General features: G+C 74.1%; 50 protein-coding genes and 1 pseudogene (1 of these 51 only partly in view). 20 read left to right on the forward strand and 31 right to left on the reverse strand.

From position 1 onward, the window contains the following. Window positions 1–8: 8 nt before the first annotated feature. Entirely contained in the window at window positions 9–1,325 is a 1,317-nt protein-coding gene (locus FJK98_RS29140; RefSeq protein WP_145921783.1) for a S8 family peptidase, read from the forward strand. A gap of 51 nt (window positions 1,326–1,376) precedes the next feature. Here the strand turns inward: FJK98_RS29140 and FJK98_RS29145 are convergent, their stop codons facing one another. Both FJK98_RS29145 and FJK98_RS29150 read right to left on the reverse strand, forming a co-directional pair. After that, window positions 1,377–2,342, reverse strand: coding sequence for a complex I subunit 1 family protein (locus tag FJK98_RS29145; protein WP_088644755.1), 966 nt, complete (start codon window positions 2,340–2,342; stop codon window positions 1,377–1,379). Beyond that, on the reverse strand, window positions 2,342–3,088 hold the full coding sequence (locus FJK98_RS29150) for an NADH-quinone oxidoreductase subunit C (RefSeq protein ID WP_145921784.1): 747 nt from the start codon (window positions 3,086–3,088) through the stop codon (window positions 2,342–2,344). The genes FJK98_RS29145 and FJK98_RS29150 overlap by 1 nt, the downstream gene beginning before the upstream one ends. A gap of 210 nt (window positions 3,089–3,298) precedes the next feature. On the opposite strand from FJK98_RS29150, the gene FJK98_RS29155 reads away from it, so the two are divergent. Next, window positions 3,299–4,345: a glucose 1-dehydrogenase gene (locus tag FJK98_RS29155; protein WP_145921785.1), complete on the forward strand. Its 1,047-nt coding sequence runs from the start codon at window positions 3,299–3,301 to the stop codon at window positions 4,343–4,345. A gap of 16 nt (window positions 4,346–4,361) precedes the next feature. Here the strand turns inward: FJK98_RS29155 and FJK98_RS29160 are convergent, their stop codons facing one another. The 5 genes and pseudogenes from FJK98_RS29160 to FJK98_RS29180 form a co-directional block, all read right to left on the reverse strand. Next, the gene (locus FJK98_RS29160) at window positions 4,362–5,678 is read right to left on the reverse strand and encodes a DUF2252 domain-containing protein (protein WP_145921786.1); all 1,317 of its coding nucleotides are present in this window, start codon (window positions 5,676–5,678) and stop codon (window positions 4,362–4,364) included. Between the two features lie 453 nt (window positions 5,679–6,131). Then, window positions 6,132–6,694: pseudogene (locus tag FJK98_RS29165) on the reverse strand (NADH-quinone oxidoreductase subunit B). 229 nt (window positions 6,695–6,923) lie between these two features. After that, a complete protein-coding gene (locus FJK98_RS29170; RefSeq protein WP_145921787.1) occupies window positions 6,924–8,372 on the reverse strand; it encodes an aminotransferase class V-fold PLP-dependent enzyme in 1,449 nt (482 codons plus the stop codon). Further along, on the reverse strand, window positions 8,369–9,928 hold the full coding sequence (locus tag FJK98_RS29175) for an MFS transporter (RefSeq protein WP_145921788.1): 1,560 nt from the start codon (window positions 9,926–9,928) through the stop codon (window positions 8,369–8,371). Before FJK98_RS29175 ends, FJK98_RS29170 begins: the two co-directional genes overlap by 4 nt. 31 nt (window positions 9,929–9,959) lie before the next feature. Continuing rightward, on the reverse strand, window positions 9,960–10,274 hold the full coding sequence (locus FJK98_RS29180) for an MGMT family protein (RefSeq protein WP_145921789.1): 315 nt from the start codon (window positions 10,272–10,274) through the stop codon (window positions 9,960–9,962). A gap of 13 nt (window positions 10,275–10,287) precedes the next feature. Between FJK98_RS29180 and proB the strand changes: the two genes are divergently transcribed. Continuing rightward, window positions 10,288–11,445: a glutamate 5-kinase gene (proB, locus tag FJK98_RS29185; protein WP_145921790.1), complete on the forward strand. Its 1,158-nt coding sequence runs from the start codon at window positions 10,288–10,290 to the stop codon at window positions 11,443–11,445. A 49-nt stretch (window positions 11,446–11,494) separates the two neighbouring features. Then, entirely contained in the window at window positions 11,495–12,736 is a 1,242-nt protein-coding gene (locus FJK98_RS29190; RefSeq protein ID WP_145921791.1) for a glutamate-5-semialdehyde dehydrogenase, read from the forward strand. 93 nt (window positions 12,737–12,829) lie between these two features. Here the strand turns inward: FJK98_RS29190 and FJK98_RS29195 are convergent, their stop codons facing one another. The 6 genes from FJK98_RS29195 to FJK98_RS29220 form a co-directional block, all read right to left on the reverse strand. Beyond that, the gene (locus tag FJK98_RS29195; RefSeq protein ID WP_145921793.1) at window positions 12,830–13,759 is read right to left on the reverse strand and encodes a prenyltransferase/squalene oxidase repeat-containing protein; all 930 of its coding nucleotides are present in this window, start codon (window positions 13,757–13,759) and stop codon (window positions 12,830–12,832) included. Window positions 13,760–13,852: 93 nt separating this feature from the next. Continuing rightward, entirely contained in the window at window positions 13,853–15,034 is a 1,182-nt protein-coding gene (gene moeZ, locus FJK98_RS29200; protein ID WP_088644745.1) for an adenylyltransferase/sulfurtransferase MoeZ, read from the reverse strand. Between the two features lie 111 nt (window positions 15,035–15,145). Then, complete coding sequence (locus FJK98_RS29205; protein ID WP_240762409.1) at window positions 15,146–16,066, reverse strand: DUF3152 domain-containing protein; 921 nt, start codon at window positions 16,064–16,066, stop codon at window positions 15,146–15,148. 131 nt (window positions 16,067–16,197) lie between these two features. Next, complete coding sequence (locus FJK98_RS29210) at window positions 16,198–17,187, reverse strand: DUF3152 domain-containing protein (protein ID WP_240762411.1); 990 nt, start codon at window positions 17,185–17,187, stop codon at window positions 16,198–16,200. A gap of 5 nt (window positions 17,188–17,192) precedes the next feature. Next, window positions 17,193–18,230 (reverse strand): alpha/beta fold hydrolase, encoded by a 1,038-nt coding sequence (locus tag FJK98_RS29215; RefSeq protein ID WP_145921794.1) that lies wholly within the window; start codon window positions 18,228–18,230, stop codon window positions 17,193–17,195. Between the two features lie 46 nt (window positions 18,231–18,276). Beyond that, window positions 18,277–21,474: a hypothetical protein gene (locus tag FJK98_RS29220; protein WP_370516935.1), complete on the reverse strand. Its 3,198-nt coding sequence runs from the start codon at window positions 21,472–21,474 to the stop codon at window positions 18,277–18,279. Window positions 21,475–21,623: 149 nt separating this feature from the next. On the opposite strand from FJK98_RS29220, the gene FJK98_RS29225 reads away from it, so the two are divergent. The 4 genes from FJK98_RS29225 (at window position 21,624) to FJK98_RS29240 (ending at window position 25,998) form a co-directional block, all read left to right on the forward strand. Continuing rightward, entirely contained in the window at window positions 21,624–22,262 is a 639-nt protein-coding gene (locus FJK98_RS29225) for a TetR/AcrR family transcriptional regulator (protein WP_091242199.1), read from the forward strand. Window positions 22,263–22,327: 65 nt separating this feature from the next. After that, window positions 22,328–22,555 carry a DUF3107 domain-containing protein gene (locus FJK98_RS29230; RefSeq protein ID WP_088644741.1) on the forward strand — a complete coding sequence of 76 codons (228 nt, stop codon included), beginning with the start codon at window positions 22,328–22,330 and terminating at the stop codon, window positions 22,553–22,555. Between the two features lie 294 nt (window positions 22,556–22,849). Next, the gene (locus FJK98_RS29235) at window positions 22,850–24,568 is read left to right on the forward strand and encodes a DEAD/DEAH box helicase (RefSeq protein ID WP_145921795.1); all 1,719 of its coding nucleotides are present in this window, start codon (window positions 22,850–22,852) and stop codon (window positions 24,566–24,568) included. 239 nt (window positions 24,569–24,807) lie between these two features. Next, on the forward strand, window positions 24,808–25,998 hold the full coding sequence (locus FJK98_RS29240) for an SAM-dependent methyltransferase (RefSeq protein WP_145921796.1): 1,191 nt from the start codon (window positions 24,808–24,810) through the stop codon (window positions 25,996–25,998). A 7-nt stretch (window positions 25,999–26,005) separates the two neighbouring features. On the opposite strand, the gene FJK98_RS29245 is transcribed toward FJK98_RS29240, so the two are convergent. Next, on the reverse strand, window positions 26,006–26,443 hold the full coding sequence (locus FJK98_RS29245) for a hypothetical protein (RefSeq protein ID WP_145921798.1): 438 nt from the start codon (window positions 26,441–26,443) through the stop codon (window positions 26,006–26,008). Window positions 26,444–26,685: 242 nt separating this feature from the next. On the opposite strand from FJK98_RS29245, the gene FJK98_RS29250 reads away from it, so the two are divergent. Next, a complete protein-coding gene (locus FJK98_RS29250; protein ID WP_091242216.1) occupies window positions 26,686–27,102 on the forward strand; it encodes a helix-turn-helix transcriptional regulator in 417 nt (138 codons plus the stop codon). 41 nt (window positions 27,103–27,143) lie between these two features. Here the strand turns inward: FJK98_RS29250 and FJK98_RS29255 are convergent, their stop codons facing one another. From FJK98_RS29255 to FJK98_RS29270, 4 genes are all read right to left on the reverse strand, one after another. Beyond that, window positions 27,144–28,271, reverse strand: coding sequence for a hypothetical protein (locus FJK98_RS29255; protein ID WP_240762413.1), 1,128 nt, complete (start codon window positions 28,269–28,271; stop codon window positions 27,144–27,146). A 343-nt stretch (window positions 28,272–28,614) separates the two neighbouring features. Next, complete coding sequence (locus FJK98_RS29260; RefSeq protein ID WP_145921799.1) at window positions 28,615–30,861, reverse strand: RecQ family ATP-dependent DNA helicase; 2,247 nt, start codon at window positions 30,859–30,861, stop codon at window positions 28,615–28,617. Between the two features lie 918 nt (window positions 30,862–31,779). Then, window positions 31,780–32,244, reverse strand: coding sequence for a pantetheine-phosphate adenylyltransferase (coaD, locus tag FJK98_RS29265; RefSeq protein ID WP_145921800.1), 465 nt, complete (start codon window positions 32,242–32,244; stop codon window positions 31,780–31,782). Window positions 32,245–32,359: 115 nt separating this feature from the next. Then, window positions 32,360–33,493: a glycerophosphodiester phosphodiesterase gene (locus tag FJK98_RS29270; RefSeq protein ID WP_145921802.1), complete on the reverse strand. Its 1,134-nt coding sequence runs from the start codon at window positions 33,491–33,493 to the stop codon at window positions 32,360–32,362. A 192-nt stretch (window positions 33,494–33,685) separates the two neighbouring features. Here FJK98_RS29270 and FJK98_RS29275 point away from each other — a divergent pair, with 192 nt between their 5' ends. Beyond that, window positions 33,686–35,020, forward strand: coding sequence for a TrkH family potassium uptake protein (locus tag FJK98_RS29275; protein ID WP_145921803.1), 1,335 nt, complete (start codon window positions 33,686–33,688; stop codon window positions 35,018–35,020). After that, the gene (locus FJK98_RS29280; protein WP_145921805.1) at window positions 35,010–35,678 is read left to right on the forward strand and encodes a TrkA family potassium uptake protein; all 669 of its coding nucleotides are present in this window, start codon (window positions 35,010–35,012) and stop codon (window positions 35,676–35,678) included. The genes FJK98_RS29275 and FJK98_RS29280 overlap by 11 nt, the downstream gene beginning before the upstream one ends. 138 nt (window positions 35,679–35,816) lie before the next feature. Here the strand turns inward: FJK98_RS29280 and FJK98_RS29285 are convergent, their stop codons facing one another. From FJK98_RS29285 to FJK98_RS29315, 7 genes are all read right to left on the reverse strand, one after another. After that, a complete protein-coding gene (locus FJK98_RS29285; protein ID WP_145921806.1) occupies window positions 35,817–37,475 on the reverse strand; it encodes a serine/threonine-protein kinase in 1,659 nt (552 codons plus the stop codon). Between the two features lie 71 nt (window positions 37,476–37,546). After that, window positions 37,547–39,100: a fused MFS/spermidine synthase gene (locus FJK98_RS29290; RefSeq protein WP_145921808.1), complete on the reverse strand. Its 1,554-nt coding sequence runs from the start codon at window positions 39,098–39,100 to the stop codon at window positions 37,547–37,549. A gap of 36 nt (window positions 39,101–39,136) precedes the next feature. Continuing rightward, a complete protein-coding gene (locus FJK98_RS29295) occupies window positions 39,137–40,150 on the reverse strand; it encodes a hypothetical protein (RefSeq protein ID WP_145921809.1) in 1,014 nt (337 codons plus the stop codon). Window positions 40,151–40,424: 274 nt separating this feature from the next. Next, window positions 40,425–41,231 (reverse strand): inositol monophosphatase family protein, encoded by an 807-nt coding sequence (locus FJK98_RS29300; protein WP_145921810.1) that lies wholly within the window; start codon window positions 41,229–41,231, stop codon window positions 40,425–40,427. Continuing rightward, window positions 41,224–41,676, reverse strand: a complete 453-nt coding sequence (locus FJK98_RS29305; protein WP_088644726.1) for a response regulator — start codon at window positions 41,674–41,676, stop codon at window positions 41,224–41,226. Before FJK98_RS29305 ends, FJK98_RS29300 begins: the two co-directional genes overlap by 8 nt. Then, window positions 41,673–43,481, reverse strand: coding sequence for an ATP-binding protein (locus tag FJK98_RS29310; RefSeq protein WP_145921811.1), 1,809 nt, complete (start codon window positions 43,479–43,481; stop codon window positions 41,673–41,675). Before FJK98_RS29310 ends, FJK98_RS29305 begins: the two co-directional genes overlap by 4 nt. Further along, window positions 43,478–44,722, reverse strand: coding sequence for a PP2C family protein-serine/threonine phosphatase (locus FJK98_RS29315; protein ID WP_194822550.1), 1,245 nt, complete (start codon window positions 44,720–44,722; stop codon window positions 43,478–43,480). The genes FJK98_RS29310 and FJK98_RS29315 overlap by 4 nt, the downstream gene beginning before the upstream one ends. Before the next feature lie 242 nt (window positions 44,723–44,964). Between FJK98_RS29315 and FJK98_RS29320 the strand changes: the two genes are divergently transcribed. From FJK98_RS29320 to FJK98_RS29335, 4 genes are all read left to right on the forward strand, one after another. Continuing rightward, window positions 44,965–47,361: a M28 family peptidase gene (locus FJK98_RS29320; protein ID WP_145921813.1), complete on the forward strand. Its 2,397-nt coding sequence runs from the start codon at window positions 44,965–44,967 to the stop codon at window positions 47,359–47,361. An 82-nt stretch (window positions 47,362–47,443) separates the two neighbouring features. Continuing rightward, window positions 47,444–47,659 carry a toxin HicA gene (locus tag FJK98_RS29325; protein ID WP_145921814.1) on the forward strand — a complete coding sequence of 72 codons (216 nt, stop codon included), beginning with the start codon at window positions 47,444–47,446 and terminating at the stop codon, window positions 47,657–47,659. Next, window positions 47,659–48,000, forward strand: coding sequence for a type II toxin-antitoxin system HicB family antitoxin (locus FJK98_RS29330; protein WP_145923058.1), 342 nt, complete (start codon window positions 47,659–47,661; stop codon window positions 47,998–48,000). The genes FJK98_RS29325 and FJK98_RS29330 overlap by 1 nt, the downstream gene beginning before the upstream one ends. Window positions 48,001–48,072: 72 nt before the next feature. Continuing rightward, window positions 48,073–48,522 (forward strand): GNAT family N-acetyltransferase, encoded by a 450-nt coding sequence (locus FJK98_RS29335; protein ID WP_145921815.1) that lies wholly within the window; start codon window positions 48,073–48,075, stop codon window positions 48,520–48,522. A gap of 21 nt (window positions 48,523–48,543) precedes the next feature. Here the strand turns inward: FJK98_RS29335 and FJK98_RS29340 are convergent, their stop codons facing one another. Further along, complete coding sequence (locus FJK98_RS29340) at window positions 48,544–48,798, reverse strand: Smr/MutS family protein (RefSeq protein ID WP_067315484.1); 255 nt, start codon at window positions 48,796–48,798, stop codon at window positions 48,544–48,546. A 67-nt stretch (window positions 48,799–48,865) separates the two neighbouring features. Continuing rightward, complete coding sequence (locus tag FJK98_RS29345) at window positions 48,866–49,060, reverse strand: AlpA family transcriptional regulator (protein ID WP_205789268.1); 195 nt, start codon at window positions 49,058–49,060, stop codon at window positions 48,866–48,868. 190 nt (window positions 49,061–49,250) lie between these two features. Here FJK98_RS29345 and FJK98_RS29350 point away from each other — a divergent pair, with 190 nt between their 5' ends. Beyond that, a complete protein-coding gene (locus tag FJK98_RS29350) occupies window positions 49,251–49,469 on the forward strand; it encodes a hypothetical protein (RefSeq protein ID WP_240762415.1) in 219 nt (72 codons plus the stop codon). Window positions 49,470–49,502: 33 nt separating this feature from the next. Here FJK98_RS29350 and FJK98_RS29355 read toward each other — a convergent pair whose 3' ends face one another. Further along, window positions 49,503–49,871 carry a M48 family metallopeptidase gene (locus FJK98_RS29355; RefSeq protein WP_088644718.1) on the reverse strand — a complete coding sequence of 123 codons (369 nt, stop codon included), beginning with the start codon at window positions 49,869–49,871 and terminating at the stop codon, window positions 49,503–49,505. Window positions 49,872–49,963: 92 nt separating this feature from the next. Continuing rightward, window positions 49,964–50,734, reverse strand: a complete 771-nt coding sequence (locus FJK98_RS29360) for an ROK family protein (RefSeq protein WP_145921817.1) — start codon at window positions 50,732–50,734, stop codon at window positions 49,964–49,966. Between the two features lie 164 nt (window positions 50,735–50,898). Here FJK98_RS29360 and FJK98_RS29365 point away from each other — a divergent pair, with 164 nt between their 5' ends. The 3 genes from FJK98_RS29365 (at window position 50,899) to FJK98_RS29375 (ending at window position 53,689) form a co-directional block, all read left to right on the forward strand. Further along, entirely contained in the window at window positions 50,899–52,536 is a 1,638-nt protein-coding gene (locus FJK98_RS29365; protein ID WP_145921818.1) for an ABC-F family ATP-binding cassette domain-containing protein, read from the forward strand. A 37-nt stretch (window positions 52,537–52,573) separates the two neighbouring features. After that, entirely contained in the window at window positions 52,574–52,888 is a 315-nt protein-coding gene (locus tag FJK98_RS29370) for a hypothetical protein (protein WP_145921819.1), read from the forward strand. 75 nt (window positions 52,889–52,963) lie between these two features. Then, on the forward strand, window positions 52,964–53,689 hold the full coding sequence (locus FJK98_RS29375; protein ID WP_145921820.1) for a methyltransferase domain-containing protein: 726 nt from the start codon (window positions 52,964–52,966) through the stop codon (window positions 53,687–53,689). Window positions 53,690–53,728: 39 nt separating this feature from the next. Here the strand turns inward: FJK98_RS29375 and FJK98_RS29380 are convergent, their stop codons facing one another. Then, window positions 53,729–54,727: a LacI family DNA-binding transcriptional regulator gene (locus FJK98_RS29380; RefSeq protein ID WP_145921821.1), complete on the reverse strand. Its 999-nt coding sequence runs from the start codon at window positions 54,725–54,727 to the stop codon at window positions 53,729–53,731. A 152-nt stretch (window positions 54,728–54,879) separates the two neighbouring features. Here FJK98_RS29380 and FJK98_RS29385 point away from each other — a divergent pair, with 152 nt between their 5' ends. Then, entirely contained in the window at window positions 54,880–56,376 is a 1,497-nt protein-coding gene (locus FJK98_RS29385; protein ID WP_370517098.1) for an alpha-N-arabinofuranosidase, read from the forward strand. A gap of 169 nt (window positions 56,377–56,545) precedes the next feature. Here the strand turns inward: FJK98_RS29385 and FJK98_RS29390 are convergent, their stop codons facing one another. Further along, a protein-coding gene (locus tag FJK98_RS29390) for an amino acid permease (RefSeq protein ID WP_240762417.1) crosses the window boundary here: on the reverse strand, window positions 56,546–57,671 show its 3' portion. The gene runs 377 nt beyond the window's last position; the window shows 1,126 of its 1,503 coding nt (coding positions 378–1,503); its start codon lies beyond the right edge, outside the window; it ends in the stop codon at window positions 56,546–56,548.

Genomic DNA, 57,671 nt, shown 5'->3' on the forward strand with positions numbered 1-57,671 from the left:
ATCGAGCCTTGCGCAAGCTGGGTAGCAGGACCGCACGCCTGGGCGTACTCGCCGGTGTTCTCGCCGGCGCACTCGTCACCACCACCAACGCCGCCGTCGCGGCACCGGGCACCCCCGGCCCTGGCCGGGCCGCGCCCGCGCCGCTGCTGGCCGGCAGCGCGGAAGCCGCGCCGGACCGGTACATCGTCGTCCTCTCCGACAAGCCGGTCAGCGGCGAGCGCACCGCCCGCCTCGCCCGCACCGCCCAGTCGGCCTCCGCCGCCGAGCGGGCCGGCGGCACCGTGCTGAACCGCTACACCCAGGTCCTCGACGGGTACGCCGCCGTGCTGCCGCCGGCCGCCCTCGCCGCCGTCCGTAGCGACCCGACCGTGCAGTACGTCGAGCGGGACACCCGGATCGAGGGCGGGCTGACCAGCACCACCCCGGACCGGACCGGACCGACGACGGCCCGCGCCGAGCGGGCCCAGGCCGGCGGCGTGTCCGTCCAGGCCGTGCAGAGCAACCCGCCGTCGTGGGGGCTGGACCGCATCGACCAGCGCAACCTGCCGCTGAGCAACAGCTTCGGCTACACCTCGACCGGTTCCGGGGTGACCGCGTACATCGTCGACTCCGGCATCCGGGCCACCCACGTCGACTTCGGCACCCGCGCCGCCGGGGTCTACGACGCGGTCGGCGACGGCAACGGCACCAACGACTGCCACGGCCACGGCACGCACGTCGCCGGCACCATCGGCGGGACCACCTACGGGGTCGCCAAGTCGGTGACGCTGCGCGCGGTCCGGGTCCTCCAGTGCGACAACTCCGGGTGGAGCACCGACCTGATCGAGGGCGTCGACTGGCTGGCCACCAACCACGCGACCGTCTCGGTGGCGAACTTCAGCCTCCAGGGCTACGGCACCTCGGCGAACACCTCGATCGAGAACCTGATCGACCACGGCGTGTACCCGGTCTTCATCGCCAACAACTTCAACACCGACGCCTGCACCAACGGCCCCCGCTCCAGCCGGGGCATCACCGTCGCGGCGACCGACATCAACGACAACCGGGCCTCGTTCTCCAGCTACGGGACCTGCGTCGACATCTTCGCCCCGGGGGTGGACATCACCTCCGCCGGCATCGCCTCGAACACCGCCGTGGCCAGCGGCTGGTCCGGCACCTCGATGGCGGCCCCGCACGTCACCGGCTGGCTGGCCCGCTACCGGCAGACCAACCCGACGGCGACCCTCGCCACCGCCAAGAGCGCGCTGATCACCGCCGCCACCACCGGCAAGGTGGTCAACCCGGGGACCGGCTCCCCGAACCGCCTGCTCTACGCCGCGCCGTGAGCGTGCCGGAGGGGCCCCGGGGAGTGTCCCGGGGCCCCTCCGGGCCGGCGCTCAGTTCAGGGTGAGGCGTACGGCGGTGGTGAGGACGAGCTGGGCGAGCGCGGCCGGAACCAGGACCAGCCAGCACAGCCGCTGGAGCTGGTCCTCCCGCAGCCGGGGGAACGACACCCGCAGCCAGATGATCACGAACGAGACGGCGAAGACCTTCAGCAGGGTCCACAGCCACCCGAGCTGGGCGTCGGCGAACGGGCCCTGCCAGCCGCCGAGGAACAGCACGGTGGTCAGCGCGGCGATCACCACGATCCCGACGTACTCGGCGAGCAGGAAGAACGCGAACCGCAGCCCGGTGTACTCGGTCATGTAGCCGAACACCAGCTCCGAGTCGGCGACCGGCATGTCGAACGGGGGCCGCCGGATCTCGGCCAGCCCCGCCACGAAGAACACGATCATGGCGGGGGCCTGCCAGAGCAGCCACCACGGCTGCCACGCCTCGACGATCCCGCCGAGGCTCAACGTTCCGGCCGCCACCGCCACCGAGGCGGCGGCCAGCACCAGCGGCAGCTCGTACCCGAGCAGTTGGGCCGCCCCGCGCAACCCGCCGAGCAGGCTGTACTTGTTGGCCGAGGCCCACGCCGACATCAGCACCGCCACCACGCCGACCCCGACCACCGCCAGGACGAAGAACAGGCCGATGTCCAACGGCTGCCCGACCAGGTCGTCCGGGCCGAGCGGGATCACCAGCAGCACCAGCAGGTAGGGCACCAGGGCCACCACCGGCGCCAACCGGAACACCGCCCGGTCCGCCTCACGCGGGGTGATGTCCTCCTTCTGGACGAACTTGATCCCGTCGGCGACGAGCTGCGCCCACCCGTGGAAGCCACCGGCGTACATCGGGCCGAGCCGGCCCTGCATGTGCGCCATCACCTTGTGCTCGGCCTGGCCGACGATCAGCGGCAGGGTCAGGAACGCGACCAGCACCCCACCGATCCGGATCACCAGCTCCAACCAGGTCGGCATCAGGCCGTACCCCCCTCGTCGCCAGCCTGGTCGCCGCGTGCCGGGCCGTCGGCGACCGCCGGGCCGTCGCCGGCCGCGCCGGAGCGGGGGGTACGCGGCGGACGGGCCGGCCGCTCCCGGGGCGCGCGGGCCGGGGCCCCGTCACCCACCGTCACCGGACCGGCCGGGGCCGGCACCACGCCCCACTCCCCCGGCGCGGGCACCCCGGGCGGGCGGACCGCCCGGCGACCGCCACCGGCCTCGGACTCGCCCGGCTCCTTCGCCCCCGGCCACGGTTTCGCCGCCCGGGAGGCCAGCACGAACTCCTTGCGCAGCGGATGCCCCTCGAACTCGGGCGGCAGCAGCAGCGGGGCCAGCCCCCGGTGGCCGGTGAAGTCGACACCGAACATCTCGTGGGTCTCCCGCTCGTGCCAGGCCGCACCCGGGAAGATGTCGACCACCGACGCGACCGTCGGTGTCGCCCTCGGCACCCGGGTCCGCAGCAGCACGCCGTGCCGGTGCCGGGTCGACCACAGGTGGACCACGACGTCGAAACCGTCGGCCAACTCGTCGACGGCGGACAGCCAGTCGAAGAAGTCACAGTCCAGCTCGGCGTCGTCGCGCACCGCGCGGAGGGTGTCCGCCCAGGCCGCCGGGGGTACGTCGACGGTGGCCCGGGCGTGGGCCTGCCCGCCGGACACCGACGCGGTCGCCTCGACCGGCGTGAGCAGCGCGACCACCCGCCGACCGACCTCTTCCGGAGTCATGCGGTTGATCCTATGGCCGCCGCCCCGACGCCGGGCCCGCCCGCCCGGTCGTACGCGCCCGGCGGACACCTGGATGAGATGAACGGACGGCCCCGCGCCGCGTCGTACCACGGTTCCGGCAGCGTCGTCCGGGCGCGTGGCCGGGCAGGGCGGAGCGGGCATCTGGCGCTTTACCGGGCGGGGCGTGGTGGGGCGGGGAAAGATGGGGCCGTGCGCGCTGTGACGGTGACTCCCGGGGTCCGCGACTCGCTGCGGCTGGTGCAGGACTGGCCGGAGCCGCCGGCCGAGGAGGGCGCCATCCTGGTCGAGGCGCTCGCCGTCGGCATCTGCGGCACCGACCAGGAGATCATCGCCGGGGACTACGGGGAGGCCCCGCCCGGCCAGCGGGAACTGGTGCTCGGCCACGAGTCCCTCGGCCGGGTGCTGGAGGACCCGTCCGGCACCCTGCAACCCGGCGACCTGGTGGCCGGCATCGTCCGCCACCCCGACCCGGTGCCCTGCCCGAACTGCGCCGTCGACGAGTGGGACATGTGCCGCAACGGCCGGTACACCGAGCACGGGATCAAGGGGCTGCCCGGCTTCGCCCGGGAACGGTGGCGGGTGCAGCCGAAGTTCGCCGTCGGGCTGGACCCCGTCCTCGCCCCGGTCGGCATGCTGCTGGAGCCGGCGAGCGTGGTGGCGAAGGCGTGGGACCACATCGCGCAGATCGGCACCCGGGCCGAGTGGAAGCCGCAGACCGTCCTGGTCACCGGGGCCGGGCCGATCGGGCTGCTGGCGGCCCTGCTGGCCGTCCAGCGTGGCCTGTCGGTGCACGTGCTGGACCGCAACACCACCGGCCCCAAACCGGACCTGGTCCGGGCGCTCGGGGCGACGTACCACACGGTGCCGGTCGACGAGCTGGACTTCGAGCCGGACGTGGTGGTCGAGTGCACCGGCGCGCCGACCGTGGTGCTGGACACCATGTGCAAGGTCGGCCCGGCCGGGATCGTCTGCCTGACCGGGGTGTCCAGCGGGGGCCGGACCATCGACTTCGACGCCGGGGCGCTCAACCGGGCGCTGGTGCTGGAGAACAACGTCGTGTTCGGCTCCGTCAACGCCAACCGGCGGCACTGGGACCTGGCCGCCCGGGCGCTCGCCCAGGCCGACCAGTCGTGGCTGAACGCGCTGATCACCCGCCGGGTGCCGGTGTCGGCGTACGCGCAGGCGTACGCCCACACCGGCGAGGACATCAAGGTGGTGCTGGAGTTCGGGGCGTGACGCCCGACGGGCCGGCTCAGATGCCGGGGAGCCGGCCGTTGCGGAACAGGTCGACGAAGAGCTGGTGGTCGGTGCGGGCCCGGACGCCGTACGCGTGGGCGAACTCGACCAGGTGCCCGACGAAGCCCTCGGTGTCGTCGCCGATCGCGGCGACGATCGCCTCCTCGGTCGAATAGTCGACCAGGTCGTGGCTGGACTCGTCGTCGGCGACCGAGTGCATCCGGGCCACCGCCCGCCCCAGGTCGGCGAGCACCCCGGCCAGCTCGTCCGGCTCGTTGACGTCCGACCAGTCCAGGTCGGCGGCGTACGGGGAGACCTCGGCGACGAGCTGACCGGCCCCGTCCAGCTCGGTGAAGCCCAGCCACGGGTCGGCGTGCGCCTGCAACGCCCGCTGCGACTCGGCCGTGCGGTGCCCCTGGTGCCGGAAGTAGCCCCGGACCCGCTCGTCGTCGATGTGCCGGGCCACCGCCGGCACCTGTGCCTGCTTCATGTAGATGACGACGTCGTTCTCCAACGCCTCGGTGTGCCCCTCCAGCAGCAGGTTGTACGACGGCAGCCCGGCCGAGCCGATGCCCACCCCCTTGCGCAGCACCACGTCCTTGATCTGGGTGGCGACCGGTCGCAGCCGGGCCGTCGAGGGGGGCAGGGTGTCCAGGTACCCGGTGAACGCGGCGCAGACCTTCTTACGGGTCTCCCCGTCGATCTCGAACACCCCGTCGCCGAGGGAGAACCGCCGCTCGTAGTTGTCGACGGTGGTCTGCGCGGCCAGCAGGTCGACCCGGGTGTTCAGCCGGGCCTCCTGGAGCACCCGGCGCAGCACCCCGTCGGCGTTGTCCAGGGTGATCGAGCCGATCGCGTCGTCCCCACCGGCGGCGATGGCCCGCAACTCGGTCAGGTACGACCGGGCGAAGCCGGTGACCAGCTCGCCGATCGCCCGGTCGGACAGGGCCTTGGCGTAGCCGATCAGGGCCACGCTGGCGGCGAGCCGCTTCAGGTCCCAGGAGAACGGCCCGACGTACGCCTCGTCGAAGTCGTTGACGTTGAACACCAGGTGCCCGGAGGCGTTCATGTAGGTGCCGAAGTTCTCGGCGTGCAGGTCACCGTGGATCCACACCCGGCTGGTCTGCTCGTCGAGGAACGCGTCGTCGGCGAAGTCGCCGCGCTGGTCGGCGTAGAACAACGAGGCGCTGCCCCGGTAGAAGGCGAACGGGGAGGCGGCCATCTTGCGGAACTTGCGACGGAACGCCGCCGGGTCGAGCGCCATCGACGCGCCGAACTCCTCGGTCAACACGTCGACGATGAAAGCGGACCGTCGGTCCACGGAGTCGGTCATGCCCCGCACGCTAACCCCCACCCGCCACCTCTCCCCCCGGGCCTCCTGCCCACCCCGCGCCCTACCCCGCCCCGCGTCGCACGGCCCGCCCCGCCTCACCCCCGCCCCGCCTCGCCCGGTGATCAAGAGGTTTGCGTCAGTTGATCAAGAGGTTTGCGTCAGATCCACGCGGAATGTTGACGTAAACCTCTTGATCACCGGCCCGGATCCGCCCCGCCCTGCGGCACCGCCCCGACCTGACCGGCCTCCGACTTCCGGCCCTACCAGGGGCGGTGATCAAGAGGTTTCGGACAGTGTCGGGCGCAGATTTGACGCGAACCTCTTGATCACCGGGGCACAGCGGGATCACCGGGGCACAGCGGGGCAGGCGGGCGCAAGACGGGGCGCAGCGGGGGCACGCGAGGCAGAGCGGGGCGCAGCGAGGGTGCGGCCGGGAAGGCCCCCGGGGGTGGGTCAGAAGGGGGTGGGAGGGCGGACCGGGGGGCGGTCAGGGACTCGACCGGGCGCGGGGCGGTGTCGGTGGGCGAAGCCAGGGGGTCGGTGCGGTCGACGCCGCCGATGCCGGACTGTTCGGCGGCGATCTTTTCCTGAAGGCGGAGGATGCCGTGCAGGAGCGCCTCCGGCCGGGGCGGGCAGCCGGGCACGTAGACGTCGACCGGGATGAGCTGGTCGACGCCCTTGGTCACCGAGTACGAGTCCCAGTACGGGCCGCCGCAGTTGGCGCAGGACCCGAAGGAGATGACGTACTTCGGCTCGGGCATCTGGTCGTAGAGCCGCTTGATCGCCGGGGCCATCTTGTCGGTCACCGTGCCCGAGACCACCATCAGGTCGGCCTGCCGGGGCCCGTGGGCGAACGGGATGACGCCGAGCCGGATGAAGTCGTGCCGGCCCATGCTGGTGGCGATGAACTCGATCGCACAGCAGGCCAGGCCGAAGTTGAACACCCAGAGCGAGTAGCGGCGACCCCAGTTGAGGACGAACCGGATCGGCTCGCCGAGCACTCCCGGCAACTGCACGACCGCCTCCCGTCCCCGCCTAACCGCTGTCCGCCCAGGGACAGTCAACCACAGTCGCCCGGCGTGACCCCCGGACCGGCCGGGCCCGTCCCGCGTCCCGACGGACCCGCCCCGCCGGGCCCGTCGCGCGTCCCGGCGGTGCGGCCGAGGCCGAGGCCGACCAGCGTGGCCTCCCGGCGACGCCGCCACGCTCCTGCGGCCACCCGCCGCGACGGATGGGACGTGGGGGTCACCAGGTGGGGCGTTGCAGGAGGCCGACGAACTCCACCAGGAGCCGTTCCCGCAGCGCGGCGGGGGCGGCGTCGAGCAGGGTGTTCACCACCGCCATCCGGTCCGGCGGCCCGGCGCCGAGCCCCAGGCCGGCGGCGAGTCCACCGATCAGCTCGGGGGTGAGCGCCTCAGGGCTCAACGATCCGGCCAGGGCGACCAGGTCGGCCGGCAGCTCGACCGGCCCGGCCCGGCGGGCGGCGGCCACCGCGGCGGCCAGGTCCGGGCCGAACTCGGCCACCCGGGGGGCCACCGAGGCGGTCACCGTGAGGTGCACGCTGGCGGGCAGGTCGGCGTACCGGAGCTGGGGTTGGGTGTGCCAGCCCCGGGCGGTCAGTTCGTCGACCAGGACGAACAGGTCGAGCGCCGGGTCGGTGCTGGTGAAGCAGACCACTGTGGCTTCCGGTTCGGCCATCAGCCGCAGCCCGTCGACGTCCCGGACGGCGGCGGCCAGGCAACCGACGGCGTCCCGGGTGGTGGCGGCCAACCGCAGGTAGCCGTCGTCGCCGAGGTGCCGCAGGGTGGCGTACGCGGCGGCGATCGGGCCACCGGAACGGGTGGAGGCGAGCACCGGGTTGATCATGGTGTAGCCGGGCCAGTCGGCGTACGCGAAGTACTGCGGGGAGCGCAGCGTCGCGTCCCGGTGCAGCAGCACCGACACCCCCTTCGGGGCGTACGCGTACTTGTGTAGATCGACGGAGATCGAGGTGACCCCGTCGACGGTGAAGTCGAACGGGGGCACCGGCACGCCGAGGCGACGCAGGTAGGGCAGGGTCCAGCCGCCGAAGCAGGCGTCCACGTGGCAGCGCACCCCGGCCGCCGCCGCGACCTGCGCGATCCCGGCCACCGGGTCGACCACCCCGTGCGCGTACGACGGGGCGGAGCAGGCCACCAGCACCGTCTGCGGGCCGATCGCGGCGGCCATGTCCGCCACTGACGGGCGCAGGGTGACCGGGTCGACGGGAACCGTGTCGAGGGTGACCCGTAGCAGGTGGGCGGCCTTGGCGAAGGCGGCGTGCCCGCTGGCCGGCACCACGATCCGGGGTGCGGTCAGCTCCGGGCGGGCGTCCCGGGCGGCCTTGACGGCCAGGATCAGCGACTCGGTCCCACCGCTGGTGACGCTGCCCACCACGTCCGGCGCGGAGCTGCCCGGCCCGCCGCCGAGCAGCCCGCCGGCCGCCCCGACGAGCCAGTTCTCCATCGCCAGCAGGGACGGGAAGGCGGTCGGATCCAGCCCGTTCACATGCGCGCTCTCCGCGTGGGCCGCCGCCCCCAGCGCGTCGAGCCCCGCCACCCCCGGGTCGTACACGTAGGCGAACAACCGCCCCCCGTGCACCGGCCGATCCCCTACCCGCAGCTGCCGAATCTCGTCCAGCACCCGCTCGGCAGGCACCCCGTTCTCGTCGATCATGGACTTGTGGTGGCCTTTCCGTGGGTTTTCGCGGCTTTCGTCCCCACCACAACTCCATGATCGACGGGGTGGGTGGGGGGTGGGGGGTGGTAGGGGTGGGGGCGGAGGAGGAGGGTGGCGGGGGCGATCAGGAGGGCCGGGACGACCGTGAAGCCGAGGAGGACGCCTAGGCGGGCGGTGTCGGACTGGGGGGCGGCGGTGCCGGTGGCCGAGGAGACGTAGCCGGACACGGCCAGGACCAGGCCGTAGATGCCGGGGCCGAGGGCCAGGCCGAAGGTTTCGCCGGCGGTCCACAGGCCGGTGAAGACGCCGGCCTGGCGGCGGCCGGTGCGCGCGGTCGAGGTGGCCACGCAGTCGGGCAGCAGGGCGAGGGCGAAGACCTGCTGGCCGGCGTACCCGACCCCGAGCAGCGCGACCACCGCGTAGACAACGGCGGCGGGCAGCACCGGCGCGGCCACCAGCGCCGCCGCACCGGCGGCCAGCAGCAGCGAGGCGACGACCAGCGCGGTCTTCTTGCCCAGTCGCGCGCCGAGCCGGGTCCACAGCGGCATCACCAGCAGCGCCGGCCCGACGAAGCAGGCGAACAGCACGGTGGGCCCGGTGGTCGGGTCGCGCAGGATCTGGGCGGCGAAGTAGCTGACCCCGGCCAGGATGGTCGCCACCCCGGCGGACTGGACGACGAAGCAGAGCAGCAGCGCCCGGAACGGCCGGTCGGCGGCGACCACCGCGAGCTGGGCGCGCAGCGTCGGCTCGGTGGCGGTCACCGTGCCGGTCGCCGCCGACCTGGTGCCGAGGAACGCGCCGAGCGCGCCGAGCGCGATCAGCACCGCGACGAACACTCCCATCCAGCGGTGCCCGGCCACCCCCTCGCCGCCGGCGGTCACCACCACCGGGGCCACCGCGCCGGAGATCAGGATGGCCAGCGCCAGCACCGCAACCCGCCAGCCCATCAGCCGGGTACGCTCCGCCGCGTCGTCGGTCAGTTCGGCGGGCATCGCCACGTACGGGACCTGGAAGAAGGCGAACGCGGTGGCGGTGGCGAGGAACGCGACGGCCACGTACGCCCCGGCGGCCGGCCCGACGCCGAAGGGCGCGGCGAAGATGGCGGCGAAGAGCGCCGCCAGGGCGAGCCCGGCACCGAGCAGCCACGGCCGGCGCGGCCCCCACCGGGAGCGGGTCCGGTCGGAGATCCGCCCGGCGACGGGGTTGACCAGCACGTCCCACGCCTTGGGCAGCAGCACCAGCAGGGCGGCCAGCCCGGCGGCCACCCCGAGCGTGTCGGTCAGGTAGGGCAGCAGCAGCAACCCGGGCACGGTGCCGAACGCCCCGGTGGCCAGCGAACCGAGCGCGTAACCGGCGTGCACCCGACGCGGTAGTCCAACCCCCTCAGCGCCGGTCGACCGGGCCGGACCGCCGCCCGACGCGGGCGGGCCAACGTCCGACGCGGGCGGGCCAACGTCCGACGCCGACGGGCCGGCAGCCGGCGCGGACCGGTCGGCAGCCGGCGCGGGCGGGCCGGCGGGTGGGGAGCCGGGCCCGGCCGGCGGCGCGTCCATGCGGCCGAATGTTACTCACGTTACCGCCGGGTCACCGCCCCTCATCCGGCCACCATTTGGCGGCATCCAGATCCACCCCGGCACCGCGCAGCGGGCAGCCCTCGGCCCGCAGCAGGGCCCGCGCCCGCGCCTCGTGCCCGGGTGGCAGCCGGCCGGCCGCGTTCACCACCCGGTGCCAGGGCACCCCGCCACCGTGCCGGGCCATGATCGAGCCGACCAGCCGGGCCGAGGCCCGCCCGGACCGCTCGGCCAGCGCGTCGGCGATCGCCCCGTAGGACATCACCCGGCCCGGCGGTATCCGCTCGACCAGCGCGAGCACCGCCTCCACGTACTCCTCAGGCGTCACGACCGGCCAGGATATGGGAACGCGGCGGGGTCCGCCGGGACCGACCGCGCAGAATGGGCGGGTGCGTGAAGCAGTCACCCAGGCCCGACGGATCGTCGTCAAGATCGGTTCGTCCTCGCTGACCACCGCGACCGGCGGCCTGGACGACGCCCGGGTCGACACCCTGGTCGACGCCCTCGCCGCGCTCGCCGCCGCCGGCCGCGAGGTGGTGCTGGTCTCCTCCGGGGCGATCGCCGCCGGGCTCGCCCCGCTCGGGCTCCCCCGCCGCCCGCGCGACCTGGCCACCCAGCAGGCCGCCGCCAGCGTCGGCCAGGGCCTGCTGATCGGCCGGTACGCGGCCGGTTTCGCCCGGCACCGGCTCACCGTCGGGCAGGTCCTGCTCACCGTCGACGACGTGACCCGGCGGGCGCACTACCGCAACGCGTACCGGACCCTGCGCAAGCTGCTCGACCTGCGGGCGGTGCCGATCGTCAACGAGAACGACACGGTCGCCACCGAGGAGATCCGGTTCGGCGACAACGACCGGCTGGCCGCCCTGGTCGCCGCCCTGGTCGACGCCGACCTGCTGGTGCTGCTCTCCGACGTCGACGCGCTGTGGACGGGCAACCCGGCCCGCCCCGGCAGCACCCGGATCACCGAGGTACGCGGCGAGGCCGATCTGGCCGGCGTGGACATCGGCGGGGCCGGCCGGGCCGGGGTCGGCACCGGCGGCATGATCACCAAGGTCGAGGCGGCCCGGATCGCCACCGGCTTCGGCATCCCGGTGGTGCTGACCGCCGCCCCGCTGGCCGGCGCCGCCCTGGCCGGGGAACCGGTGGGCACGTTCTTCCACCCGGCCCGGCGACGCCCGGCGGCCCGGCTGTTCTGGCTGGCGCACGCCACCGCGCCCCGGGGCCGGCTGCACCTCGACCCGGGCGCGGTGCAGGCCGTGGTGGGCCGGCGCAAGTCGCTGCTGCCGGCCGGCATCACCGCCGTGGACGGCACGTTCACCGCCGGCGACCCGGTCGACCTGGTCGACGTCGACGGGGCGTCGGTGGCCCGGGGCCTGGTCAACTACGACGCGGTGGAGCTGCCCGGCCTGCTCGGCCGCTCCACCTCCGAACTCGCCGCAGCGCTCGGTCCGGCGTACGAACGTGAGGTCGTCCACCGCGACGACCTGGTGCTGCTGTGACGTCAGGCGTCCCGCGCGGGCGCTTCCGAGAGATCCGAAGGAGTACGCAATGAGCGTCGTCGAGCAGGCCCGGCGGGCCCGGGACGCGGCGGAGGCCCTCGCCGTGGCCACCCGTACGGTCAAGGATGCCGCGCTGCACGCGATGGCCGACGCGCTGGTGACGCGTACGCCGGAGATCCTCACCGCGAACGCGGCGGACCTGGCGGCCGGGCGGGAGGCCGGGCTGAGCGCGGCCGTGCTGGACCGGCTCGCCCTCGACGCGGGCCGGGTGGCCGGCATCGCCGACGCGCTGCGCGAGATGGCCGCGCTGCCCGACCCGGTGGGCGAGGTGGTCCGGGGTTCGACCCTGCCCAACGGGCTGGAGCTGCGGCAGGTCCGGGTGCCGTTCGGGGTGGTCGGCATCATCTACGAGGCGCGGCCCAACGTGACAGTGGACGCCGCCGGCATCTGCCTGAAGTCCGGCAACGCGGCGCTGCTGCGCGGGTCGTCCTCGGCGGCGCACTCCAACGCGGCGCTGGTGGCGGTGCTGCGCGACGCGGTCGCCGGGGCGGGCCTGCCGGCCGACGCGGTGCAGTTGCTCGACGCCGGTTCCCGCGACTCGGTCAAGGAGCTGATGCGGGCCCGGGGCCTGGTCGACGTGCTGATCCCGCGCGGCGGCGCGTCGCTGATCCGCACCGTGGTCGAGGAGTCGACGGTGCCGGTGATCGAGACCGGGGTGGGCAACTGCCACGTCTACGTCGACGCCGCCGCCGACCAGGCCATGGCGGTGGCGATCGCCCTGAACGCCAAGACCCAGCGCCTGAGCACCTGCAACACCGCCGAGTCGCTGCTGGTGCACGCCGACGTCGCCGACACCTTCCTGCCGGTCGTGCTGGCCGCGTTCGCCGAGGCCGGGGTGACCGTGCACGGCTCACCCGAGGTCGCCGCGTACTCCCCCGCCGTGGTGGCCGCCACCGACGAGGACTTCGCCACCGAGTACCTCTCGGCCGACATCTCCGTCGCCGTGGTCGACTCGCTCGACGCGGCGGTCGCGCACATCCGTCGCTACGGCACCGGCCACACCGAGGCGATCGTCACCGACTCGCAGGCCGCCGCCCGGGAGTTCGTGGCCCGGGTGGACGCGGCGGCGGTGATGGTCAACGCCTCCACCCGGTTCACCGACGGCGGCGAGTTCGGCTTCGGCGCGGAGATCGGCATCTCCACCCAGAAGCTGCACGCCCGGGGGCCGATGGGGTTGCCCGAGCTGACCTCCACCAAGTACGTGGTGACCGGCGACGGTCACCTGCGCTGAGCGGTCCGCTCCGGCCGGTGGGTGCCGGGCCGGCCGTCCGCCGGTCGGGTCGTCCCGCCCACGGCCCGCCGCCGGCCGGACCGGGGACCGGGGTCACCAGGTGCCGGGCTCGTCGTCGGTCGGGGGGACCGGGCGGACCCGCCGGACCGCCGGTGACCCCGGTGGGGCGATCGGCGACCCCGGTGGGAAGACCGGCCCGATCGGCCGGCAGGCGCGGATCGCGGTGAGCGTGGTGTGCACGTCGAACTGGTGGCCGTCGTCGCTGTCCCAGCCGCCGTCGCTGCGCTGGGTCGCGGCGAGCCGCTTGCGGGCCGACACCAGCACCCACTGCTCCTCGCCCACCTCGACCCGGCGCAGCGTGGCGGCCAGCGCGGCCACGTCGGCCGGGGAGAGCTTCGGCATCCGCTCGGCCAGCACCGCCTGGATCCGGGCCGACTCGTAGTAGAGCTGCTGGCGGTGCAGCACGGCCGCGCTCAACCAGCCGGCGGCCAGGAACGACGGCCAGCTGCCGTCCGGGGCGAGCTGCCCGGCCAGGGACTGCGCCGCCGCCTGCACCACCCCGGCGTACGCGCCGCCGACGCGGTGGTCCAGCGGGCCGGCGGCGCGGGCGTCCCGACCGGCGACGCTGAGCCAGAACGCGGCGTTGGCGGAGAGGTAGAGCCGGGCCTCCGGGTCGCCCGGGGTGGCCCATTCGGGGGCGCTGCCGGCCAGCCTCGGATCCTCGTCCCAGCCGCCGTCGGGCAGTTGCCGGGCGGCCAGCCAGTCCAGGGCGTGCCGGGCCGCCGGCCGGCCGAGCGCGCCGAGGTCGTCCAGCTCGGCGAGGCGGAAGCAGGTGGCGTCGATGGACGGCACGTCACCGCCGAGCAGGGCCGGCCAGCCGCCGTCGGGGGTCTGCCCGACCTCGGCCGCGTCGAGCAGGTCGGGGGGTACGGGCGCACCGGTGCGCAACCAGGACAGCCGGGCGCGATCCACCGCGTCGCCGTGCGCCACGACGAAGCCGATCGCGGCATCCAAGTCCACCACGGCGCTGACGCTACCGGCGCGAACGCGATCCCGCCTCGGGGAATCGGTCGGGGCCGGGGGCGGTTCGGCACCGCCCCCGGACCCGGGCCCGGGTCAGTACGCGGGCAGCGAGGGATCGATCTGCTTGATCCAGGAGAGCACCCCGCCCTGGACGTGCACCGCGTCGCGGAACCCGGCCGCCTTGAGCGCGGCGAGCGCCTCGGCGGAGCGGACCCCGGACTTGCAGTGCAGCACGACCTGCTTGTCCTGCGGGAGCTTGGCCAGCGCCTCGCCCGAGATGATCTCGCCCTTGGGGATCAGGGTGGAGCCGGGGATCCGGACGATCTCGTACTCGGCGGGCTCCCGGACGTCGACCAGGAAGATGTCCTTGCCGGCGTCCTGCCACTCCTTGAGTTCGGTGGCGGTGATGGTCGCGTCGACGATCGCCTCCTGGGCCGCCTCGGAGACCGCGCCGCAGAAGTCCTCGTAGTCCTCCAGCAGGTCGGTGACCGTGGGGTTCTCCCCGCAGAGCACGCAGTTCGGGTCCTTCCGGACCTTGATCTTGCGGTAGCTCATCTCCAGGGCGTCGTAGACCATCAGCCGGCCGACCAGCGGCTCGCCGATCCCGGCGAGCAGCTTGATCGCCTCGTTGACCTGGATCGAGCCGATCGACGCGCAGAGCACGCCGAGCACGCCGCCCTCGGCGCAGGACGGCACCATGCCGGGCGGCGGGGGCTCCGGGTAGAGGCAGCGGTAGCAGGGGCCGTGCTCGGCCCAGAAGACCGACGCCTGGCCGTCGAACCGGTAGATCGACCCCCAGACGTACGGCTTGCCGAGCAGCACCGCCGCGTCGTTGACCATGTAGCGGGTGGCGAAGTTGTCGGTGCCGTCGACGATCAGGTCGTACCGGGCGAAGATGTCCCGGACGTTCTCCCGGTCCAGCGCGGTGTTGTGGATCTCCACCTGGACCAGCGGGTTGATCTCGCGGATCGACGCCGCGGCGGACTCGGCCTTGGACCGGCCGATGTCGGAGACGCCGTGGATGATCTGGCGCTGGAGGTTGGACTCGTCGACGGTGTCGAAGTCGATGATGCCGAGCGTCCCGACCCCGGCGGCGGCCAGGTACATCAGGGCCGGCGAACCGAGGCCACCGGCACCCACACAGAGCACCCGGGCGTTCTTCAACCGCTTCTGCCCCTCGACCCCCACATCGGGGATGATCAGGTGACGGGAGTAGCGACGGATCTCGTCAACGGTCAGCTCGGCGGCGGGTTCGACGAGCGGGGGCAACGACACGGTGGACTCCCCGGTGATCGGCTGATGGCGAACCGAGCCATTGTTGCTCGGACGACCACCCCTCGGCCATGAGCAGTGACACCCCGTCCGACATGCGGGAGCGGGAATATCTCAACTGCCGGGCACGAGATCGCCGGAGTAGAGCGAGCCGTCGACGTACGGCCAGGCGTTCGCCACGCAGCCGTCCAGCCCGTACGTCTGCTGCTGCATGACCGGGGCCGGCTCGCCGGGGCCGGGGCAGGCCTGGTGTTCCTCGCCGAGTTCGTGCCCCACCTCGTGGTTGACCACGTACGTCCGGTAGACCGACAGGGGCGCCCCGTAGTCCGGCACCGCCTCCATCCAGCGGGCCAGGTTGATGACCACCCGGCCGGGCAGCCGGCAGGAGGTGTAGCCCTCGGTGTCCAGCCCACCCTCGGCGCACATCCGCTCGGAGGTGGCCGGGGTGGCGAGATAGATGGTGAAGTCGGCGGCGGCGATCTCCGGCACCCGCTGCAACCGCAGCTCGCCGGAGCGGATCCAGCTGTTCGGGTCGCCCAGCGTCTCGTCGACGGCGGCGGCGAACGCGTCCACGTCCTGCCCGGTGTCCTGTTCCACCTCGATCCGGTAGCGGTGCAGCGGGCCGTCGAAGCCGTACACCTCGGAGCGGCCGTCGGCGGCGGTGAAGCGGCCGGGTCCGCTGCGCGGGTAGGCGACGGCGGTCCGCTCCGCGCGTACCGCGTCGGGCAGCCGGCCACCACCGGCCCCGTCGGCCACCCGCCCGGCGACCTGTTCGGGGCGGCTCGGGCCGTGCCCGGGGTGGAGGGTGACGAACCCGCCCGCGCCCGCGCCGAGCAGGGCCAGGCCGAGCAGGACGGCCCGGCGACGACGACGGCGCATCCGGCGGCTGCGGCGCGGCCCGACACCCGGCTCGCCGTGCCACCACGCGGAGCGCGGGCCGGCCCGGTAGGGGTCGGCGGCGTACGGGTCGGTGTGGCGCGGGTCGGGCCGGCCGGCGTCCGGCGGCTCCGGGCGCTCGGCGGACTCGGTGCTCACCCGGCCAGCATGGCAGACTAATCGGACATAAACCCGCTATTGCCGCAAATTACAAGAACATGTTTCACTTCTCCGGTAACCGCCCGGCAACCGGCACCGGGACCGGACACCCCACGGGCGGCAACGGGGGTTCAGAGCGCCGGGCCGGCGTACCGGCGACCGTCCAGGTACGGCCACGGGTTCGCCGTGCAGCCCCGCAGGAACAGCGACTGCTGCTGCATCACCGGCGCCGGCCGGCCCACCCCCGGACACCCCTCGTGACGGTGCCCCAACTGGTGGCCCACCTCGTGGTTCACCACATACGTCCGGTAGACCGGCAGCGGCACCCCGGCCCGGACGAAGTGCGGCACCGACGTCCGCCACCGGTCCAGGTTGATGATCACCTTTCCCGGCGCACGGCACGACGTGTACGGCACGCCACCGACCCGGATGTCCACACCCCCGGCCCGGCACAGCCGCCCCGCCGTGCTGCGGGTCGCCAACTGCACGGTGAAGTCGGCAGGCGCGTTCCCCGGCACCCGGCGCAGCCGCAGCCGGCCGCCGTCCACCCAACTCCCCGGCCCGGCCAGGGCCGCCTGCACCTGGTCGGAGAAGTCGCGGACGTCCTCGCCGGAGCCGACCTCCACGGCCACCCGGTAGCGCCGCACGCCGCCGGACCGGCCGAGCGTCGCCCCGGCCCGGTCGTCGTAGCGGAAGGTGCCCCGGCCCGTCGCCGGCACCGGGCCGGACAGCGCCGACGGCGGCACGGTCGCCGCCGGGACCGCGGCACCGGCCGGCTCCGGCGCCATCGCGGGCACCGGCGGGACCGACCCGACCCCGCCGGCCACGTCGACCCCCGACGACCCGCCGAACGAAGCGGTGGCACCGGCGGACGTCACCACGCCGGGCGGACCGGCCGGACCCGGCGGGTGCCCGGCGGTTCCCGACCGGACCGCGGCGGCCGGCGTCGCCGGGCCGGCGACCAGCCGGCCGGCAACCGGCGGCGGGGTGGCGACGGCCAGCCCGCCGGAGGTCACCACCAGCAGCAGGGCCACCAGCGCCGTCGGACGCCACCGGCCGGTGCCGGACGCGGGCCGCAGGAGCCGGATCGGACGTGGGCCACGGGAGGGGAGCGCAGACATCCGGGTCAGGATGCCATGCCGGACTGCGACCTTCCGTCACCACCGAACCCCGGCGCGTCATCACCCGGCAGGGCCACGGGACGCCGCGGCGACGGGCCCGACGTCGACTCAGCGAGCAGGTGCAACACGGCGCGGGCCACCGTACGCGGCACCTCCAACTGGGCCACGTGCCCGACGTCGGCCAGCATCATCAGCCGGCTGTCCGGGATGACCCGGGCCGTCTGCGGGGCCACCCGCACGTCCACCAGCCGGTCCTTCATCCCCCCGACCACCAGCGTGGGCGCCCCGATGCCGGCGGCGATCCGCCACAGGGACTCCGGCCCCGGCAGGTACGACCGCAGGAAACTGGCGACCAGCCCCCGGAACGTACGCACGTACGCGGCGGCGTAGTGGGGCGCCTCGTAGCGGACCCGGATCTCCTCCAACGCCTCCTGCCGGCGCTGCTCGCTGATCCGGCTCAGGTCGGCCACGCACGCCTCCATCGCCTGCCGGGCCATCACCTCCGGGGCGAGCTGGGCGAGCCGCCAGGCGGCCAGCCGCTCCCCGCGCGGAATGGCCAGCAGCGGCAGCATCCGTCCCTGCAACGAGCGGCCGAAGTTCAGGAACGGCAGCGCCGGGGAGATCAGCGTCAGGGTACGCACCAGATCCGGCCGGCGACCGGCGACGTACACCGAGACGGCGCCGCCCAGCGAGTTGCCGAACAGGTGCACCGGGCCCCGGCCGGAGTGCTCGATCCAGCGCACCACCCGGTCGGCGAAGGCCGGGATCGTGTACCGCAGCCCCGGCTCGCTACGCCCGAAACCGGGCAGGTCGATCGCCTGCCCGTCGAGCCGGTCGGCGAGCAGGCCGGCGAGGTCCGTCCAGTTCTGCGACGAACCACCCAGCCCGTGCACGTACAGCGCCGGTTCCGCGTCCGGGCCGGTGGCCGGGGTGTCCCGGACGTAGGTGACCGTGCCGTCGAGGCGTACCGGCCGGCCGGGCCAGGGCGGGGGCAGCCGGTGCGGGGGCAGGTGCTCCTCGGGCCAGAGGGCGGCGCGCTTCATACCGGCAAGTGTTCCCGTTCCGGCCCCGTGCCGACAATGTGGCCGGTCAGGCGAGCAGCGCTTCGAGGCGACGGTTGACCGCCGCCAGGGTCGCCCGCACCACCGCCTGGCGCGGGTCCCCGGAGACCAGCGCCGACCCGGCCAACTGCTCCACCCAGCCGTCGCAGACCAGCAGCACGACCACGGTCGCCACCTCGCAGTTGCCGAACGGCACCACGGCGGCGTGCTCGACGAAACACCGCCCCCGTTCGGCGGTGCGCTCGGCGTGCCGCAGCAACTCGTCGACCGCCGCGGCGGCGGCCACCGCGCACAGCCGCAGGACGTACCCGTCCACGGCCGGCCCGGTGGCGTGCCCGGCGGCCGGCTCACCGGCGGTGAGCAGGCGTACCTCCACGTTGGCGTCCAGGCCGAAGGTGCTCACCTGGACGTGGTCGATGACCACCCGGGGCCCCGGCACGCCGCCGGTGTCCAGCGGTCGCGAGGGCGCGGTCTCCGTCGTGGTCATCTGCCCGCCCGAGTACGACGCGTTGAGCGTCGCCGGGCTGCCGGTGGGCGGCAGCGCACCCGGGAGGGTCTCCTCCACGCTGGCCCGACCCCGGTGCGGGGTCGACTGCCGGCGTCGCCGGGGCACCCCGGACGCCGTCGGTGACTGCTCGGCCGGCGGGTCCTCGGCGTCGCGCGCCGGGCCACCGGTCGCCGCGTCGGCGCGCACCCCGGTGGCCGGTCGCTCCGCACCCGGCCGGACGGTCGGTGGCTCCGCCGACCGGGCCGGGTCACCGGCCGGCCGCTCCCCCGCCGGGGTCGGCACCCCGGCGGACGGCTCGACGACGCGGGGTTCACCGGTACGGCGGCGCATCGGCGGTGGCACCGCGGCGCTCGGCTCACCGGACAGGCTCTGCGGTGCGGCGGCGAGACCCATCCGCTCCTGGAGCAGGCGGGCCACCAGCCGGCTCACCTCCGCCGGGTCGGCCCCGTCGGACAGGTCGAGCCGCAGGCTGTGCGCCCCGGCCGGGGTACGCCGCAGCGCCGCGTCGCGAACCCCGGCCACCTCACGTACGGCGTCCAGGATCGCGTTGACGTCGAAGCCCTCGGGGCGTTCGCGCAGCGGCGCGGGCTCGTCGTCGCGTCGCAGGTGGGTGGCGATCCGGGCGAGTTCCGGGGTCTCGGCGGGGGGCTCCACGGCTGGCGGCTCCGGCACGACGGGCACGTCCGGTTCGGCGGGGACGCGCTGCGGCAGCACCGCCGTGCCCCGGTCCGGTCTCCGTCCGTCCACCACCTGCTCGGTCGTGGTCAGCGGGTCGGGCGCGGATCGGCGGGCCGCGTAGGGGGGTGCGCTCGTCGGGGCGGGCGCGGAGGGGATCTGGTCCAGGCGGCGTGGCCCGCTCGTGGCGGGGGCACCGGCGGTGGGAAGGGGCTCCGGCGGGTGGCCGGGCAGGTCGGTGGGGGCGGCCGGCTCGGTCGGCACCGACCGGAGTCGGAACGGCTGGTCGGCGCGGCCGGGCGGGGAGGTCGCCGGGCGGGGCGACGGTTCGTCGCGCGGGAGCCGGAACGGCTGGTCGGCACGGACGGCGGCCGGCAGCGTGGCGGCCCGCTCGTCCCGCAGGACGGTGGACTCGTCGCGGGTCGGGGGCGGCACGACGCCCGGCTCGTCCCGGACGGCGGGCTCGTCCCGGGGCAGGGGCGGCGGGCCGGCCGGCACCTCCCGGGGGGCCGGGGGCACCTCGGCGGGTCTCCCCGTCGACCAGTCGGGCCGGTCGGCCGGGTGCAGCCGTGGCGGCTCGACCGGCTCGACCGGGTGCAGCCTTGGCGGCTCGGCGGGCGACCGGTCCCGCTCGCCGGGACCGGACCAGTTCCGCCCGGCCGGGTCGGACCAGTCCCGCTCGGACCGGTCGGCCCAGTCCCGCCCGGCGGGGTCGGACCAGTCCCGCTCCGGGCGGGCGCTCCGCTCGGACCAGCCCGGACCGGGCCGGTCCCGCTCGGAGCGGTCGGTGGGCTCGTGCCGCTCCGGCCGGTCGGCGCGCTCGTCCCAGTCCGGTACGGGGTGTTCCCCGGTGCGCCCGGACCAGGCGCGTTCGGGGTGATCGACGCCGGGGCGACCCGGGGCGACCCGCTCGGCGGCCGGCCGTTCCCGCCCGGACCGCTCGACGGTGGGCTCCGGCAGGGCCGGTGGGGTGGCCGGTTCGGTCCGGGTCAGCTCGTACGGGCGGGGCACCTCCGAGCGCACCGGCTCGTACGGGCGGGCGGGCTCGGCACGCACCGGCTGGTACGGCCGGGCCGGCTCGGCACGCACCGGCTCGTACGGGCGGGCGGCCTCGGCCGACCACTCCGCCGCGCGTTCGGCACGGGCCCGTCGGCCGACGGGTGGTTCCTCGTCCCGTGACCAGGAGGGTGCCCAGGTCCCGCCCCAGCTCGGGCGGTTCCAGCTCGGTCCGGACCAGTCCGGCTCGTCCGGCCCGGCGGTCGCCCGGCGGTCGCCGGGCGACGGCTCGCCGGCGCCGCGCGCACCGACGCCCCGGGGGTCCGTCCCGGGCGGCCCGGTGTCGGTGGTGGGCTCGGGGCGGTCGGTCCCGTGTGACCCGTCCGGCCCGGAGAAGCGGTCGCGGGGGTCGTCCGGGGAGGAACCGGCCCCGCCCCGCTCGGGGGCGTGGAAGCCGGGGGGAACCTCGAAGCCGGAGGCGGCGGTGCCCACCGGGGGGACCTGCACCGCGGGTGGGGCCGAGGTGGGCAGGTCGCCCGTGGGCCAGTGGGCCGACCGGGGCGTGGCGGGGTCGTCCGAGGAATGCCGGGCGGCCTCCGGGTCGTGCTGCGGCCCGGCCGGGGACGCCGGCCGGGGGGCCGGCACGACCAGTCGGTCACCGTCGGTGACCCGGGGGTCGGCGACGGGGTGGCCCGGCCCGCCGGGCGGGGCGCTCACCGGGCGACGCAGCGGGGCCGGGAAATCCGGTGCCGAGTCGTGACCATTGCGGTGGGCCCGACCGTTGCGGGGGGTTTCCTCGTCGGCCGACGGGGTGGCGAACGGCGCAGGTAGATCACCGTGCCGTGACGGCTGGCCGCCCCAGCCGCCGGCGGGGTCGGGCCGGTTCCACGGCGACCCGGCCTCCCGGTAACCCGGGGCGTCGACGCCGCCGGACCACCCGGTCGCTGGTGCCCACCCACTGGCGGAGCGGGCCAGGTCGTCCTGCTGACCCGTCCCGTCGCCGTGCTCTCCCGGGGTGGCGGCACCGGGTTGCCCTGATTCACTCACCGCGCGCTCCTTGGTCGCCCCCGCTGAGGCTACCGTGTGGTGACAGTGGCGATAAGTTACAGCGGCGGGCCAATTCCGGGGCCGGGGTGAGTGCCCTGACCGGTACGGGGTAAAAGTGCCGGCTGGAATGACGAAACTCGGAGGTTCCCATGACCGCTGTGGGGAACGGTGCGCAGACTGCCGGCCGGCCCACCCGGCTGCCCCGTTCAGCACGCCGTAAGCAGCTACTCGCGGCGGCTCAGGAGGTGTTCGTGGCGCAGGGGTACCACGCCGCCGCCATGGACGACATCGCCGAGCGGGCCGGGGTTTCCAAGCCGGTGCTGTACCAGCACTTCCCGGGAAAGATGGATCTGTACCTGGCGCTGCTCGACACGCACTGTGACGCCATCGTCGCCAAGGTGCACGACGCGATGCGCGGCACCAACGACAACAAGGAGCGGGTGGGCGCGTCGGTGCGCGCGTACTTCGACTTCGTCGACCACGAGAGCGAGGCGTTCCGGCTCGTCTTCGAATCCGACCTGCGCAACGACCCGGCCGTCCGGCAGCGGGTCGAGCGGGTGGAACAGGGCTGCATCGCGGCGATAACCGACACCATCATCTCGGACACCGGGGTCAGCCGGGCGCACGCCGAGCTGCTCGCCTCCGGCCTGGTCGGCGCGGCCGAGACGGCCGCCCAGTTCTGGCTGGCCGGCGGTCGGCAGGTGCCGAAGGCCGAGGCGGAGGCGCTGGTCGCGGCGCTGTCCTGGCGGGGCATCGCGAGCTTCCCGCTCCAGGGTGAGTCGGCCTGAACATCCGGCCCCGAGATCGGATAGCCTTCCGATCGGCGGCTATCTCGCCCACCTGAGGAGGCACAGTGGAGGTCAAGATCGGCGTGCAGTACGCGCCGCGCGAGCTGGTTCTGGAGAGCGCGCAGTCGCCGGCCGAGATCGAGCAGATCGTGACCGACGCCTTCGCCAAGGCGGAGGGGACGCTCTCCCTGACCGACGAGAAGGGTCGACGGGTCATCGTGCCGGTCACCAAGGTCGCCTACGTCGAGATCGCCGAGGCGTCCGCCCGCGCGGTCGGTTTCACCGTTCGCTGAACCGGTCCGACCCTGCGGCGGGCAGCACCCGCCGCAGGGCGACCCGGTGACGCGGGTCACATTTTTCACCCCTGCCGAAAAGCCGGCCATCCAGGTCAGGGGCGTGTACCCACCCGCTCGGGTAGGATGAGGTAGTTGCCGTGGGCGCCGATCTGATCGAAGTCCTGCCCACGGCGCGCGTGCGGCCCGGTCTGACACGGCGATTCTCCGCCGTCGATCGCGTGGCCCACGCCATACCGACCGCGCCCTGAGGACACCACGGGGCGCACCACGAGAGGGCACCCCCAGATCCAGATGAGCGAACAGATTCTCGACCAACTGGAGGGCCAGGAACTGGCCCCCACCGCCCCGGTCCGCCCGGAGGCCCCCACGTTCGCCGCGCTCGGCGCGCGGCCCGAGACCGTCGAGGCCCTGGCCGCGGCGGGCATCACCCGCGCCTTCGCGATCCAGGAGTACGCGCTGCCGATCGCCCTGCGCGGCACCGACCTGATCGGCCAGGCCCCCACCGGCACCGGCAAGACCCTCGGCTTCGGCGTCCCGCTGCTGGAGCGGGTCTTCGCCCCGGCCGAGGGCAGCGACGGCGTGCCGCAGGCGCTGGTCGTCGTACCCACCCGTGAGCTGGGCATCCAGGTCGCCAAGGACCTCGCCGCCGCCGGCCGTACCCGGGGCGTCCGGGTGCTGCCGATCTACGGCGGCGTGGCGTACGAGCCGCAGATCGACGCGCTGCGCAAGGGCGTGGAGATCCTGGTCGGCACCCCGGGTCGGCTGATGGACCTGCAGAAGCAGAAGCACCTGCGGCTGGACCGGGTCCGCGCGCTGGTGCTCGACGAGGCCGACCGGATGCTCGACCTGGGCTTCCTCGACGACGTCGAGAAGATCCTGGCGATGCTGCCGGAGGACCGGCAGACCATGCTCTTCTCGGCGACCATGCCGGACCCGATCGTCACCCTCTCCCGGCGGTTCCTGCGCCGGCCGGTGACGATCCACGCCGGGCACACCGCCGAGACCGGGCCGTCCCCGCAGACCCAGCAGCTGGCGTACCGCACCCACTCGATGAACAAGATCGAGATCGTGGCGCGGATCCTCCAGGCCGAGGGGCGCGGGCTGACCATGATCTTCACCCGTACCAAGCGGGCCGCCGACCGGGTCGCCGAGGACCTCGACTTCCGGGGCTTCGCGGTGGCCGCCGTGCACGGCGACCTGGGCCAGGGTGCGCGGGAACGGGCGCTGCGGGCGTTCCGGGCCGGCAAGATCGACACCCTGGTCGCCACCGACGTGGCCGCCCGGGGCATCGACGTCAGCGGCGTCACCCACGTCATCAACTACGACTGCCCCGAGGACCAGGACACCTACACCCACCGGATCGGTCGTACCGGCCGGGCCGGGGCGACCGGGGTCGCGGTCACCTTCGTCGACTGGGACGACATGCCCCGGTGGCGGATCATCGACAAGACGCTGGGCCTCGACATGCCCGAGCCGCTGGAGACCTACCACACCTCCCCGCACCTCTACACCGACCTGGACATCTCACCCGAGATGACCGGCACCCTGCCGACCGCCGAGCGGACCCGCGCCGGGCTCTCCGCCGAGGTCGAGGAGGACCTCGGCGGGCGGTCCCGCCGGGGCGAGAGCGGTGGCCGGGGCGGCCGGCGCGGCGAGGGCCGGGGACGCGGCGAGAGCAGCGGTCGGGGCAGCGGACGCGGTGAGCGGCGTCGGGGTCGCCCCGACTCCGACGCGCCGGACGCCACCGGCGCACCCGTCACGGCCGCCGAGGAAGGCACCCGTACCCCCCGCAGCCGGCGTCGTCGCCGGGCCGGCGAGGTGGTCGGGGGCGAACCGGGCACGGTGACCACCGGCGGGTCCACCGACACCGCCGCAGGCACGACCGGCGAGCCCGTCGCCGCCGCCGGGCCGACCGCCGAGGGCGAGCCGGGCCGGCCGCGTCGCCGGCGTCGGCGGCGCGGTGGTGGCGGCTCCGGCGCGGACGCGCCGGCCGAGGCCACCGCCGACTGACCCGACAGCACCGACGACATCCCCCGGCCGTCCGACGGTCCGGGGGATGTCCCGTCTGCGCCGGTGGACGCGTCGCCCTGCCGGGACCCGCCGGCCCCACGCCCTACCGGCGTGGCGTGGGGCCGCCCGGCCCTGCGCCCCCGCCGGAGCGCGCCTGGAGGCCCATACACCGGTGGCCGAAGTCCCCGCCGGGGCGGGCCGGGAGCGGCAACCGCCGGGGTGGAAAGGATGATGGAACGATGCCGGAACCGTTGGACGCCGCCCTGACCGAGGTCCGGGCGTTGCTGCTCGACCCCGCCCTGACCCGTGCCGTCGCCGCCGGCCGACGCCGGGGCCGGCGCCCCTCGGTGGTACGCGCCGAACTCCGCCCGGTCGCCCTCAAGGCCGGCCCCCGGTTGCAGATCTCCACGTCCGACGGCGCGCGGCCGTACACCCGGAACGTGTCGCCGGGCGCGGAGGCCGGCGCGGCGGTCGACGCGCTGCTCGCCGAGCCCTTCGGCAACTGGCACGTGGAGACCGCCGGGGCGACCCTCCAGCTGCGGGTGACCAAGTCCGGCGAGGCGCAGGTGCACCGGGCGGCGGCCAGCCGGCCGGCCGCCCCGGCGGACGGCCACGACCGGGCCAAGGAGTACCTGCTCGACCCGGGGGACCCGATCTTCGCGGAGATCGGCGGCAACGCCGCCAAACGCCGGCAGGTGGACGCCTTCCTGCGGGCGCTGGCCGCCACCCTGCCCGACGATCTCAACGGGCGGCTGCGGGTGGTCGACCTGGGCTGCGGCAACGCCTACCTGACCTTCGCCGCCCACCGCTACCTGACCGCACGCGGGCTCGACGTGGAACTGGTCGGGGTGGACGTGCGGGAGGACCAACGGCAGCGCAACAGCGAACTGGCCGAACGCCTCGGCTGGGCCGACCGGGTCACCTTCGTGGCCGGCACCATCGCCGACGCGGTGGTGGAACCCGCCCCCGACCTGGTGCTCGCCCTGCACGCCTGCGACACCGCCACCGACGAGGCGCTGGCCCGCGCGGTGCGTTGGAACGCGCGGTGGATCCTCGCCGCGCCGTGCTGCCACCACGACCTGGCGGCGCAGCTCCGTGCCCGGCCGGCCCCGACGCCGTACGAGCTGCTGACCCGGCAGGGCATCCTGCGGGAACGCTTCGCCGACGTGCTCACCGACGCGCTGCGGGCCGGGCTGCTGCGGTCGCACGGCTACCGGGCCGAGGTGGTCGAGTTCGTCGACTCCCGGCACACCCCACGGAATCTGCTGATCCGGGCCCGCCGGACCGGCACCGGCGGCGGCGACCCGCAGGCGGCCGAGTACCGGCAACTGGTCGACCAGTGGCAGGTGACCCCCCGCCTGGCCACGCTGCTGGCCGACCCGACCGGGGACGCCGTGCGGGACGACGGGCCGGCCACCGCGCCGCGCTGAGCCGGGCTCAGCGCCGCCGGTCACCGCTGCGACCGCCGGGTCGCTCCCCCGGCCCCCGGTCGACGATCGAGGAGATCCGCTCACGCCGCCCCCGCTCGTCGTCACCGGGCGCGGTGGGGAACGGCACCACGGTGCCGGACAGCTCGGCGTTGCCGGCGGCGGCGAACGCGTTCCAGGAGATGTCGACCAGGAGCCGTTTGAGTTCGGCGTGCCGGACGGCGGCGTTGCGTTGCAGGGCCAGCCGGACGCCGAGCAGCACCCCCACCAGGGTGGTGGTGACGGCACCGGCGGCGGCCAGCACGTGCGCCCCGGTCGCCTCGTCACCGGTGAACACCAGCACCAGCAGCCAGCTCCAGAAAGCGAGGGCGAACACGGCCGCCTTGACGACGAAGAAGAGGCTGACCGCACCCGGACGGTGCGGCACCGGACGGTCGGACTCGGCCATGCTGCTCCTCACCGGTTGCGCGGCGGGTGGACGGACCCGCCGAGTTCAATTGACCCACGGCAACTGACGCTGTGTCACGACCGGCACCGGAACGGGCCACGACCTGCGCCGTCGCTTCGCGTGGACGCCGTACGGGGACTCGGACGACCGGTACGGGGAATTGCACCGTACCGTCGTCGTACTACCCTCGGAGGGCGCACCGGACACCCCGGCTCCCACCCGAAGAGGACGATCTCACAGGCATGGGTTCGACAGAGGTTTCACCCCAGATGGCGTTCGCCCGCTTCGTGCGGCGGGCCATCGACGACGCCCGTGACGAGCGGGGTTGGACGGTGAGCGACCTCGCTGCCCACACCGGTGTCGGTCGGTCCACCGTCTTCCGCTGGCTCGCCGGTGACTGGCAGGACTATCCCGAGCTGGCCAAGGTACGCGGCTTCTGCGCCGCCCTCGACCTGCCGGTCGCGGCGGCCTTCCGGGCGCTCGGCCTGCCCGACTCGGGGCCCACCCCCCGCCGCCGCGCCGACGACGGCCCGGTGGAGGCGGACGTCCGGGTGATCCTCGACCGGCTGGCCGATCCGACGGTGCCCGCCGAGGAGAAGCACCACATCCGCGACCTGCTGCGCTACCTGGCCCGCCGCCCGGTCCGCCGCGCCGGCTGACACCCCGGCCGGTCGATCCGGCCGGCTCCGGGCCGCTGCTCTCAGCGCACGGTCAGGGTGAACTCGGCGGTGCGCACCACGCCCGCCACCTGGAAGTCCAGGTACATCCGGTAGTTGCCGGGGCCGGGCGCGGTCAGCCAGAACGTCACCGTGTCGGCGGCCGGCCCGGGGCCCGGATGCACGTGCAGGTAGCCCAGGTCCCCCTCGCGGAGGGCGACCAGGTGCCCGTACGCGCCGAGGTAGCGCTCCAGGGCGGCGGGTCGTCCCGCCGGGTCCCGGACCGTGAACCGCAGCGGTACCGCTGCGCCCACCTGCGGGGTGCCCTCGTAGTCGACGGTGAACCCGTCGACCGTGGCCCGGGTGGCCGGGGCGGGCAGCGGGCGGGGCGCGTACTCCCCCGGGGCGGCCAGGTCCACGCCCAGCGTCGCCGGGGTCTGTTGGCCGTCGTCGGCAACCGCCGTGAAATCCGTGTACGCCCGCCAGACGCCCGGCTGCGGCAGGGTCAGCGGGATCGACCAGGTGCCGTCGGCGGCCATCGTCGGGTGCAGGTGCTGGAATCCGGTGAGGTCACGGCGTACCACCACCAGGTGCATCGGCTTGTCGTGCACGACCGCGAACCGGGTGACCGGGCGACGCTGCGCGTCCCGGATCTGGAACCGCAGTTCACCCGCCCGCCCGGCGACGAACTCCCCACCCGACGGGACGAGCGTGTAACCGCCGGAGCTGACGGACAGGCCGGTGGCCGCGTCGCCGGAGGAGTCCGTGCCGGTGCCGTCGTGCTGGTGCGCGCCGGTGCCCGGAGCGTGGGTGTGGTCACCGGCGGCGGTCACGGCGGTCGCCGCCGTACGCTCGGTCGGCCGCCCGTTGGCCCGGCCGAGCCCGAAGCCGAGCAGGACGGCCAGCACCAGGCCGCCCACCACCAGCGCCAGCCGCAGCGTGGCCCGGTCCGGCCCCGTCGACGCCCCGCCCCCGGCCGCAGTCCCGCCTGCGGACAGCGTCCATCCGCCGGGTTCCGCGCCGGCCGATTCCTGCCGGTCCGCCGGGCGCGCGATGCCCGCGTCGGCACCCCGGTCCTGCCGGTCCGCCGGCTCCGGGGTGTCCTGGTCGGTGGCCGGTCCGCCGCCGCCTGCCGGGCCGGCGGGCCGGGTGACGGATCGCTGGTCGGCCATCCGCCCACCGTACCGTCGACCCCGGCGGCACCGGAGCGACGGCCGGACACCGTGGCGGCGGTCGCATCACGGCCGGCCGGGGAACTTTTCCGCCCGGCCCGTCGACCACCGCGGTAGGCCTGCGGATCGACCCACCGGCTGTCGGGTGCGTGCGGCGTCCGCCCGCCGCCACGGGCGACCCGGCGAGGTCAGCCGGTGGCCGACCGCCCGCCGGAGCCGCATCCGGGTCAGCCGGTGGTCGCGCCGGCCGGGGGCGCTCACCGCCACCGTCGAACCGCACCAGGGTCGGCCGGCGATCGACCGCCGCCGAGCCCGCTCACCGCCCCGGTCGACCCGGGCCGGGTCAGCCGGCGACGGCGAGGGCGAGCGGGAGGACGTCGGGGGCACCGGTCCGGCGCAGCAGGCGGGCCACCATCGTCATCGTCCAGCCGGAGTCGACCAGGTCGTCGACGAGCAGCACCGGGCCGTCCAGCCCGGCCAGTGCCCCGGCCACCTCGTCGCCGACGGTGAAGGCGTCGTGCAGGGCGCGTACCCGCTGGGCGCTGTTGCCGCGCGGCCCGCCGGCCCCGGCCGGACCGGTCGGGGTGACCGGGCCGAGCAGCGGCAGCCGGCCGACCGTGGCGATCCGCTCGGCGAGCGACGCGACCAGGGTCGGGTGGCTGCGGGAGCCGACCGCGACCACGCCGGCCGGACGGCGCGGCCACGGATCGTCGCCGTGGGCCCAGGCTTTCAGCACCTCCACCACGGCGGTCACGACGTCGTCGGGCACCGGGCCGTCGGCCGTGCCGGGCCCGACCAGGGCGCGCAGCCGGCCGCCCCAGCCCAGGTCGGACAGCCGCCCCACGGCCCGGCCGGGCAGTGCCTGCTCCGTCGGGGGAATCCGCCCCTTCAGCGGTACGCCGACCACGTCGAGGCCGGTCGGCCAGAGCTTCTTGGGGGCGATCTGCACCCCGGGGCGGCCGAGGAAGGTCTGCGCGGCGGTCAACGCGGGGCCGGACACTTCGGCGGTGAACAGGGGCGCGGCACAGCGGTCGCACCGGCCGCAGTCACCCGCCCCGCTGTCGTCCAGGCAGTTCCGCAGGTACCGCATGCGGCAGCCGGGCGTCGTGGCGTACTCGCGCATGGCCTGCTGTTCGGCGGTGCGGGCCTCGGCGACGCGGCGCAACCGGGCCTCGTCGTAGGTCCAGGGTTCGCCGGTGGCGAGCCAGCCCCCGCGTACCCGGCGGACCGCGCCGTCGACGTCGAGCACCTTGAGCATCAGTTCGAGGCGGGTCCGGCGCAGGTCGACGAGGGGTTCGAGGGCCTGGGTGGAGAGCGGCCGGTCGGTGTGCAGGGCGGCCAGCACGGCGCGCACCTGCTCCTCCGGAGGGAAGGCGAGCGAGGCGAAGTAGCGCCAGATCGCCGCGTCCTCGACCCCGGGCAGCAGCAGCACCTCGGCGTGTTCGACGGCCCGACCGGCACGGCCGACCTGCTGGTAGTAGGCGATCGGCGAGGGCGGCGCACCCAGGTGCACCACGAAGCCGAGGTCGGGCTTGTCGAACCCCATCCCGAGCGCGCTGGTCGCCACCAACGCCTTGATCTTGTTGTCGAGCAGGTCCTGTTCGGCGGCGCGGCGGTCGGCGTCCTCGGCCTGGCCGGTGTACGAGGCCACCGACCAGCCGCGCCCGCGCAGGAACTCGGCGGTCTCGGTGGCCGCCGCCACGGTGAGCGTGTAGATGATCCCCGAGCCGGGCAGCGCGTCCAGGTGATCGGCGAGCCAGGCCAACCGGTGCGCCGGGCTGGGCAGATCGAGCACGCCGAGGCGCAGCGACTCCCGGTCCAGGGTGCCCCGCAGCACCAGCACGTCGGCCCGCCGTCCACCGGCGTCGGCGGGCGACGCGGCAGGATCGGCGGTCGGCGTTGCGTCACGGTCCGACGCCGGGGCGGCGCGGTCGGCCCGTGGGGCCGGTTCGGTGCCGAGTTGCTCGGCGACGTCCCGGGTCACCCGCTCGTTGGCGGTGGCGGTGGTGGCCAGCACCGGGGTCCGCTCCGGCAGGTTGCCCAGGAAGGTCCGCAGCCGGCGGTAGTCGGGCCGGAAGTCGTGCCCCCAGTCGGAGACGCAGTGCGCCTCGTCCACCACCAGCAGCCCGGTGGTGGCGGCCAGCCTCGGCAGGACGGTGTCCCGGAAGTCGGGGTTGTTGAGCCGCTCGGGGCTGATCAGCAGCACGTCCACCGTGCCGGCGTGGATCTCGGCGGTGATCTCGTCCCACTCGTCGAGGTTGGCGGAGTTGATGGTGCGGGCCCGGATGCCGGCGCGGGCCGCCGCCTCCACCTGGTTGCGCATCAACGCCAGCAGCGGCGAGACGATGACCGTCGGCCCGTGCTCACCGCGTTCGCGTAGCAGGGCGGTGGCCACGAAGTAGACCGCCGACTTGCCCCACCCGGTGCGCTGCACGCAGAGCACCCGACGCCGGTCCACCACCAGCGCCTCGATGGCCCGCCACTGGTCCTCCCGCAGCCGGGCGTGCGCGCCGGCCAGCCGCCGCAGCACCTCCTCGGCCCGCTCCCGTACCGCCGCCCGATCCTGCTCCCCCGCCGGCCCCTGATCCACCCGCCATTCCTACCACCCCGGCCGGACACCCCGACCTCCCACGCAGTTGATCAAGAGGTTTACGTCATGATCCGCGCTCAGGGTGACGCAAACTTCTTGATCACCGGGGCGACCGGGCGGGGGGTGATCAGCGGTCAGACCCGCTGACCTGCCCCACGGCAACCCTGCGTGCACGCATGGCCGGCCGCCGGACCGGCGCACCCGACAAGCGTGAGGACCCCCGCCCCTCGTCGGTGGTCCTTGACCGGGGGTTCCACCCTGGGTGGCAGAGTCCTCACCCTCCGGAGGCAGGAATGCGTTGGCTCATCATCCTCATCGTCGTACTCGTGGCCCTCGCAGCCGTGGCATGGTGGCGCCGTGGCCACCGGCCGGTGACCGACGGGGACCGGCAGGTACGTGACCTGGCGGCATCGGAGCAGGCCCGCCGCCGCTTGGACGATCACCGGAACCCGACGGACGGTAGCAACCTCCGCAGCACCGGGGGAGGGAGTCTGTGACCGGACTCCCGGCGGTACGCCGTCGCGCCGATGGCGACTGATCCACCTCCCGACCCCCGGTGGCACCCGATCCCCCACTCACCTCGGATCGACGCATCCCACCCACCCGGCCCGACGCCGACCCCTGCGGCCGTGCCCTCGCCCGCCCCAGGATCCGGGGTCACGCCACTCCCCTGAGCCGATGTAGCGGTGTCCGGCCGGCAAGACACCGCCACATGGGCGACACGGCGTGGATCAGGCACCTGCCGCACCACCCACGGACGCGCCGGCAGCAGTCAGGGAGGCGCACCGGCCCACCGCCTGCGTCATTTCCCGACCAGCGCGCACCGGGCGGGCTCCACCAGCCGGGCCGTTGGATTGTGGAGAGTTGTTGTCGCCTGGGCCGCAACAACTCTCCACAATCTGACGGGGTTGACCACCGCTATCCCGGTCGCGGCAGCGACTTCCCCAGCGTGCGTACTGCGGTCGACGACATCGCCGCCAGTTCGGGCTGGGCGGGCAGGAAGACCGTGGGGATACCCAGTGACTCGTTCATCGCGGCGAGCCGGCACTCGGCCTGGAGGTCGGTGGTGTTCCGGACGCCCCGGACGATCACTCCCGCCGCGTGGCGCAGGCAGTACTCGGCGGTCAGCCCGCGCCAGGCGGCGACGGTGACGGAGGTCCAGCCGGCCGGCAGGACAGCCCGGACGGCGGTGGCCCGCTGCTCCTCGTCGACGCCCGGATGCTTGCTGCCGTTGACCGCGACGAGCACGACCACCTCGTCGAAGAGGGCGCGCGCCCGGTCCACCACGTCCAGGTGCCCGGGGGTGAAGGGGTCGAAGCTGCCGGGGTAGACGGCACGAACCCGACCGGAGCTTCCTGCCGGTGGCAACCCGTCGACACCCATGCCCCGACTGTAGGTGCCGGCCGCCGTCTCGATCGACTCACGTGGGCCGATGTAGCGGTGTCCGGGCGAGGGGACACCGCTACATCGGCGACACAGGCCGGATCAAGCGCGCGGATCAGCGGGTGGACAGGCCGGCGCGGGCGGCGACGGCGGTGTCCGGCTGATCGGCGAAGACACCGTCCAGGCCGAGGCCGAGGAAGAGTTCGTACTCGGCGGTGATGTCGCCCCGGGCGTTCGGGTCGGCGCCGATCCGGAAGTCGACCGGGAGGAACTGGTTCTCGGCGCGGAACGTCCACGCGTGCACCACCAGCTGGTGCCGGTGCGCGTCGCGGACCACCGTGGTCGGGGCGAGCAGCCTGCCGGCGGCGTCCCGGGGGACGATCAGGTTCTTGTTCAGCCCGACCCCGTCGGCGTACCGGGCGATGCCGCGCAGGCCGGCGGCGGAGGCCAGGTCGAGGTAGGTGCGGGGGTCACCGGCGGCGGTGAAGTCGTACGGCCGGCCGGTGGCGTCGAGGAGCTGGACCAGCGGCACGTCGATCATCCGGTCGAGCGCGCGCAGGTTGGCGGTCTCGAAGGACTGGATGAACACCGGGTCGTCGCGGTGGGTCAGCTTGTTCCGGCGCAGCACCGCGACCAGCGGCTCCTCCAGCGGCAGCCCGATCGAGGCGAAGTAGGTGGGGTGCTTCGTCTCCGGGTAGACGCCGATGGTGCGGCCCCGGGCCTTCGACTCGGCGCGGGCCAGGTCCAGCACCTCCTGGAAGGTGGGCACCTCGAACCGGCCGTCGAACGCGGTGTTCGCCACCCGCACCTGGGGCAGCCGTTCCTTGGCCCGCAGCGTCTTCAGCTCGGCGAGGGTGAAGTCCTCGGTGAACCAGCCGGTGACCGGCACCCCGTCGATGGTCTTCGTGGCCTTGCGGCCGGCGAACTCCGGGCGGGCCGCCACGTCGGTCGTACCGGAGATCTCGTTCTCGTGCCGGGCGACCAGCACCCGGTCCCGGGTGGAGACCAGGTCGGGCTCGATGTAGTCGGCGCCCATCCGGATCGCCAGCCGGTACGCCTCCAGGGTGTGTTCCGGGCGGTAGCCGCTGGCCCCCCGGTGGGCGATCACCAGGGGCCGGTGGGTGGCCCGGTCGGCGCGGTCCACGTCGTCCTCGCGGGCCGAGGCGGCGCCGGGAACGGCCACCGGGACGGCGACGGCCACGGCGAGCAGCGCGCCGGCCACACCGAGAGCGGAAAGGGTACGTCGCAACGCGATCTCCTTGGTCGATGGGCACCCGGCCGAACGCCGGTACGCCCCAACGGGCGCTCACAGCAGACCGGGCGCGGCTGACGGCCAGTTGGTCGCCGCCTGGCCGCCAGGTGAACCCTGCGGGGAAACCGGGACCGGCCCGGGATACGCGATTCACCGGCCCGACCCCGCCGGAATCGACAGGATTGTCTGGTGCGCCGGTTCCTTCGTCACCCCGTCCGGCTGGTGCCGTTCGGTTTCCTGGTGGCGATCGTGATCGGCACCGGCCTGCTGATGCTGCCCTGGGCCACCAGCGCGCACCGGTACACCCCGCTGGTCACCGCGCTGTTCACCGCCACCTCGGCGGTCTCGGTCACCGGCATGGCGGTCACCGACACCCCGAACTACTGGAACGGGTTCGGGCTGGTGATGATCACCGTGCTCACCCAGGTCGGCGGGCTGGGCATCCTCACCGGCGCGGCCCTGGTCAGCCTGGCGGTCACCCGGCAGCTCGGGCTGCGTAACCGGCTGCTGGTGCAGGCCGAGACCGCCGAGTACGGCTTCGCCGACCTGCGCCGCCTGCTGCTACGCATCGCCGGCACGGTGTTCGGGTGCGAACTGGTGATGACCGCGGTGCTCACCGGCCGGCTCTGGTTCACCTACCACTACCCGCCCGGCCGGGCCCTGTGGTCGGCGGCGTTCCACTCGATCCAGGCGTTCAACAACGGCGGCTTCACCCTCTACACCGACGGGCTGGTCGGCTTCTCCCGCGATCCGTGGGTGTCGCTGCCGCTGGCCCTGGGCGCGATCGTCGGCGGGCTGGGCTTCCCCGCGCTGTTCGAGGCGTTCCGCCAGCGCCGCCGGCCGGGCCGCTGGGCGGTGGCCACCAAGCTGACCATCTGGGGCAGCGTGGTGCTGGTGGCGGTGGGCTTCGTCGGGCTACTCACCACCGAATGGGACAATCCGTTCACCATCGGCACCTACGACACCCCGGACAAGCTGCTCGCCACGTTCACCCAGATCGCGCTCAGCCGTACCGGTGGATTCGACGTGATCGGCGTGGCGGCGCTACGCGAGGAGAGCTACCCGCTGCTCATCGCCCTGATGTTCATCGGCGGTGGCAGCGCCAGCACCGCCGGTGGGATCAAGGTCTCCACGTTCTTCCTGCTCGGCTTCGTCATCTGGGCGGAGCTGCGCGGCGAGCCCGACGTCACCGTGGGCCGCCGCCGGATCGCGGAGGCCAGCCAACGCCAGGCGTTGACGGTGGCGCTGCTCAGCGTCGCGCTGGTGACCGCCGGCACGCTCGGCCTGACCGTGCTCACCACCGACGTCCGGTTCAACGAGACGATGTTCGAGGTGACCTCGGCGTTCAGCACCGCCGGCCTCACCGTCGGGCTCACCCCGCACCTGCCCGCGTCGGGGCAACTGGTGCTGACCGTGCTGATGTACATCGGGCGGATCGGCCCACTCACCCTCGGCTCGGCGATCGCGTTGAACACCCGACGCCGGCTGTACCGCTACCCGAAGGAGCAACCCGTTGTCGGCTAGGGACGAGGGCGACGGCGACATCGCCGTGATCGGGCTGGGCCGGTTCGGCTGTCACCTGGCCGGGGCGTTGACCCGGCTCGGCCACCAGGTGCTCGCCGTGGACCGCAACCCCGAACGGGTGCAGCGCTGGTCGGCGTCGCTGGACCGGGTGGTGCAGGCCGACGCCACCGAGGAACAGGCGCTGCGGCAGCTCGGCATCGGCGACTTCTCCCGGGTGGTGGTCGCCATCGGCGCCTCGGTGGAGGCCAGCGTGCTCACCGTGCTGGCGCTGACCGAGGTGGGCGTACCGCAGGTCTGGGCGCGGGCGACGTCCCGCAAGCACGCCAAGATCCTGGCCTCGGTCGGCGCCCACCACGTGGTCTTCCCCGAGGCGGAGACCGGGGAACGGGTGGCCCACCTGATCGTCAGCCGGATGCTCGACTTCATGGAGTTCGGCGACGACTTCGCCATCGCCAAGGTGCCGGTGCCCCCGCCACTGGTCGGTCACCGGCTGCGGGACCTGGCCGTGCAGGAGCGCTACGGGGTGATGGTGGTCGGCGCGAAACCGGCGGGGGAACGCTTCCGGTACGCCGACCCGGACACGGTGCTCGGGCCGGGCAGCATCCTGATCGTGGAGGGCGGGATCGCCCAGGTGCAGCAGTTCGCGACCCTGCACTGACCGCGTTGTCCGCCCGCCGCGACCGGCGACAGCCACCGGATCGAAGCCCCGGGCCTCAGCCCCGGGGCCCCTTGCCGGGACCGCCACCCGGACCCCCGACGGGGCCACCGCCAGCTGCGCCCCGGCCTCCCTTCCCCGTCACTTTCCCGCTTTTCCCGATGCCGCACCCGGCCCCTTGCCCGCCGCCGGGCCGGGCCCCTTGCCGGGCTTCTCAGCCTTCGGCTTGGGCTTCGCCGGGCCGGCCGCGCCGGACCCGCCCTTGCCCGACGTCTTACCGGACGTCTTCGCCGGTTTCTTGGCCGCCGGCTTCTTCGCCGCCGGTGGCTTCACCACGGGGGCGCTGCCGGCCACCCCGGAGACCCGCACCCCGCAGCTCGACTCGCCGACGGTGAACTCCAGCGGCAGCGGGTTGCCCCCGGTGTACCGGCCGGTCAGCGCGACCTTCTCCGACGCGCCGGGGGCCAGCGCGGCGCGGCCGGCCGCCGGGGTGACCCGCACCAGGCGCCCCTCCTGGCGTACCCCGGGGGTGGTCGTGGTGACGGTCTGCTGGCCGGGGAAGGCGAAGCTCATCGTCCAGTCCCGCAGTTCCCGGGGGCCGGTGTTGGTCAACGTGAGCTGCGCGGCGAAGTCCTTGCCGGAGTCGCTGCGCAGCGCGTACTCGACCTCGCACGGAATGGTCTCGGGCAAGCCCATCCGGGCCTCGGTGGGCCGGTCGACGCCGCCGCTGGCGGGGCTGCGCGAGGTGAACCCCCAGATCGCCGCGGTGACGGCGACCAGGCTGGCGGCGGCCACCCCGGCCTCGATCCGTCGGCGGCGGGCAGCGGCCCGGCGGTTGCGGGTCCGGCCCGAGAAGGGCAACGCGTCGGTGTCGGCCGACCAGGGCAGGATCGTGGTGCCGGCGTTGGCGAGCAGGGCCGGGTCGCCCCGCCCGGGGGCCGGCGACACGGGCACGGCCGCGACCATCCCGGCCGCCGAGGCGAGGGTACGCGCCACCTCGGCCGTCGCCGGGCGGTCCTCGGGACGCTTGGCCAGGCAGCGGCCGACCAGCTCGACCACCTCCTCGGGGAGCCCGCGTACCGGGGGCATCGGCTCCGGGTCGTGGTACATGTGCGCCCGCAGCATCTGCGTGGTGGTGCTGGCCTGCCAGGGCAGCCGTCCGGTGAGCATCCGGTAGAGCAGCAGCCCGACGGCGTACACGTCGGTGGCCGGGGAGACCTGGCCGTTGTCGAGACGCTCCGGGGCGAGGTAGGCGGGGGTGCCGAGCAGGGTGCCGTCCGGCCCCTTCTCGCTCTCCCCGACCAGCGCCGAGATGCCGAAGTCGACCACCTTCACCCCGGTGGCGGTCAGCATGACGTTGCCCGGGGTGACGTCCCGGTGCACCACCCCCCGGGCGTGCGCGGTGGCCAACGCCGAGGTCACCTCGGCGCCGATGGTCACCGCCTCCCGCCAGGGCAGCTGCCCGTCGCGGCCGAGCCGCGCGGTGAGCGGGCCGCCGTCCACCAGCTCCATCACCACGTACGGCACGGTCAGCCCGACCTGCTCGGACTCGCCGTAGTCGTACACGTTGGTGATGTTGGGGTGGCAGAGCCGGGCGGCGGCCTGCGCCTCGATCCTGATCCGGTGCCGGAAGGCCCGGTCGCTGGCCAGCCGCGAGGCGAGCACCTTCACCGCGACCTGACGGCCGAGCACCTGGTCGTAGCCGCGCCACACCACGGACATGCCGCCCGCGCCGAGCTGCTCGATCAGCCGGTACCGCTCACCGAGGAGCTGGGCGGCGTTCCGGACTCCTGCACCCATGGTCGACCGAGTTGCCCGGGACGGCGCGGCCTACACCTCGATGGTCGTAATCGGTCAGGAAAGTCACCCGATCAGGCGGTCGCGAGCAGTTGGTCCACCGGGGCGTAGTCGTCGGTCAACACCAGCGCGCCGTCGACGAACCGGGTCACCTCGCTGCCGGCGAGCATGTCGGGGATCTTCGCCACCGTGCCCAGCCGGGTGCGCAGCGCCTCCAGCGGCAGCGGGGCGTCCGAGGCGACGATGAGGAAGTTGCTGCCCTGCTGCCCGGCGATCGCCTCCGGCGGCGCGACCAGCGCCACGTGCCCGAACTCGGCGGCCACCGTGGCCAGCTCCGACCGGATGAACCGGCCCGGCGGGTAGTCGATGACGTTCTGCACGTAGATGCCGCCGGGACGGAGCACCCGGTCGACCTCCGCCGCCATCTCCCGGGTGGCCAGGTGCCACGGCACCACCAGGTGTCCGAAGGCGTCCCCGACGACGAGGTCCCGGCTGTCCGCCGGCTCGCCGCCGACCAGCATCCGGGCGTCGCCAACCTCCGCCCGCAGCCCCGGCCCCGTCCGGACGCCCAGCTCCCGCCGGTCCAGGTCGACCAGCTCACCGTCGATCTCGAAGACCACGTTGTCGGTGCCCGGCCGGGTGGCGCTCAGGTAGCGGGGCATGGTGAACCCGCCCCCGCCCAGGTGCAGCGCGTCCAGCCGCTGCCCCTTCGGGGCGAGCACGTCGGCGACCGCGCCGATCCACTGGGTGTACTCGTACTCCAGGTGCGTCGGGTCGTTCAGGTCGACGTACGAGTGCTGGGCCGAATTGAGGTAGAGGGTGCGCCCGCCGGCCCGGTCCGGATCACGTTCCACCCGGGCGCAGTGGTAGGCGGTCTCCACGTCGCACGGGTTCGGCGCGACCGCGCTCAGCCCCGCCGCGAACAGCCCGAGCACCGCCAGGGCGGCCTTCGCCCGGGTCGGGCCGGGCAGCCCGGCGCCCTCCTGCCGGCGCAGGTAGATCCCGAGCGCCAGCCCGGCCACGCCGAGCGCCGCCGCCAACCCGACCAGGATGACGGTGCTGGGCAGCGCCGCCACCAGCACGAACCCGGTGACCAGGGTGGCGGTGATGCCGCCGAGGGTGCCGATGCCGGAGAGCCGGCCGACGACCTGCCCGGTACGCCGCAGGTCGGACAGTTGCAGCTTCACCACCAGCGGGGTGACCGCCGACAGCAGCGCCGCCGGCACGAACACGGCCAACGCGGTGAGCAGCAGGATGCCACTGACCGCACCGCCGCGCAGCAGCTCACCGGCGTACCGGACCACCGGCAGGGTGACCGCGGCGGTGATGCCGGCCAGGATCAGCGCCGGGGCGAGCAGCCCGCGCGGGTCCCGCCGGTCGGCCAGCCAGCCGCCCGTCCACGCCCCGTACGCGATGGCGGCCAGCGCGATACCGATCACCGAACTGGTCACCTGGAGGGTCACCCCGACGTACGGGCCGACCAGGCGCAACGAGACCGTCTCCAGCACCAGCACCGCGCCGCTCGAAAAGAAGACCAGGAACGCGGCGAGCCCGTTGGGCAGGGCCCGGGAGGAGGTCGGCGCGGGGGGCGTCGGAACGGTCACGACGTCGGACGATGAGCTGCTCACCGTCGCGATGCTACGTCCCGTTCCTGGGCCGGACGGTCAGTACATCGAAAGATGAACATGGTTTGTGTGGTCGGCGGCCGGGCTGCCCGACCCGCTGTACGCCCGCCAGCCGGTGTTCGGCATCCAGATCTGCCGGTACCAGATCACGTACAGCACACCGAGCCGGTTGGCGTTGTTCTTGAAGTAGTTGGCCAGGCTGTCGCCGTACGCCTTGTCCCCGCCGGTGGCCGTCTCGTCCTTGAAGCCGCTGGTGGCGGCCGAGAAGTCGCAGGCCCGGCCCTTGGGGTGCTCGCCGCCCCCGCCGCTGCGGTGGCAGGAGACGTACCGCTTGTAGCCGGCGGCCTTGGCCTGCTGCATGGCGTGCAGGGTGCGCGGGGTGATGCAGCCGGAGGTGGTCGGGTCGTTCACCGAACACGACTCGCCCGGCCACGACCCGTCGGAGTTGCGCGGGGCCGGCTTCGCCGAACTCGACCCGCCGCTGAAACCGGCGCTGCTGCCCGAGCTGACCGTGGCCAGGGCGCGCTCGGCGTCCCGCTTCTTCTTGGCCAGCGTGGCGAGCTGCTTCTGCTGCTCACGGACCTCGGCGTCGATCGCGATGGTGGCCTCGGCGGCGGTCTGCCGGGCCTCGGCCAGGGCGCGGAGCTGCTTGCCGTCCCGCTGGGCCATCATGTCCAGGTCGGCGGCCCGCTTGAGGAACGCCTCCGGGCTGGCCGTGTTGAGCAGCATCGACGTCGGCGTCAACCGGCCCACCCGGTACGACTGCGCGGCCACCTCGCCCACCTGGGTGGTCAGCTCACCCAGCCGCCCCTCGACCTCCTTGAGCTGGGCGGCCAGCGCGCTCTGCCGCCGCTTGGAGGTGTCCAGCTTGGCCTTGGCCTCGATGTGCCCCTTGGCCGCCGCCGTCAACGCGTCCCGCAGCTCCTTGGTGCCACCCTCGCCGGGTTCCGCAGCGGCGGGCACCGCTCCGACGCCGAGCAGCAGCGCCACCGCGGCGAGCAGCACGGTCAACGGCCGACGCAGACGCGGCCGGGTCAGGCTGGTCGTGGGCACGGAGGTGTCCTTCCCTCTGCCGTCGACGCCCGGCCGCGGGCCGGTGCGGCGGCGGTCCCGCCGGCCCCGGTTGGCGGCCTGGGGGCGGAGACCGCCGGTCACATTACCGCAATCACGCCCGGTCACCAGGCCCGTGACGGGACCGGACGGCGACCCTCGACCGGGAGTGTCGAGCCGGTAGCCGAGGGTCCACCACCGTCGATCCCTCCGGCGGTAGAGCCGGCAGCCGGGCCGGTGGCGCGGTCCGCCGGAGCCGCGGAGCCGGACCGGCGGTTCAGTCGCCGAGCAGCGCGGCCCGGACCTCGTGCCAGGTCTGCTCGTCGGAGGCGACCAGCAGGCCCGGACCGTCGTCGGCCGGGTGGTACTCGGTGCCGTCGAAGCGGCGGGCCACCCCACCCGCCTCGCGCACCAGCAGCGCGCCCGGGGCATGGTCCCAGGGCAGGGTCCGCCAGAACAGGACGAACTGCTGGTCACCGGTGAGCAGGTCGAGGTACTCCCGCCCGGCGCAGTGCTGGCCGGGCAGCAGCTCCCCGATCCGGCTGCGGCCGGCCGCCACCCGGTCCCGGGTGGCCCGGGGCAGGTACTGGACCATCGCGGTGCCGCGCAGCCGTTCCGGCGGCAGGACGGGGGTCTCGCGCACCGGCCGGCCGTCCAGCCGGGTGCCGACCCCGGCGCGGGCCACGGCCATCGTCCCGGCCAGCGGGTCGAACACCCAGGACGCGGCCGGCTCACCGGCGGAGAGCAGGGCCACCATCAGCGCGAACGGTCGTCGTCCGGCGGCGAAGTTCCCCGTCCCGTCGACCGGGTCGACCACCCACACGTCGCCGTCGCCGCGCAGGTGACGCAGCAGCGACCCGTCCTCGGCCACCGCCTCCTCGCCGACGACCAGGGAACCCGGCAGCAACCGGCGCAGTTCCGCCGAGATCCGCTCCTCGGCCCGCTGGTCGGCGACGGTGACCAGGTCACCCGGCGCCTTCTCGGTGACGTCGGCGTCGTCCAGCTTGCGGAACAGCGGCAACACCACGCTCGCCGCGGTCTCCCGCAGCAGCGCGTCGACGTCGTCGAGCAGCTGGTCAGCCACGCGGCGGCAGCTTGACCACGCTGACGAAGAACTCGTCGATCTGGCGGACCACCGAGATGAAACGCTCGAAGTCCACCGGCTTGGTCACGTAGGCGTTGGCGTGCAGCTGGTAGCTGCGCAGGATGTCCTCGTCGGCCTGGGAGGTGGTCAGCACCACGACCGGGATACGGCGCAGCTCCTCGTCGTTCTTGATCTCCTCCAGCACCTCCCGGCCGTCGCGGCGGGGCAGGTTCAGGTCGAGCAGGATCAGGTCGGGGGTCACCGCGTCCGCGTACCGGCCCTCGCGCCGCAGGTAGGCCAGCGCCTCGGCACCGTCGGAGACGACCGTCAACCGGTTGCGGAGCTTGTGCTCCTCGAACGCCTCCTGGGTCATCAGCACGTCGCCCGGGTCGTCCTCGACCAGCAGGACCTCGATCGGGCTCTTGCCGTCCGCCGGCGCGGTCATCCCACCCTCTCCTTCGTGCCACCCGTTGTGCCGTGCCCCGGCGGCCCGCCGGGTGGGTCCTCGTGCTGCGTGCCGTCCGGTTGCCGGCCGACAGGCGTCGGCCGGGCCACCGGATCGGCCTCGTCGGCGGTCTCCCCGACCGGCTCGGGGGTGGCGTCGTCGGCGGTCGCCGCCGGGCTCTCCCCGTCGACCGGCGCGTCGGTGTCGCCGTCGGTCGCCGCCGCGTCCGCCTCGGCCGCCGCCTTCGCCGCCTCGACGTCCTCCGGCCGGGCCGGCAGGGTGAACCGGATCGCCGTCCCCTCGGCCTGGTCGGTGTCGACCCAGACCCGACCGCCGTGGTACTCGACGATCTTCTTGACGATGGCCAGACCGATGCCGGTGCCAGGGTAGGCGTCCTTGGCGTGCAGCCGCTGGAAGATCACGAAGATCTTGTCGGCGAACTCGGCCTCGATGCCGATGCCGTTGTCCTGGCAGGTGATCTCCCACTCGTCACCGACCAGCCGGGCCGAGACCCGCACCTTCGGCGCGACGTCCGGGCGGCGGAACTTCACCGAGTTGCTGACCAGGTTGACCAGGAGGTTGGTGAGCAGCGGTTCCTCGCCCCGGATCACCGGCAGCTCGCCCCAGGTCAGCTCCGCGTCCGCGTACTGCCGGCCCGGCTCGGTCTGGCTGGCCACGTCGCCCATCACCTTGTTCAGGTCGACGTCGACGAAGCCGGTGGTGAGCCGGCCGATCCGGGAGAACGCCAGCAGGTCGTTGATCAGGCGCTGCATCCGCTGCGCGCCGTCGACCGCGAACGCGATGTACTGGTCGGCCCGCTCGTCGAGCTGCCCCGCGTACCGGCGTTGCAGCAGCTGGCAGAAGCTGGCCACCTTGCGCAGCGGCTCCTGCAGGTCGTGCGAGGCGACGTAGGCGAACTGTTCCAGGTCACGGTTGGACCGGGTCAGCTCCTCGGCCTGCTTCTGCAACTGGCTGTTGACCCACTCGATGTTCTCCCGGGCGGCCCGGACCTCGGCCAGGTCCTTGGCGATCTTCTGCCGCATCACGTCGACGTCGTCGGCGAGCCGGCGGAACTCCGGCGGCCCCGACCCGGCGATGTGGTGCTGGTAGTCGCCCGCGGCGACCTCCCGCACCTGCTGCGCCAGGCCGGTCAGCGGCCGGATCACCATCCGTTCCAGGGAGAGCAGCATCAGGGTGCCGGCGAGCACGACCACCACCGCCGCGACGATCAGCAGCATCACCAGCATGTTGCCGCTGCGCTCGATGTCCCGGGCACCCCGCTCCCGCTCGGCCAGGATCGCCGCCTGGAGGTCACCCACCGACGCCCGGATCTCGTCGAACTGCTGCCGCGCCTGCGCGGTGATCAACGCCTGGCCGGCGGCCGTGCCGCTGCGTTCCGTGGTGGTGATCACCGGCTCGGCCACCGTCTGCCGCCAGTCCGCCGCCTGCTGCTGCGCCGTGCGCAGCGCACCCGCGATCGCCGGGTAGTCGCGGCTCAGGTCGGCGATCGTGGCGGCCACGTCGCGCTCCTGCTGCACCCCCTGCTCGTACGGGGCCAGGTCGGCACGGTTGCCGCTGACCGCGTACCCCCGGATGCCGGTCTCCTGGTCGAGCAGCGCGTTGAGCATCTCCTGACCCTGCACGCGCAGCGGGCCGGTGCGGGTGAGCAGCGCGTCGGTGTAGGCGCGGTTCTTCGCCGCCACCACCGCCTCGGCCACGGCCAGCCCGACCAGCAGCACGCCGACCACGGTGAGCAGCGCCAGCACCCGGCGACGCAGGGTCCACCCCCGGCGGTACGTGTTCACCGGCCACCGCCCCGGGTGACCAGCAGCATGGCGACGTCGTCGGCGAGCGGCCCCCCGTTGATCTGCTCGGCCCGACCGACCAGCCAGGCGGGCAGCTCGGACAGCGGCACGGCGTGGTTGGCGCGTTCCTGGAGCAGGCCGGTCAGCCCGTCGACGTCCAACCGGTCGTCGCCGTCACCCACCCGCCCCTCGATCAGGCCGTCGGTGTACATCAGCAGGGACCAGTCATCGGTGTCGAACTCCAGATCGAACGCGACGGGACGGCGGGGTCGTACGCCGAGCAGCAGGCCGCCACGGGCCGGGACCGGCGCGACCTTGCCGCCGGACAGCAGCAGCGGCGGCGGGTGGCCGGCCAGCCGGACGACGGCCCGGTTGGCGGCCAGGTCGAGCCGGGCGGTGGCGACGGTGGCGAAGATCTCCTGGAGCCGGCGCTCGCTCATCAGCACCTGTTCCAGGGCGGGCAGCACCTCGTCGTCGGGCACCCCGGCCAGGATCAACGCCCGCCAGGCCACCCGCAGTTCGACGCCGAGCGCGGCCTCGTCCACCCCGTGCCCGCAGACGTCGCCGACGATCAGGTCGACCCGGTCCGGCCGGGTCTGCACCACGTCGAAGAAGTCCCCACCGATCAGCGCCGCGTGCCGGCCCGGCCGGTAGAAGGTGTGCACCGCCACCTCGTCGGTGGTCATCAGCGGCTGGGGCAGCAGGCCCCGTTCCAGTCGGGCCGATTCGGCCTGGCGCAGCTCGATCTCGCGCAGCCGGCGGGCATTCTCGTCGGCCCGCTTGCGTTCCACCGCGTAGCGCAGGGCGCGGGTCAACAGCACCCCGTCGACCTGGCCCTTGACCAGGTAGTCCTGGGCGCCCTCGGCGACCGCGACGATGCCCAGGTGCTCGTCGGAGCGGCCGGTCAGCACGCAGACGGCCGCGCCGCTGGACATCTCCAGCACCCGACGCAGCCCGTCGAGGCCCTGCGCGTCGGGCAGGCCCAGGTCGAGCAGGACGCAGTCGACCCCGGCGATGCGCTGCCGGGCCTCGCTGAGGCTGGTGGCGACCAGCAGGTCGATCATCGAGTTGGTCTCGGCGAGCAGCTCACCGACCAGGAAGGCGTCGCCCTCGTCGTCCTCGACCAGCAGCACCCGCAGCCGTTCGCCCGGCGGCAGGTTGGGGTGGGGCCCGAGCCCGCCGTGCGGGTACGGCGCGACGGAGGGCCCGGCTGTGCCCGGCCCCCGGTGCGACCGGGTCACCGCCGCGAGACGCGGGAGTTCGCTGGTGATGTCGGGCTCCTTCCGAGTGCCCTGCTGATCCTGTATTAGACAACGGTCGCACACAACACGGTCCGCCCGGTCCGGGCGTTCCCGGGCAAGGCCGTCACCAGGTGAGCGTCCGGTCAGCGCCGCGCGTCACGGTTCGGTTCCGGTACGCCCCGGCCGCGCCCCGCCGGGGGCAGGATGGTGCACCACCTTCGCACCACCTCCGAGGAGTTCCCGTGGGCGCACCCCCCGCCTCCGCAGCCGACCGGGCGCTGACCCGCCCCCGGCGTCGTCCGCTTGCCGCCCTGGCCGCCCTGTCGGCGCTGGTCGCGGTGGGCGCGGTCGTGCTGGTCACCCTGGCCACCCCGACGCCCCGACCGGCCGACGCCCCGGCCGACGAGTTCAGCGCCGGGCGGGCGTACCGGACGGTGCAGACGGTGGCCGCCCGCCCGCATCCCGCCGGCAGCGCCGCCAACGACCAGGTCCGTGAGCACCTGGTCGGGGCGCTGCGCGGCCTGGGCCTGGAGACCGAGGTGCAGGACACCGTCGCCCCGGAGGCGGGGCAGCTCAGCGGGGCGGCCGGCGGGGCCACCTTCGCCCGGGTACGCAACGTGGTGGCCCGGCTGCCCGGCACCGCCTCCACCGGCCGGGTCTTCCTGGTGGCGCACTACGACTCGGTGCAGACCGGCCCGGGTGGCAACGACGACGCGGCCGGCACCTCCACCGTCCTGGAGGTGGCCCGTGCGCTGGCCGCCGGCCCCCGGCCCCGCAACGACGTCGTGTTCGTGCTGACCGACGCCGAGGAGGCGTGCCTGTGCGGGGCTGCGGCGTTCGCGGCGAGCCACCCGCTGGCCGCCGACGGCGGGGTGGTGCTCAACCTGGAGGCCCGGGGTTCCACCGGCCCGGTGATCATGTTTGAGACGTCCCGGAACAACGCCGAGCTGGTGGCCGCGTTCGGCCGGGGCGCCCCGCACCCGGTGGGCACCTCGTTCGCGGTGGAGATCTACCGGGCGCTGCCCAACGACACCGACTTCACCGCCTTCCTCGACCACGGCTTCGTCGGGTTGAACTCGGCGTACATCGACGGGGGCGCGATCTACCACACCCCGCTGGACACCCCGGCGGCGATGGACCGGGGCAGCCTCCAGATGCACGGCGACAACGCTCTCGGGCTGGCCCGGGAGTTCGGCCGCGCCGACCTGACGGCGCTGCGCGCCGGCCACGACGCCACCTACTTCCCGGTGCCGGGCGGGCTGGTCCGCTACCCCGGCTGGTTGACCTGGCCGCTGGCCGCCCTGGCGGTGCTGGGCGTGCTGGCGCTGGGCTGGCTGGTCCGGCGTACCGGCCGGGCCGGCACCGGTCGCCTGTTCGCCGGGTTCGGGCTGGCGCTGGTGCCGATCGTGGTCGCCCCGGTCGCCGCCCAACTGCTGTGGGCGGGGATCACCGCGCTGCGCCCCGGTTACGCCGAACTGCTCGACCCGTACCGGCCGGTCTGGTACCGGCTGGCGGTGGTGGCGCTCGCCGCCGCGATCCTGCTCACCTGGTACGCGCTGGCCCGCCGCTGGGCCGGCCCGGCGGCGCTGGCCGTCGGCGGGCTGGGCTGGCTGGCCCTGCTGGGGGTGGTGCTGGCCGCGCTGGTGCCCGGCGGGGCGTACCTGGCGACCCTGCCGGCGCTGGCCGGCGCGCTCGCCGGCCTGGTGGCGCTGCGCACCCGGATCGACGGCCCGTGGCCGGTGGTCGCGGTGACCCTGGCCGGCGCGGTCGCCGTGGTGATCCTGCTACCGACGGTGGTGCTGCTCTTCCCCGCGCTGGGGATGGCGATGGGTGGGGTGGCGGCGCTGTTCGCGGTGCTGCTCGGCCTGGCCGCGCTGCCGGTGCTCGACCTGCTGCACCCGGCGGCCGGCGGCCAGCGCGGCCTGGTCGCCGCCCGCGCCCGCCGGCTCGGCGCGCTGCCGGCCGTCGCCGCCGCGCTCGCCGCCACGGTGTTCGCCGGGGTCGGCCTGGCGGTCGACCGGTTCGACGCCGCCCACCCCGTGCCCACCCACCTGATGTACGCCTTGGACGCCGACACCAACGAGGCGCAGTGGCTCACCCGGGAGGAGGATCCTCAGCCGTGGACCGCCGGATACGTCGACGGCCCCGCCACCGTCGACGGCTTCCCCGGCCTGGGCGATCCGGACCTGCGCGGCGGCCCGGCCCCGGCGGCGAGCCTGCCCGCGCCGACGGTGCAGGTGCTGGCGGACACCACCGCCGGTGGGCTGCGCACCCTGCGGCTGCGGCTGCTCCCCCAGCGCACCGTCCGGCTGGCCACCCTGCACGTGGACGCGACCACGGCCGAGGTGACCCGGGCCGAGGTGGCCGGGCGTGAGGTGCCGGTCGGGCGGCAGCCAGGCGTCGAGGAGGCGAAGGCCGACCGGTGGGGCTTCGGGATCGTCTTCCACGCCCCGCCAGCGGAGGGGGTCGAGGTCACCCTGACCGTGCGGCCCCGGGCGGGGCAGGTGGCGCTGCGGGCGATGGACGCCAGCGACGGGCTGGAGGGGCTGCCGGGGTTCCGTCCCCGGCCTGCGGGGGTGGGGGTGGTGGGTTCGCACACCTCGGAGATATTGGCGGTCGCCCGCACGTATCTGTTCTGACGTCGCGGCTGAAGCGTTGGCCGATAGCACTGCCGGTAGTACCATCGAGCGTGTGTCTTCGGTAAGTCGAATCATGGAAGCGATGCGAACCAACCCTCAGGGCGTCGCCTACAACGACCTGAAGCGGGTGTGCGAGCACTACTTCGGGAAGCCTCGGCAGGACGGCACCTCGCACGCGGTGTTCAAGATGCCGTGGGCCGGAGACCCACGCGTGAACATTCAGAACGACAAGGGCAAAGCCAAGGCGTACCAGGTACGGCAGGTTCTCAAGGCGATCGAGAAGAAGGAGGCCTTGTGATGCAGGACGTTCGCCCCGAGGTGAGTCACTACTCCTATCGCGTCACGTGGTCGGCCCAGGACAACGAGTTCGTCGCCACCTGCGCCGAGTTTCCCTCGCTGTCCTGGCTGGCCCCCTCTCAGATCGAAGCCCTGCAAGGGCTTCAGGACCTGCTGAGCGAGGTGGTCGCGGACCTGGAGCAGCAGGGCGAGGAAGTACCCGAGCCGTTTGCCGATCGGAGCTACTCGGGCAAGTTCAACGTGCGCGTCGGCGAAAGCCTGCACCGCGAGTTGGCCATCCATGCCGCAGAAGACGGGATGAGCCTCAACCAGTACGTCGTACGGAAACTGTCGGCAGCCTGAACAGGGTGGGGCGCCCCGGATGGCCCGGATAACCGGTCGCCCGGACCGGCGGGGCGGACTACGGTCCGCAGGATGCGGCTGGAGAAGGTCACCCCGGAGAACTACGAGGCGGCGCTCACGTTGTCGGTGCGCCCCGACCAGGAGGATCTGGTCGGGCCGGTGGTCAAGTCACTGGCCGAGGCGTACGTCTTCCCGGACATCGCCTGGCCGAGGCTGATCTTCGACGGCGACCGGCTGGTCGGCTTCCTGATGGCCTTCCTCGACTACGCGTGGGGCGACAACCCCGATGATGTCCGGTCCGGCCTCTGGCGGCTCAACATCGCGGCCGACGCCCAGGGGAAGGGGTACGGCCGGTTCGCCGTCGAGGCGGTGTGCGCGGAGATCCGCGCCCGGGGCGGCGACCGGGCGTACGTCACGTGGGTGCCCCGGGAGGGCGGGCCGGAGGACTTCTATCTCAAGCTGGGCTTCCGGCCGACCGGCGAGCAGAGCGAAGGGGAGACGGTCGCCGTCCTGGACCTCTGACCGGGCGTCAGGACGTCCGCATCACTTCCAGCGGAAGTGGACGAAGAGGCGGCCGAAGTTCTTGGAGTCCTTCTCGACCCGGTGGTAGAGCTGCTTGACGTCCTTCTGGTCGAGGAAGCGCAGCACCTTCTTCTTGAGCTGGCCGGACCCCTTACCAGGGATGATCTCGACCAGGGTGGCCTTCTTCGCCACCGCCTCGTCCATGATCCCGCGCAGGGCACGGTCGATGTCGTGACCCTTGTTGAAGATGTCGTGCAGGTCCAGCTTGAGCTTCATCCCGCCTCCCCCACCTGCGCAGCGCCATGGCAGGCCCATCGTAGGCCGGCAGACGTCGGAGCGATGCTCAGGCTTCGTCGGGCAGGTTCGGCCGGTGCTCGCGGATCCAGGCCTCGATGTCCTCGGTACGCCAGATCCGGCCGGTGGCGAGCGACTCGTAGGGCTTCGGCCAGTCGGGGCGCTTCATCAACTGCTCGACGCGTTGCCTGCTCACGCCCAGCCTCATCCGGATCTCGTACGCGCCCATGAGATTCCGGCCCATGAACGGGAGGCTAGACACGTCCCCACTGGGCTAGACCCTAGTTGGGTGACACCCTACTAGGGCCTTGACTAGGGGGTAGCGTATTGGCCACCCTGAGACGGTGAAACCGCTGAACGTTTCCCGGGTGCATGCCCGCCCAGGTGGGGCTGTCCGGCCACACGTACCGATGCGGCCGCTCTGGTTGTGCCGGGTGTGCGACGCGCCCTGGCCGTGTCAGCCCGCCCGGCTGCTGCTGATCCTCGAATACCGGCGGGACCGGGTCGGCCTGTCCGTCCACATGGCCGGGCGGCTGTTCGACGCCACCGGCGACCTGGTCACCCTCAACCCGAACGCCGTACCGACCCCGGCGGAGCTGTTCGACAGGTTCCTGGCCTGGACCAGACGCGGAACCGGGCCGGAGGAAGGGTAGGAACCCCTCCCCCGGCCCGGCGCGGTCTCCGAATCAGCGACCGTTGCCGACCCGGCTCTCCACCCGGCGCAGCGCGGTCACGTAGTCGTCGTTGGTCGAGTGCATCGCCGCCGCGATGCGCAGGTGCCGCAGCGCGTCCGGGTAGCGGTTCAGCCGCTCCAGCGTCCGGCCCAGCACGTGGTGGGCGTAGTGGTCGCTGGGGTCCCGGTCGACCAGCTCCCGCAGCTGCTCCTCGGCGCGGCCGAGCTGCGCGGTCTGGAAGTACGCCCGGGCCAGCAGCTGACGTACGGAGGAGTTGCCGGGCTCGGCCGCCACGATCGGCTCCAGCAGCCGGACCGCTCCGCTCGGGTCACCCATCTCGAAGTACATGGTCGCCCGTCGGTACTCCGCCAGAAGATCCATCCCGACCCACCCCCTCGCGTCACGTCGCCATTGCTCCGACGCTGGCACAACACCGGCCGTACCGCGAGTGTTCCTGGGGGTGGACTTGTGGCTCAGGAGGTCGGCTCGTCCCGTTCGCCGGTCAACTGCCAGGCCCGGACGCCGCCGACGATTCCGGCCGTGTTGGGCACGATCACCACGTCGTCGCCCATCCGGGCCACCTGCTCGGGGCGGATCAGCCGCGCGTTGCCCCCGCCGAGATAGAGCCGGTCCCAGCGGAACACCGGGCGCAGCCCGTCCACCACCTGCCGGATGCGGCGGGACCAGAAGGCGTCGCCGAGCCGCCGCCGCTCCGGCTCCCCGACGTACGTGTCGTAGGTGGTGCCCCAGCGGACCGGGGCGTGCGACAGCTCCAGGTGCGGGGCGAGCCGCCCGCCGTCGAAGAGCGCGCTGCCCAGCCCGGTGCCGAGGGTCAGCACCAGCTCGCAGCCGGTGCCGGCGACCACCCCGGCCGCGTGCACCTCGGCGTCGTTGAGCACCAGCGCCGGCATCCCGAACGCCTCGGTGACCGCCCGCCGCGCGTCGTACCCGGACCACTCGGCGAGCAGGTCCGGGTCGACCCGGCTGCGCGGCCCGGAGCGGGTCACGTAGTGCGGCGTGGCCACCACGACCCCGTGCCGGATCATGCCCGGCATCCCCACCGTGACCCGGTCCGCCGGGGGCAGCCGGCCGGCCAGCTCCAGCAGCGTCTTGACGAACAGCTCCGGCGGCAACGGGTACGGGGTGTCCACCCGGATCACCGGCGCCCGCAGGGTGCCGTCCCCGTCCAGCACCGAGCCCTTGATGCCGCCGCCCCCGCAGTCGATCGCCAACGTCAGTCCCACACCCCCACCTTGCCCCACCCGCCCCCGCTCCTCCCGCCCCTCCCCCACCTTCCGCCGACCGGGGCCGGCAGTGGGCCAGCCACCGAGGCCGGCAGCCGGGCCCGCCGTGGGCCGGGCCGCGCGGCGCCCCCGCCCGGATCGGCGGGCGCTAGGCTCGGGGCCTCATGAGCGCCACGATGATCGCCAAGGGACTCGCCGCCGGGCACGGGGAGCGGATGCTCTTCAGTGACCTCGACCTGGTCGTCGCCCCCGGCGACGTGGTGGGGCTGGTGGGGGTCAACGGGGCCGGCAAGTCGACGCTGCTGCGCACGCTGGCCCGGGTGCAGCCGGTGGAGGAGGGCAGCGTTACGCTGAGCCCGCCCGGGGCCTCGGTGGGCTACCTGCCGCAGGAGACGGAGCGCCGGGCGGGCGAGACGGTCCGCGACTTCCTGGCCCGACGGACCGGGGTCACCGGGGCGCAGGCCGCCCTGGACGCGGCCACCGAAGCGCTCACCGCGGGCACGGCCGGGGCCGACGACGCGTACGCCGGGGCGTTGGAGCGGTGGCTCGATCTCGGCGGGGCGGACCTGGAGGAACGTGCCGAGCAGGTCGCCGCCGAGTTGGGGCTCACCGTCGACCTGGACCATCCGATGACCGGCCTCTCCGGCGGCCAGGCGGCCCGCGCCGGCCTGGCCTCCCTGCTGCTCAGCCGTTACGACGTCTTCCTGCTCGACGAACCCACCAACGACCTGGACCTGGCCGGCCTGGACCGGCTGGAACGGTTCGTCACCGGCTTGCGCGCCGGCACGGTGCTGGTCAGCCACGACCGGGAGTTCCTGACCCGGACGGTGACCCGGGTGCTCGAACTCGACCTGGCGCAGCAGCAGGTCCGGCACTACGGCGGCGGCTACGGTGCCTACCTGGAGGAGCGGGAGGTGGCCCGCCGGCATGCCCGCGCCGACTTCGAGGAGTACGCCGACACCCGGGCCGCGTTGGAGGCCCGTGCCCGCACCCAGCGGGCCTGGATGGAGAAGGGCGTGAAGAACGCCCGTCGCAAGGCCACCGACAACGACAAGATCGGCCGGAAGTTCCGGGCCGAGGCGACGGAGAAGCAGGCGGCGAAGGCGAAGCAGACCGAGCGGCTGATCGAACGGCTCGACGTGGTCGAGGAGCCCCGCAAGGAGTGGGAGCTGCGGATGGAGATCGCCGCCGCGCCCCGGGCCGGTGCGGTGGTGGCCTCGCTGCGCGACGCGGTGGTCCGCCGGGGCGACTTCACCCTCGGGCCGGTGAACCTCCAGGTCGACTGGGCCGACCGGGTGGCGATCACCGGGGCGAACGGCTCCGGCAAGACCACGCTGCTCGGCGCGCTGCTGGGCCGGTTGCCGCTCGACGCCGGGCACGCCGCGCTCGGTCCGGGGGTGGTGGTCGGCGAGGTGGACCAGGCCCGGGGGCTGTTCCTCGGCGACCAGCCGCTGCTGGAGGCGTTCGGGGCCGCCGTACCGGAGATGACGCCGGCGGACGCGCGGACGCTGCTGGCCAAGTTCGGCCTGCGGGCCGCGCACGTGCTGCGGCCGGCGGCGACGCTGTCGCCGGGCGAGCGGACCCGGGCGGCACTGGCGCTGCTCCAGGGCCGGGGGGTCAACCTGCTGGTGCTGGACGAACCGACCAACCACCTCGACCTGCCGGCCATCGAGCAGTTGGAGTCGGCGCTGGCCGGCTACCCGGGGACGCTGCTGCTGGTCACCCACGACCGGCGGATGCTGGAGGCGGTCAGCGTCGACCGCCGGTTGCGGGTCGCCGACGGGCGGATCGCCGAGGACTGATCAGCGTCGCCCGCCGCCCGCCGGGTGACAATGGGTCATGCTCAGATGGGAGTACGCGCTGCTGGTGCGCCGTCGCCAGCCGACCGCCTCCGACCTCAGCTGGGAGGTCGTCTTCGTCTGGTACGGCCCGGACGGCTCGATGACCGACGTCACCGCCTACGGCGACACCGCGCTGGCGCACCTGAACCGGGCCGGTGACCAGGGCTGGGAACTCGTCGGGATGAGCGAGGACCCGTCCCTGGCGGGCCACAACGAGCTGCACCGCTACCACCTCAAGCGGCCGAAGGCGGCAGGTGCGCCCCGGCAGCGCATCCGGGCCGTCGGCCGGCCCACCCGCCGTGCCGGCGGCTGACCCGGTCGGCGCTGGCGAAACAGATCGGGTGGTGTGCCGGGCCGGGAAGCGGGTAACGGCCGGCGGGAGGTGGCCATGGTCGCGTTGGCGCAGGCACCGCCCTCGGCCGAACGGCTGCGGGCGCTCGACGGGTTCCTCGATGCGGCCTGGGCCGAGCAGGCCCGTCACGACGAGCGGTTACGTGGGCTCGCCGTGGCGGTGCGGTTCGACCGGGGCGTCGCCCACCTGAGCGGGGAGGTGCCCGGACCGGAGCAGTTGCGGCTGGTCCGCGAGCTGGTCGGCCGGCTGGCCGGGGTGTACGGCGTGTGGGGGCGGGTGCGGGTCGACGGCCGGGACCCGGTGGTGGTGGACCTGGGCTGCGGCGGTCAGAAGCAGTACCCGACGAACCTGGGGCTGGACATCTTCCCGGCCGCCGGGGTGGACGCGGTGGCCGACCTGTCCGGGTCGCTGCCGCTGGCCGACGACTCCGTCGACGTGATCTTCACGGTGCACATCCTGGAGCACCTGATCGACTTCCTGCCGCTGGTGGACGAGTGCCACCGGGTACTCCGCCCGGGTGGCGTGCTGCACGTGATGAGCCCCTGGTGGGGGCATGTGAACGCGGTGGCCGACCCGACCCACGTCCGGCTGCTGGACGTACAGACGATCAAGGGGGTGTGCGGTCAGCGCCCGCCGGGCGCCCCGCGCTGGTATCCGCTGCACGCCGGCTGTGACGGCGCGTCGATCTTCGCCGATCTGACCCCGCTGCCCGCCGACGCGCCACCGGTGTCCCCGGCCCACCTGGCCCGCTTCTTCGACTGACCAGGGGCGACGCCACCCGACCAGGGCCGCCCGGCCGGGTCAGGTGGTGCTCTCCCGTGGGGTCAGGCGGTGCGGGGCGGTGACCTCCCGGGCGGGTGCGTCCCGGTCGCCGGCCAGCCGCCCGGCGAGCAGGTCGACGGCGAGCCGGGCGATCCGTTCCTTGTCCGGGCTGACCGTGGTCAGGGTGGGGACGCTGAACCGGCCGTCCTCGATGTCGTCGAAGCCGGCGACGGCGACGTCGGCGGGGACCCGTAGGCCGGCCTCGTGCAGGGCGCGCAGCGCGCCGAGGGCGAGGGTGTCGCTGAAGCAGAAGACCGCGTCCGGGCGGGCACCGGAGGCGAGCAGGTGACGCATGGCGGCGGCCCCGTCGGCGCGGTGCCAGGCCGGCGTGGCGGCGACGAGGCGCTCGTCGTACCCGATGCCGGCGTCGGCCAGGGCGGCGGTGTAGCCGGCCAGCCGGAGGCGGGCGCCGGCCCCCTCGGGGGTGTGTTGCGCGCCGACGGCGGCGATCCGGCGGCGGCCGGGACCGATCAGGTGGGCGGTCATCTCCCGGGCGGCGGTCACGTTGTCGATCACCACGTGGTCGGCCGGGCCGTGGTCCGTCCGTTCGCCGAGCAGCACCATCGGCAGTTCCAGGCCGACGAGGTCGTCGGCGGGCAGCGACAGCGGGCTGAAGATCAACCCGTCGATCATGTGGTCGCCGACGCCGGCCGCAGCGACCCGTTCCCGTTCCCGGCCACCGCCGGTCTGGTCGATGAGCACGGTCCAGCCGTGGTCGGCGGCGGCGGCGACCACGTGCCGTGCCAGCTCGGCGAAGTACGGCACGTCCAGCTCCGGCACGGCGAGGGCGATCACGCCGGTACGCCCCTTGCGCAGGTTGCGGGCGGACAGGTTGGGCCGGTAGTGGAGTTCGGCGATGGCGGCCTCGACCCGGGCCCGGGTCGCCGGCCGGACGTGCTGGTAACCGTTGACCACGTTCGACACCGTCTTGACCGACACCCCGGCCCGCTCGGCGACGTCCTTGAGGCGGTGGCGCACGTCCCCGCTCCCTCCCGCGTCCGCCGTGGACGGTGGCGCGCGACAGATCCTTTACAACGTTGGTGACAACGGTATACAAACGCGGGGCAGCGCATTGACCGTAGTCGTTCCGAGCAGCTCAGGGAAGAGGTGGGCCCGTGCGTGCAGCGCGGATGACGATCGACCCGGCCTTCACGATCGGCCCGGTGGACCGACGGCTCTTCGGTTCCTTCGTGGAACACCTGGGCCGCTGCGTGTACGGCGGCATCCACGAGCCGGGGCACCCCGCGGCCGATCCGCTCGGCCTGCGCCGCGACGTGCTGGAGCTGACCCGGGACCTGGGTGTCGCCGTGGTCCGCTACCCCGGCGGCAACTTCGTCTCCGGCTACCGCTGGGAGGACGGCGTCGGCCCGGTCGACGACCGCCCCCGCCGACTGGACCTCGCCTGGAAGACGATCGAGACCAACGCGTTCGGCCTCGACGAGTTCATGGCCTGGGCCACCGCTGCGCAGGTCGAGCCGATGATGGCGGTCAACCTGGGCACCCGGGGCGTACAGGAGGCGTGCGACCTGCTGGAGTACGCCAACCACCCGGGCGGCACCCGGCTGTCCGACCTGCGCCGCGCACACGGCGCGCAGCAGCCGTACGGGGTGCGGCTGTGGTGCCTCGGCAACGAACTGGACGGCCCCTGGCAGGTCGGCCACAAGACCGCCGAGGAGTACGGCCGGCTCGCCGCCGAGACCGCGCGGGCGATGAAGCTGATCGACCCCTCGATCAGCCTGGTCGCCTGCGGCAGTTCCGGCCGGGGCATGCCCACCTTCGCCTCCTGGGAGGCGACCGTGCTGGAACACACCTACGAGCAGGTCGACTACGTCTCGGCGCACACCTACTACGACCCGACCGACGGCGACCGGGCCAGCCTGCTCGCCTCGGCCGTCGACATGGACCAGTTCATCAACGAGGTCGTCGCCACCGCCGACCACGTGGCCGCCCGGCTGCGGCAGAGCCGCAAGCTGAAGATCTCCTTCGACGAGTGGAACGTCTGGTACCAGTCCCGCGTCCAGGGCGACCTGGACCGGCGCGGCTGGGTCGAGGCGCCGGAGCTGCTCGAAGACGACTACACGGCCGTCGACGCGGTGGTGGTCGGGGACCTGCTGATCACCCTGCTCCGGCACGCCGACCGGGTCGGCGTGGCCTGCCAGGCGCAGCTGGTCAACGTGATCGCCCCGATCCGTACCCGCACCGGCGGGCCGGCCTGGCGGCAGAGCATCTTCCACCCGTTCGCCTTGACCGCCCGGTACGCCACCGGCACCGTGCTGCGCACCGAGCCGGTCTCGCCGCACTACGCCACGAAGCGGTACGGCGACGTGCCGGTGCTGGACACCGTCGCGCTGCACGACGAGGAGTCCGGCGCGTTGACCGTGTTCGCGGTCAACCGGGGCACCGACGACCTCCCCCTGGATCTCGACCTGCGGGGGCTGTCGGGGCTGCACCCGGTGCAGCACCTCGCCGTCGTCGCCGGGGACGACCCGGACGCGGTCAACACCGAGGCCGAGCCGGACCGGGTGACCCCCCGGGAGCTGCCCACCGGCACCGTCGACGGCGACCGCTGCGCCGTACGCCTGCCGGGAATCTCCTGGAACCTGCTGCGCTTCGCGCCGCGCCCCTGACCCCGACCGTTCCCCGGCGGTGGGCCGGCCCGCCATGCCGGCCCCCGCAGTGCGCCGCCCCTGCCCGCCGGAGCGGGCCGGGCGCCGGGCCCGGTCGCAGGCCGGCCGGCCCCGGGCGGCCGACGGGTTGGGTGCCGGCCGGTGGCTCCGGCCGGCACCCTCCGGGCGGTCAGGCCGAGGCGGGTTCCTTGGCGCGCTCCTCGGCCTCCCGGACGGCGAGGCGGTTGCGCCGGTAGCCGTAGCAGAAGTAGACGACGCCGCCGAGCGCCATCCAGACCAGGAACCTGATCCAGGTCTCGACCGACAGGTTGAGTGTCAGGTAGAGGCAGGCCAGCGCCGTGAAGATCGGCAGCACCGGGGAGAACGGGACCCGGAACGGCCGCTCCAGGTCGGGGCGCTTGCGGCGCAGGATCGGCACCGCGATCGAGACGATCATGAAGGCGCAGAGCGCGCCGATGCTGACCAGATCGGCCAGGGCCGACAGCGGCAGGAACCCGGCGAGCACCGCCACCACGACCGTCATCACCGCCGAGATCCGGTACGGGGTCCCCCAGCGCGGGTGGATCTTCGCCACGGCGGGCGGGAGCAGGCCGTCCCGGGAGATGGCGAAGCCGATCCGCCCCATGGCCACCAGGTCGACCAGGATCACGCTGGTCAGGCCGGCGACGGCCGCGATGGAGACGAGCACCCCGGCCCAGCCCGCGCCGACCGCGTTGAAGGCCGCCGCGATCGGGGCACCCCGGTCGATCTCGGCGTACGGCACCATGCCGACCACGACCAGCGAGACGGCGATGTAGAGCGTGGTGGAGATCAGCAGGGTGCCGAACAGACCCAGGGTCAGGTCCCGCTTGGGCCGCCGGGTCTCCTCGCCCAGGTTCGCCACCGCCTCGAAACCGGTGTACGCGAAGAAGACCACGGCGGCGGCGGTGAGCACCCCGACGAACCCGAAGACGGAGGGTTCCAGCCCGAACAGCGCCTGGGTGACCGGCTGCTTGATGCCGTCGTCGCCGGCACCGGCCGGCTCGGCCGGCGGGATGAACGGGGTGAGGTTGGCCGCCTTGACGAAGAACAGCCCGGCGACCACGACGAAGACGCAGATGCCGACCTTCACCAGGACCAGCAGGTTGGTGATCCGGGCCGACTCGCGGATGCCGACGATGGCGACCACGCCGAGCAGCAGCACGATGCCGATCGCCCCGAGGTTGACCACGCTGCCCTCCTCGGCGAACCAGGTGCTCGGCAGGCCGAACAGTTCGGCGAGGTAACCGGACCAGCCCCGGGCCACCACCGCCGCG

This window comes from Micromonospora sp. HM134 (genome assembly GCF_007833915.1).
Classification (GTDB): Bacteria; Actinomycetota; Actinomycetes; order Mycobacteriales; family Micromonosporaceae; genus Micromonospora; species Micromonospora wenchangensis.

Bases quoted from the DNA above. Each gene is read 5' to 3' on its own strand.
- FJK98_RS29285 (WP_145921806.1), bottom strand. From the start codon at position 37,475: ATGGGTGCAGGAGTCCGGAACGCCGCCCAGCTCCTCGGTGAGCGGTAC.
- FJK98_RS29335 (WP_145921815.1), top strand. From the start codon at position 48,073: ATGCGGCTGGAGAAGGTCACCCCGGAGAACTACGAGGCGGCGCTCACG.
- FJK98_RS29225 (WP_091242199.1), top strand. From the start codon at position 21,624: ATGACCGCTGTGGGGAACGGTGCGCAGACTGCCGGCCGGCCCACCCGG.
- FJK98_RS29370 (WP_145921819.1), top strand. From the start codon at position 52,574: ATGCTCAGATGGGAGTACGCGCTGCTGGTGCGCCGTCGCCAGCCGACC.
- FJK98_RS29175 (WP_145921788.1), bottom strand. From the start codon at position 9,928: ATGGACGCGCCGCCGGCCGGGCCCGGCTCCCCACCCGCCGGCCCGCCC.
- FJK98_RS29305 (WP_088644726.1), bottom strand. From the start codon at position 41,676: ATGACCGCGCCGGCGGACGGCAAGAGCCCGATCGAGGTCCTGCTGGTC.
- FJK98_RS29325 (WP_145921814.1), top strand. From the start codon at position 47,444: ATGCGAACCAACCCTCAGGGCGTCGCCTACAACGACCTGAAGCGGGTG.
- FJK98_RS29385 (WP_370517098.1), top strand. From the start codon at position 54,880: ATGACGATCGACCCGGCCTTCACGATCGGCCCGGTGGACCGACGGCTC.
- FJK98_RS29240 (WP_145921796.1), top strand. From the start codon at position 24,808: ATGCCGGAACCGTTGGACGCCGCCCTGACCGAGGTCCGGGCGTTGCTG.
- coaD (WP_145921800.1), bottom strand. From the start codon at position 32,244: ATGGGTGTCGACGGGTTGCCACCGGCAGGAAGCTCCGGTCGGGTTCGT.
- FJK98_RS29150 (WP_145921784.1), bottom strand. From the start codon at position 3,088: ATGACTCCGGAAGAGGTCGGTCGGCGGGTGGTCGCGCTGCTCACGCCG.
- FJK98_RS29160 (WP_145921786.1), bottom strand. From the start codon at position 5,678: ATGACCGACTCCGTGGACCGACGGTCCGCTTTCATCGTCGACGTGTTG.
- FJK98_RS29190 (WP_145921791.1), top strand. From the start codon at position 11,495: ATGAGCGTCGTCGAGCAGGCCCGGCGGGCCCGGGACGCGGCGGAGGCC.
- FJK98_RS29345 (WP_205789268.1), bottom strand. From the start codon at position 49,060: ATGGGCCGGAATCTCATGGGCGCGTACGAGATCCGGATGAGGCTGGGC.
- FJK98_RS29170 (WP_145921787.1), bottom strand. From the start codon at position 8,372: ATGATCGACGAGAACGGGGTGCCTGCCGAGCGGGTGCTGGACGAGATT.
- FJK98_RS29330 (WP_145923058.1), top strand. From the start codon at position 47,659: ATGCAGGACGTTCGCCCCGAGGTGAGTCACTACTCCTATCGCGTCACG.
- FJK98_RS29235 (WP_145921795.1), top strand. From the start codon at position 22,850: ATGAGCGAACAGATTCTCGACCAACTGGAGGGCCAGGAACTGGCCCCC.
- FJK98_RS29250 (WP_091242216.1), top strand. From the start codon at position 26,686: ATGGGTTCGACAGAGGTTTCACCCCAGATGGCGTTCGCCCGCTTCGTG.
- FJK98_RS29210 (WP_240762411.1), bottom strand. From the start codon at position 17,187: ATGTCTGCGCTCCCCTCCCGTGGCCCACGTCCGATCCGGCTCCTGCGG.
- FJK98_RS29245 (WP_145921798.1), bottom strand. From the start codon at position 26,443: ATGGCCGAGTCCGACCGTCCGGTGCCGCACCGTCCGGGTGCGGTCAGC.
- FJK98_RS29215 (WP_145921794.1), bottom strand. From the start codon at position 18,230: ATGAAGCGCGCCGCCCTCTGGCCCGAGGAGCACCTGCCCCCGCACCGG.
- FJK98_RS29355 (WP_088644718.1), bottom strand. From the start codon at position 49,871: ATGGATCTTCTGGCGGAGTACCGACGGGCGACCATGTACTTCGAGATG.
- FJK98_RS29375 (WP_145921820.1), top strand. From the start codon at position 52,964: ATGGTCGCGTTGGCGCAGGCACCGCCCTCGGCCGAACGGCTGCGGGCG.
- FJK98_RS29255 (WP_240762413.1), bottom strand. From the start codon at position 28,271: ATGGCCGACCAGCGATCCGTCACCCGGCCCGCCGGCCCGGCAGGCGGC.
- FJK98_RS29340 (WP_067315484.1), bottom strand. From the start codon at position 48,798: ATGAAGCTCAAGCTGGACCTGCACGACATCTTCAACAAGGGTCACGAC.
- FJK98_RS29365 (WP_145921818.1), top strand. From the start codon at position 50,899: ATGAGCGCCACGATGATCGCCAAGGGACTCGCCGCCGGGCACGGGGAG.
- FJK98_RS29145 (WP_088644755.1), bottom strand. From the start codon at position 2,342: ATGCCGACCTGGTTGGAGCTGGTGATCCGGATCGGTGGGGTGCTGGTC.
- proB (WP_145921790.1), top strand. From the start codon at position 10,288: ATGGGAACGCGGCGGGGTCCGCCGGGACCGACCGCGCAGAATGGGCGG.